This window comes from Cytobacillus sp. C11.1, from assembly GCF_058145115.1.
On record NZ_CM176935.1, the window covers coordinates 4,085,587 to 4,143,257 of the forward strand.

Consider the following 57,671-nt stretch of genomic DNA (forward strand, 5'->3'; position numbering starts at 1 on the left):
AATGCTTTTTCAAAAATTAAGATTCCCTTTATAACAGTTTTCACATTTTTTCACCCTTTCAATATTTTCTATAAAAGGGTGATGATGACACAAGGGTTTTGTGACATCATCACGAATATTATTTAGCCGGGTTTTGTTTGTTAGCCTCTTCAACAAACTTCATAAATTGCTTACCAATTTCCCCTGTTTTTTCTAAATATTCATTATAACGACTTGATGCTGCTTCTACCCACTGCTCATACTCTTCAGGTGTTGGTTTATACTGCTCTACACCGGATTCAGTTAATTTGTCTTTGTACTCTTTATCCCCTTTTTTTGCAGCCTGTCTTGATTGTTCTTGAGCAATTTTTGAAGCTTCTTGCACAGCAGTCTGCACATCCTCAGGCAACGAATTCCACCAAGTCATATTAGCAGCTGATTGGAAGGAAATATACATCATTGTCATATCTGTGCCATATTTTGTAACTTCAAAAAGACTGCGGTCAATTACCGATGAAGGACCTGTAGTATAGCCATCAATTGCACCGTGCTCCATTGCTTGATAAATTTCTTGTGAACTCATACTTAAAGGGGACGCCCCAAGTTCTTCTAACATTAATGAAGCTCCCTGGCCAAAACCTCTCATTTTTTTGCCATTTACATCTTTAGGAATTTTTATTGGTTCATTGCCATATAATTCGATTGTCCCGTACATAGGCCAACCAAGTAACTTCATTCCCATTTTCTCCAATTGTTGTCCAAAAAGTTTACCATATTCCCCGTCTTCAGCAGCCCATTCCGCTTCCCAGGTGTTAAAAAGGAATGGTAAATCGACAATCCGAAGTGCTTCAGCTGCACCACCTGCCAAAAATCCTGAATTTAACTGGCCGATTTCTACGCCACCTGTTGTTAGCGCATCTGGTAATTGAGAATCATTATAAAGCTGACCATTTGGAAAGGTTTGCGGTTTTAAGTGTATGGAGGTATCCTTGGTGAGTTTATCTATTTCATCTGCTAAAGTTTCAAAGTAAATTCCTGTTGCATGCTCAGCAGGCAAATTGTATGCAATTCTAATTTCTTTTTCCTCTTGCGGGTTTGAACTTGAACTTTCATTTGAGGTAGTTGGTGTGTTGCTCTTAGAACAACCGACTATTAGCATTAAACTAAATATAATGACAAGCGAGGAGAATAAACTTTTTTTCAATTTCATTTTACGTCCCCCTATTTTTAGAAATTGTCTTACATCCTTTCAGAATATCTGATATTAAACAGGTCATTTATGTCATATATCCAGTCTTTAATTTGAATGTAATCTTCCATACTTACTGCTTGTTGGAATAAGTTTATTATTTTTTCTTTTGCTAAAATGTCTGGATTGTTTAAGAAGCTAAAAGAGTATTGTAAACAATCCAACCACTTAGATTGATACTCTTCTAGACTTAATGGTTGGCTTTTTGACCCTGGAGCATGAAAAATTAATTTTTCAAATTTTTCGCCATTCCTCATATTAATTATTATTTGAACTGGTTTTTCGTCCATCACCTGGCCCTCTGTTGCATCACCTTCATTTTCTTTAGGTTTTACTGTTGATAATAATCTTTGAATTTTTTTCCGTTGAACATTTGAATCTGAAAATGTTTGTAAATTAATTTTTCCGTCTTCTAAAGCAGCTAGACATGTATACTCAGCGCTAAATTTCCCCTGTAACCCTGTGGTAGGTCTTTTATGAATGAGCGGCATTAATCCTCCAGGAGGAACTAAAACATGAATGTCTTGAATTTCATCCAATGTTAATTGAAATTCTTCTCTCATACCTAAGACACCTTGAATAAAGCGATGGGTTGCATAACAACATGGGAATTTTTTAACTGATAAACCACTGACCTGATAATCGTAGGGGTTTCCAAATCTGATTTCCTCTGATTTCTTTTGAAATACTTCCCAATCCTTATTTCCGGCAAAAACATTGAAAAACCCTCTTGTACCAAAAACTTCTTTATTACCAGCAAATCCGTTCTTTGCAATCCAAGTTGCCTGAATAGCGTGTTGGGCTGCCAATCCAACATGTAAGGGTTTTACCATAGTACCAAAATTTTTCTGTAGACCTCCTGCCATTGAACAGGCAATTGCAATCGCATTAGACAGCTTTTCTTCTGTAAGCTGCAAAAGATATCCGCATGCGCTTGCAGCTCCAACTGTACCCAATGTACTGGTGGCATGCCAACCAAGGTCATAATGTCTTACTCCCATAACTTGACCAACTCTGATCATTACTTCAACACCGATTGAATATGCGGTAATTAATTCTTTTCCAGACTTTCCTAAGTACTCTGTTAAGGGAATAATAGCTGCTACTATAGGAGCACTTGGATGTGCTAAAGCAGTAGGGGTTACGTCATCAAAATCTAGGGCATGGGTGGCTGTTCCATTAATAAGAGCGGCATATTCTAATGGAACTCTTTGAGGTCCTCCCCATAACGATGCATTCTCATCTTCTGTTGTCCTGGTTGTATAAATATCCCTTAATGTCTGAACGCAAGGTTCATTCCATCCGGCTAAAGCAACGCCAACAGTATCGATAATGGCTAATTTCGAAATTTTCTTCATATCTTCAGGAAGATTTTCATAGTTGGCCGAACCTACAAAACTAGTAATTTTATTTAGTAAACTAGTCGTCATCTTAAACCCCCTATCGGTTTTTCCATTGTGGTTTTCTTTTTTCATTAAATGCTTTTATACCCTCTAAACGATCCTCTGTTGGAACTAAAACATTATAAGCTGCAATATCTAATACATAACCTGTGTGGAAATCAACTTCTGTTCCCCTGCTCATGGAGGTTTTTGACATTTTAATAGCAATTGGTGCACTATTTACAATTTGCTTTGCAACGGTAATCGTTTCTTCAAGTGCCTTTCCTTTTGCAGTGATAGTGTTAATAAGTCCCCATTCATATGCCAATTTTGAGTCGATTGATCGACCGGTAAAAATGAGTTCCTTTGCTCTGCGAACACCAATCGCTCTTGGCAAATTTTGCAGACCGCCTCCACCAGGCATAATTCCCCTTGTTACCTCAGTTAGAGCAAATTTTGCAGTTTCCGATGCTATAATAAAATCTGCAACTAATGCCAATTCACAACCTCCAGCAAATGCGTATCCTTCCACTGCAGCAATGACTGGCACAGGGAAATCTTTTACTGCTAGAAATAAATCCTCTGCTAAATGATGTTGATGACGCCATTGTTCATTGGTCATACCATTTCTTTCTTTTAAGTCTCCACCTGCGGAAAAGGCTTTGTCACCAGCCCCAGTAATAACTACACAACGCAAGTTATCATTATAGGCATTTTCTCTAAATGTATTTAGTAATTCTGTTATTAATTGTGTATTCATAGCATTCATTACTTCTGGGCGATTAAGTGTGATAATTAAAATTTCATCATTCTCACCAGAAAAATTCAAATTAAGAGTTTGAACCAAAAGTACCACCTCATTTTTAATAGGATCTGGTAATCCAAGCACATGTTCCGCCACATAACTCATAACTAGATTATTAGAAATTGGAGCTGTTCTGAATAGCCTGGTTTCTTTCCATTTCCTTTCAATGTGATATTCCTTTGCTACACCATAGCCTCCAAAAGTAGTCATAGCTACATCTGCCGCTTCCCAAGCGGCCTCAGAAGCCAAATATTTAGCGATATTTGCTTCAGGCCCACAAGGTAAGCCCTGATCAAACTTAGTAGCAGCTCTTAAAACCATCGTATCAGCAGCCTGTACAGACATATGTGCTTTAGCAATTGGGAACTGCACACCTTGATTTTTACCAATTGGCCGATTAAAAACTACTCGTTCATTTGCATATTTTACTGACTGGTCTACGAACCACTTTCCATCCCCGATACATTCACTCGCGACTAGTATTCTTTCTGCATTTAGCCCGCTTAATAAATAATAAAATCCTTTGCCTTCTTCTCCTATTAAAGCATCATTAGAAACTTCCAAATCGTTTATAAATAAAACGTTTGTTTCGTGATTTATCATTGTATCAATTATCTTTGCTTCAATGGCGTTCCCTACTTCTCTTGTATCGATTAAGAATAAACTCATTCCATCTGTTTTTTTGCTAACTTGTTCGATCGGTGTAGTTCGAGTTATTAAGAGGATCATATCGGAGTGTTGATACCTTGATGTCCAAATTTTCTGACCATTTATGACATAACCATTTTGGGTCTTTTTAGCAAATGTTTTGATTTTAGTGGTATCTGACCCCGCATCAGGTTCTGTTACCCCGAACGCCTGTAATCTTAAAGTTCCCTCAGCTATTTTAGGGAGATATTTTCTTTTCTGCTCCTCACTTCCATGACGAAGAACGGAACCCATTGTATACATTTGGGCATGGCAAGCGGCACCTGCCCCACCAGATCGATTTATTTCTTGTAATATTAATGCTCCTTCTGTAATTCCTAAACCAGATCCTCCGTATTCTTCTGGAATTAAAGCACCCAACCAACCAGCCTCACTCATAGCTAACACAAATTCTTCAGGATATTTTACTTCTTCGTCGCATTTACTCCAGTAATCAAGTCCAAATCTTGAGCAAAGTTCACGGACTGCTAAAATGATGTCTTCTTGTAATCTATTTAACTCAAAATCCAATTCAAAATCCTCCTTAATTAGTATTCATTTCAGTAAATTAATTGATTAACTTTGCGCCTTTCTTATTTAAAATCCCTCCACTAATGAGATGAGACGGAAGTTTGTGACCTACAATTTGTTCGGCAAGATCAGTACAATATAACAGTGTCTCCAGATCTAAACCAGTATCGATGCCCATTTCTTCGCACATAAAAGCCATATCTTCTGTAGAAATATTCCCTGCAGCTCCTTTGACTGCTGCAAATGGGCATCCTCCTAATCCGCCTACAGCAGTTTCAAAATTTCTCACTCCCTCTTGAAGAGCAGCATATGCATTCGCTAATCCTAATCCTCGTGTATCATGTAAATGTAATAAAATCTCAGTCTCTGGCCACTTATTCTTAATTGCAAAAATGGTTTGTTTTATTTGCTCCGGGTTAGCCCAGCCCATTGTGTCTGCCAACTTAATTTTTGTGATTTCTTGCCCGTTTTCTTCTGAAATAATCTTTGCCTTTCTTAGGATATTCATAACTTGACTTAGTTGAATATTGCCTTCATAATTACACCCAAAGGTTGCCATTAAGGCTAATTGGTTGACGGGTATGCCAGCATCTTGATACACCTTTATCCAACTTGGAATATTTTTTAGGGTTTCTTCGATGTCTTTGTTGGTATTTTTTTTAGAAAATGTGTTACTGGCCGTTAATAAAAGAACTCCATCAATTGTTACATTATTTTGTAAAGCTCTTTGAAGACCTTTGATATTCAAATACACTGATCGATAAGATACATGTTCTCTTCTTTGGATTTTAGCAAGTAAAACTTCGGCATCAGCCATTTTAGGTACCCATTTTGGGCTTACAAAAGAAGTAACCTCAATACTGCAAATACCAGTATGATTTAATTCATTAACAAAGCGGACCTTTTGTTCCGTGGAGATTGGTCCATCTTCAATTTGAAAGCCTTCTCGTGGCCCAACCTCATGAAGAATAACGCTTTTTGGTAATCCCATAATCCTTCCTCCTTTACTCAAATTACTCAATTATTTTATTGCTTCTTAATTCGTGAATATCTTCCTCAGAAAAACTAAGCGTTTTCATAATTTGGTCTGTATGTTCACCTAGTATTGGAGGATTTAGCCTAAATTCGCCTCTTTTTTCATCAATTTTAAATGGAAGATCAATAATTTGATAATCTCTTACTCTAAAGTTATCAATTTCTTTTATAAGTCCTAATGCTCTTATTTGATCGTCTGAATATACTTTATCTAATGTATTTAAAGAACTGCATGGTACTTTGTATTCGCGGAGCAAATGAAGAAGTTCATCATTATCAAAATTCTTCGTATGTTTCTCAATTTTCTCATGCAATTCGTTTCGATTTTTTATTCTGTTTGAATTTGATATAAATCTTGAATCCTTCAAAATATCTTCGGAAATATTTAATGCTTCACATAAATTCTTAAACAAACGATTATTACCAGCTGCAATAATCACCCAACTGTCTCTCGTTCTAAATGCTTCATATGGAGCTATCATCGGAGCTGCAGTTCCAATCTTTTGAGGTATTTTCCCAGTAGCCATATAATTAGTAAGCTGTAAACTAACCCACGCTACTCCGGTTTCTAATAAGCTATTGGTTACTTTACTGCCTTTACCTGTTTTATTCCTTTTAATAATGGCTGATTGAATTCCAATAAGCGCCCACATTCCTGATGCCATGTCTATAATTGATACACCAACTCTTACAGGATCATCACCTGGATTTCCTGTGACGCTCATTAGACCAGAATACGCTTGAATTAAAGGATCATAGCCCGGTTCATTTTTAAGAGGACCTTCGTCGCCAAAAGCGCTAATTGCAGCATATATAAGACGGTAATTTTCCTTTGAGAGATCTTCATAACTTAATCCTCGGGACTCTAGACTGCCAGGTTTCATACTATGAATAAAAACATCGGCATCCTTAGCCAGTTTTCTGACAATTTCCTGACCCTTTACACTATTTAAGTCAATACATAGACTTTTTTTATTTCGATTAAGCCCAAGAAATGTTGCAGGTTCATTATCCCAAGAAGGTGGATCCCAAAGCCTAGTATCATCGCCAGTTCCAGGTCTTTCTATTTTAATTACTTCTGCACCTAAATCACCTAAAATCTGTGTACAATAAGGCCCAGCCACATTTTGTGTTAAATCAATAACCTTTATTCCACTAAGTATATTTGTCAAATAGGACATCCCCCTTAGGAAAAATATTTTTAAAAATTTATTTTTTTAGTAATAGAAGGTTAATAGCTACTTATGATCCGTAATAGGACAAAACTAATAGTTATGAGCTATATAAACATTCCACATTTCTTTATTAGCGAAAGCGCTTTCTAAACTAATAATAAAAGAGCTAACAAGTGGAATCAACAATATTCTGAATATTCATATATATCGGTTTTTTATTAGTAATATAGGCATTGCCTATATTACTAATGAGAATGTTCCTTGTATAACAATGATAATGGTTATATAAGGAACAAAACTAAATTTTTTGTATAAGCACAGCAACTCATAGCATGCAAAAACGCATGCGGGACCTGGAGAAGGGGAACGCCATTTAAAAAAGGCTATGCACTTCTTCGCGAAAGACCATCGGTAATCTACTCCTTAATCTTTAAGAATCGCTTCAATTACCGTGTGGAGAAGATGTGCAAAGTTTTGAAAGTGTCAAGAAGTGGCTATCACAAGATGGCCGTCCGTTTTTCGATATTTTCTGCTAAAGGTAAAAAAAAATTTAAGAGTGCGAATAATACCCTTTGGCTGAATAGATCCTTTTGTATTGAAAAATATACCTCTCTCCTTATTCACAAATGTATTAGCAGCCGAGAAAAGACAATTTGTTCTTGTTCTCCTCTCTCCATTTATTCCATTTTAGATTTGAGACGGCTATATCTTATTTTCTTTCTAACAAAAAAGCGCGCAGCTTTTATGCTGTACGCGCTTTTAAATCGCAAATGCGTGATTACCGATTTTTTTCACAACTTCACGGGAAAAGATCCACTGACTTGTAGCCGTTTCAGGGTTATAAAAGTAAAGAAGCTCTTCGTTTTTCTCCTTTTCAACAAGAGCTGTCTCAACGGCCTGAACTGCTTCATTACTTGCAGGTTCATTTATGGAGCCATTTTGAACAGGTTCAAAGGCATTTCTTTGGTAAATAACATCCTTAACTGTATCTGGAAATTGTTCATGCTCGACACGATTCAATACAACATCAGCTACGGCAACCTTCCCTTCGAACGGTTCACCTTCTGCTTCAGCCTGTACAAGGCGAGCAAGCAGCTTTTTCTCTTCAGGTTTAATAAAACGATGATCCGTTGATGTAGCCTCTTTCGTGTTGACCTCAACTTTTTTATATGTCAAAGTTTCTGCAGCCTTTTGATCGACTGACTCAGCATCAAAATGATCAGCAGGAAATAGATTATATGAACCCATTATGAGTGAAATTGCAACAACAAATGTAAATACATTTTTCATTTGTAAACCTCCTGTTTGTCTTTTTTAGGATAAAAACAGGCCATTTATAAGGCTAACAGGTTTACAAGGGGATCTCATTAGTGAATAGGTGGGAGAATTACCAATCATGAAAAGGGTATTCCAAATGCTGTATAATAACCTAAGTTATACTATTTTTTTCAAGCACCTTTCCTCAACTTCGATTTCCTGTTATTAGACTATTTTAAATATCTTGCAGATACTTCTTTAGTTCTTCCTTTGTCTTCTCATCTGCAAAAGCTGCTTCCACACTATTCATGTAAATTTGTTTATAATCCTCAACACTCATAGCAAATACATTACTGACTAGATCACATTCCTTCGCCATGGATGTATCTGATACCGTTCTGTTGTCCGTATTAACGGTTACTTTTATTCCATCCCTATGGAAATCGTAGATTGGATGCTCACTAAATTGGTTTACTGCTTTGGTTTGGACATTACTTGTTGGGCACATCTCAAGAACTATTTGTTTACCCTTTACAATGTTATATGCTTCAACACAGTCTTTAATAAATACACCGTGTCCAATTCTTTCAGCCCCTAAACACTCCACAGCTTCAAGCACATTTTTTCCGATTCCCGTCTCACCGGCGTGGATCGTGACTTTGTAGCCAAATTCTCTAGCCAATGCGATCGGTTCAATGAATTCTCCGCAAAATCCTTCCTCTTCGGAAGCACACAAATCGATTGCGACAACCCCTTTTCCAAGGAATATCTTACCCTTTTCGACGACCTCAAAAGCACTTTCAACCGACATCGTCCTCATACAGGACAAAATGATATTTCCTTTAATTTCAAATTGTTCTTCGGCCACTTTCATTCCCTCGATCACACTTTGAATGACTTCTTCTACAGATAACCCCATTTGCGTATGAAGTAATGGAGCAAAACGAACCTCCACATATTTCACATTTTCCTTTGCTGCATCTTCAAAAAGCTCAAAGGTAATTCTTTTTAAATTTTCCTTTGACTGCATCACTAAATTAGGGATGGAGAACCTTTTTAAATATTCATCTAGCGATTCGCAATCCAATGGGGCAATTAGTTCTTCTTTCATCTCATCTTTATCAAAGGAAGGCAGACTGATGCCTTCTCTCTTCGCGATATTAATGATCGTCTCAGGTCTAACACTCCCATCCAAATGGCAGTGAAGTTCAATCTTTGGCAAGCTGAAAAAATTCATGTTGGACCTCCTCAATTTTTCAAAAAAAAATTCCCGATTACGAAGAAAATACATAGATTGTATCTTCTTCGTAATCAGGAATTTTTGGCTCCTGGTAGAAACCTCCAAACCATATTATTGGAGTTATACGAATTTGAGTCGTTCATTTGGTTTTTTAAAAGGATAAATAAATTATTCATTATTGTCAAGGAGTTGAATGGATCTTTCACAGGTAACTTTGTTTTTCTCACTATACCAATCCCGCTTTTCAAGCGAAATTACCTTCTATTAATAAAAATAAAATGAAAAAGGTGCCTGCCCCTCATTTACTAACGTATTAACGCAGCGGAGCACCCTTCTTGGGGACAGGCACCCCTCTTTCTTCCTCATTCTTTGTTCTTTTTAATATTTATTTTTGGGGTATAAAATGTCAATATATGAATGAGCTGATCTCCCATGTAGGTAGGGGAGTGTGCAAAATCATTTTCAATCCATTCAAGAATCAATCCGATAATACCATGTATACGATAGGTGCTAAAAAGTTCGATATCAATATCAGGGTCTATTTCAGTGGTCAAAAATTCGAATTCTTCTCTGAATAACTTGTCCAATCTTCTTGTCATTTTCTCATGAAAACTATAGTTTGTTGTTGGACGGAACATTAGCTGATAGAACTTTTTGTTCTCTAAAAAATGTTCGAATAAGATAATCGAATTTGACGGTATCTCATTGAAATCTATGACTGATAAATGAAGATATGGTTTCCGAAAAGCTTCAGTCATTTTATCAAACATATCTTCAATGATCTCATCCAGTAAATCTTCCTTTTTTTCATAATGTGCATAAAAGGTACCGCGATTGAAATCCGCACCCTTTACAATCTCTGTTATCGTAATATCACGTAAGCTTTTCTCCTCCATTAATGATAGTAAAATTTCTCTAAACTTCTCTTTTGTTCTTTTTACACGTCTGTCGGGGTGCTGAATGGACATTTTAAAGCTCCTTCTTACACTTTTAACGTACAAAATGGATACATATGTTGATTATCATACATTTTTATTATTATTGCATATTGAAGTCCTTTCACACATGTTTTATGCTTAAAGTGTTCTATAAATCTCGAAATCGAGATATATTCAAATTTATTTTCCACAAAAGGAGGAAGACAAACATGGCAAGATTTGAAGATAAAGTAGTCATAGTTACTGGTGCAGCAGGCGGTATCGGGAAAGAAGTAGTACGAAAATTGGCCGGAGAACAGGCGAAAGTTGTCCTTGTTGATTTAAATGAAGACGCTATCAAAACTGTTCAAGCCGAGCTTGGTTTGACAGAAAAAAATAGCCTAGCGGTAAAGGCGGATGTTTCTAAAGAAGAAAATGTTAAAAATTATGTGGATAAAGCAATGTCTAAATTTGGACGCATAGATGGCTTTGTAAACAACGCAGGCGTTGAAGGTCCAGCTAAGCCACTTGAAGAAGTGACAGAAAAAGATTTTGACTTCGTATATGGTATTAACGTAAAAGGCGTACTTTTCGGTCTAAAATATGTATTACCGATCATGAAAGCACAAAAATCAGGTGCAATCGTTAATACTTCGTCAGTAGCTGGTTTAATCGGCTCACCAAGCATGGTTTTATATAACTCCTCTAAACACGCTGTAATGGGTATTAATAAAGTTGCAGCATTAGAAGCAGCTGCATTTAACGTTCGAGTGAACACAGTCAACCCAGGTGTGATTAATACAAAAATGATGCGTAACATTGAAGAAAACGTTGCACCAGGTGCAGCAGAAGCAGCAAAAGCAGCTTATAATGATGCAGTACCAATGAAACGCTACGGTGAACCTCAAGAGGTAGCTAACGTAATTGCATTTTTACTGTCTGACGAAGCTTCCTATGTGAGCTCATCTTCATACACAATCGATGGTGCTCTATACAACGTATAAAATTACAAAAAAGGTGCCTGGCCCCTCAGTCATTAACTTTTTAACATAGCCGGGGACAGGCACCAATATTAGTTCTTCACTTTTACCTTGAAATGGACACTTCTACTATTTCCCTATTCCATCAAGATTCTTTGCAGAAAATTTATCAAGCAATTCACGCACTCCATCTGTTGACTTTGTGTTCATCAATTGATTTCTTAATTCACTCGCCCCTCGAAATCCTTTGGCATAGATCTTGAAGAAGCGATGAAGAGCCGTGAACGGCCGCAGCTCTAAATGCGAATATTTATCATGGAGATCCATATGCAATCTTAAGAGGTCAAGCAATTCCTCACTGCTATGATCTTTCTTCTCCTTTTCAAAGGCAAATGGATTATGGAATATGCCGCGCCCAATCATTACCCCATCAACGCCATATTGATCGACTAGCTTCAAACCAGTCTGACGGTCAGGAATATCTCCATTGATCGTCAAAAGGGTATCAGGTGCCACCTGGTCGCGAAGTTTCTTAATCTCCGGGATCAGTTCCCAATGCGCAGGCACTTTGCTCATTTCGTCCCTTGTACGCAGATGAATGGAAAGATTAGCAATGTCTTGTTCCAAAATGTGTTTCAGCCAACCCTTCCATTCGTCTACTTCCGTGAAGCCAAGCCTTGTCTTTACACTTACCGGCAAACCTCCTGCTTTGGCTGCCTGAATCAATTCAGCTGCAACTTCCGGGCGACGGATCAGGCCGCTTCCCTTCCCGTGCTGTGCCACATTGGGTACAGGACAGCCCATATTGATATCCAATCCCTTAAAGCCCAATTCCGCCATGCCAATACTCATTTGCCGGAAGTATTCAGGTTTATCCCCCCATAAATGGGCTACAATTGGCTGTTCATCCTCTGTAAATGTCAAACGCCCACGCACACTATTAATCCCCTCAGGGTGACAATAACTATCCGAGTTTGTAAACTCAGTAAAAAATACATCAGGTCTGGCTGCTTCACTCACCACATGGCGAAAAACAACATCCGTCACCTCTTCCATTGGTGCTAATATAAAAAAAGGTCGTGGTAATTCACGCCAAAAATTGTCTTTCATAATTTAATCCAAATCCTCTCATTATGGGATACCAGGTAACATTTTATCCCAAAAATAAAAAGCAGCATATTTCTGCTACTTATACACTTATACCATGGTTAAGTACTTTTTATCAAACTGATTGGATTTTAACTTCACAATATCTGTACAACCAAAATATCTCCTTCTAAAATCCACTCCATACACCATTCCGTTGTCGAGTAAAATAAAGATTTGCTAAAAAAGACTGAAAAGAATTTAGAGGAACATTTGATTTAAAAAATTTAACAAAAAAGACTCCAAAATCGCAAAAGTCTTCTTTTTAAGAAATCAGGGTCGGACTAGCAAAAGTTTATTTTAGGGGTTGCCCTCAGTCATTAACGTATTAACTCAGCCGAGGTCAGCACCAATGTTCTAAATATTCCCTTTACTACAACATATAATCCCTTCCCGTTCTAAACGATTGCAGCATAAAAAATAACTTTGACCTTATTGGACAAAGTTATTAGGAGCTTAATCTATTTTTTGATTGATCTATTGCTTAATTCCGGCACATTCCCGAATCGCTTTTCCTTCAAGCGTAAAAATGCCGCTTCCTTTTGTTTTAACGGAATAGATCATAGCTTGGGCCAATATTTCTGTCGGCAGAGGTTCCTGAGAGCGAAGCAGTCCAAATTTATTAAAAAACTGTATGGCTTTCATTCCAGCAACTTCCATGGTTCTATCACTATTTTTTCGAATCAATACAGGCGGGTTAAAGATGGACAGCTTTGGAAATCCTAAAGCTTTTACCGCTTCTTCTAACTGTCCCTTCATCCTTGTATAAAAAAAGAGAGAATTAGGCGATGAGCCCCCCGAAGATACTAATACATAAGTGTTCACATTGTTATTTCTGGCCATTTTCGCAAAATGATATTGATAGTCGTAATCGATTTTCCATTGAGCTTCTTTACTTCCCGCAGCTTTCAAGGTAGTTCCCAGACAAGAAAACAAAACATCGCCCTTCACCAAGTGCTTCCATTGTTCTGATTGATCAAAGTCAATCACATGCACCTTTAATTTTTCATGCTGGATAGGAAGATCCCGTCTGACAAAAATATCAACCTGATGAAAAGAATCATCTTCCAGCAATAAATCCAGCAAGTCCTTGCCTGTTGCTCCCGTAGCTCCTATTATTAATGCGTGCATTTTCTTCTCCTCATATTTTAAATAGTTTCTTTGAAATAATATAACACGTCGCTCTAATATAGTGAATAAGTCTTATCTGGGCTTCTTTCTGCTTCTAATTTTTGCTCCTCTCAAACTGGCGAAATAAAAACCTGGCTATTTTTTAAGATTTAAATTAGGAAAATACTATTTCTCTGCACGTTTCGGTTGTTCAGTTTCTTTTTTTTTGAGTGAAGCCATACCTGAATAAATGCTGATATAAAGGGTAATATACCTCTATAAAACTTTTATGAGGTGATGGAAATGTCTAACAGGATGAACCAAGAAGAAATAGAAACGTTTAGAGAGTTAATCAAAGACATAGACACGGCCATGCTGACCACGGTAACTGAAGAAGGACTTGTTTCCCGTCCCATGAAAACACAGGAAGTAGAGTTTGATGGGGACTTATGGTTTTTCACGAAAAAAGAGACGAATAAATATGATGAAATTTTACATGACCAGGATGTTAATGTGGCTTATGCAGGTAAATCCTATGTTTCCGTCCGCGGAAAAGCGGAAATCATTGAGGACTTAGACAAGAAAAAGGAATTGTGGAGCAAAGCATATGATAAAATTATGCAAACTTCCTATGATGATCCTAATGTTGTCTTAATAAAAATAAAAGCAGAAGCAGCCGAATATTGGGAAACTGGTAATTTTACGAAGAGGATTGCCTTTCTCTATAAACGGATGACAGGGCAAAGCTCTGAATCGTCAGATGTTAATGAAACGGTTGAATTGAATAAATAACAGCAAAAATGGGTTGTCTAATTATATGACAATCCATTTTTTTATATTGAGTCATGTTGATATATTTGCAGCTGTATTAATCTACGGGTTCATACTTGTAGGTGAAGTTCGATTATTTAGCTCTACTTTATTACCTTCATTTAGGTATTGCAATAATTGTAAGCTCCCATTTCCCCTTTTATGCTTGTTTTCAATGAAAAGGAGCCTGCCTCCCCCCAATCATTAACGTATTAACGAAGCCGGGGTCAGGCACCAATATCATCAGGCAAAATATCAGCACTCCACATTCACCTCGCCAGCGCTAATCCCGGCCGGTAAATATCAAATCACAAATCACCAGCCAAATTAATTAACAAATCTCTTTTCAAAAAAGCGAAAATAAATAGATTAATTTATAAAGCTGATGTATTTTGTTATTCTAGTAAATATGCATATTGGGCAGCTTAGGAGTGGATATTAACCGTGAACAAAAAAGACATCGCACAGATTCGGAAACAATTTAAGCTAAATAATGACTTACTAAAGATCTCAGATATTTTCAATGTCTATATTATGAAGGAATCAAGCGAGATTTATCATTATGAGAGCCAGCCTTTTGAAATGCTGGACCAGGATCAGCAGGAGCTATTTATGGATAACTTCAAAAAGCTGCTTGGCGGCCAATTGGATGAAAAGCTCTTTGAATTAAAGTTTCAGAGGGATGCCGAAAACAGCAGTCAGCTCATCCTGCATCAAGGATTGCTAAGCAGTGATGCGGAAAGCTGGACGGATCAAATGCTTCAGATAGTCGGCAAAATGCTGGGAGTCCGGCAATATGAAAAGGATATTGTCGTTACGTTCATTCGCGGGGAGTATCTTAAACCAATGAAACGCCGCAATGCAGAAGCCGAGGAAAGTGAACGGGATGCCGTTTATTCTCATCCCTTTATACTTTGCAGTATAAATAACACTCAAGAACCGAAGAAAGAACTGCTTTTTGACTATGTAGAAAAGGAATTTAAATATCATTTTACTGTTGATCCGATTATCAACCTCAAAGCACCCATTTCAGGGTTCCTATTTCCTTGCTTCACCGATCATGCAGCTGATGTCAATCACGTCTTGTATTCAGCAGGCAAGGTCCATGAGCCCGACCACCAGTTCATAGAGGACGTTTTAAACGGGGAAGAAACGATGACGGCGCAGGATGATAAAATCGTTTTCGAGGAAATTATTAAAGACGTAACAGGAGATCAGCTAAGCACATCAACACTTTCCAACGTATATGAAGAGATTAACCGGATGATCGTGGAAAACGAAGAGGATGAACCGCCGAAGCTGGATTATCAAGACGTTGAACGTGTTTTAAAGGTGAGCGGTCTCGAAGATATTAATTCAGAAAAGGTCCAATCCGCTTATCAAAAAATCATCGACGATGACAAATATGAAATAAAGGCAAACAGCGTCCTTCCCAAGTTTAATTCAAAATCAATAAAAATCAGCACAAAAGCAGCCAACATTTCCATCAGCCCTCAGGATCTTAGATATGTAAAACAAGTCCATTTTGACGGCAAGCGTTACCTGATGATCGAGGTGGAAGAAGATACCGTGATTGAAGGCTTCACGATGATTCCCGAAACTTTTGGCGGGGGCCCGGATAAAGAATAAAGAAGCAGGTAAACGGTTGTGGTAAACTTGCTTCATTCCGAAAGAAATGCAGGTCTGCGCTTCCTATATAACACAAACAAAAAATGAATTCCTATTTGGGAATTCCTTTTTTATAGGAAGGCTGTTTTCGAAACCTTTGTTGCTTACAAACTAGTTTTAATTTACTGAGTTGATTGGAGTGGAAGGCACTTGATCCTCGAAAATGCATTCGCATTTTCTTCGTGCGGTGCTTATTCGAGGAAGCTTATTCAATGTCCTGCGGGACGAGAGGGAGCGGGAGACCCCGCAGGCGTGAAACGCCGAGAAGGCTCCCGTTCCTCCCCGCGGAAAGCAAGTGACTGGAGCGGGAATCAACGGGCAAGCTTTAGAGTCCAAAAACAACAATCTATATGAAAAGAGCCTATAGGAAAGATAGACAAACCTATCATTTTAATATCCTCAGAAGCAGTTTCAAAAATGGTGCCTGACCCCTAAGTCATTAACGTATTAACGTAGCCGGGGTCAGGCACCATTATTATGAAAAGTATAAATAAAATTTTAGGATTCTAAATATAAATATAAAATAATATCTTTTGATGGGAGAAAAAATAAAATGTATGTGTTTGATCAGGGAAGAATTTTAGAAGAATCCCAAGTTTCTGTTAGCATAAGAAATAAAGGATTAAATTATGGGTTGGGATGCATTGAGGGGATAAGGGCTTTTTGGAATGAAAGACAAAACCAGCTATATATTTTCCGCATCTATGATCATTTTAAGCGTCTCCACGAATCTGGAAATATACTTCATATTCAAGTCCCTTTTTCAATAAACAACTTAATTGATTGGACGATTCAACTATTAAGAAAGAATAATTTCCGGGAAGATGTCTATATTCGTCCCATTTGCTATAAAGGAGCAGATTTAATTGGTCCTGGTTTGGCAGATCCTTTTAATCGTGTAAGTATGTATTGCACTAAATTAGAATATAAGCCAAAGCCGGCTTTAAGGGTTTCTATATCTTCATGGAACCGTCTGGGCAATAATGTTATTCCCCCTCAGGCAAAGTCAACAGGAGGATACTTAAACTCCGGTTTAGCTACTACGGAAGCAATTTTGAATGGTTTTGATGAAGCTATTTTATTAACAGATAAGGGGCATGTATCTGAGGGACCAGGTGAAAATATTTTTATTATAAAAAACAATAAATTGATTACCCCGCCCATTTCCGATAACATACTGGCAGGAATTACACGGGATACTGTTATAAAAATAGCAACAAACATATTAAAGATCCCTGTTTATGAACAAAGTTTATCAAGATCTGAACTTTACTCTGCGGATGAAGTTTTTTTTACAGGCACAGCAATAGGCATAAAGCCGATAATAAACATTGATAATAGAGTAATAGGGAAAGGCGCCGAAGGCAATACGACGAAATATCTCCGGCTATATTATGAGGATATCGTCAGAGGAAATAATCCTAGTTTCCTAGGTTATTGTACACAGGTATACTAGCGGTTATGATTTATAGGGCTGATAAGAGGGTGCCTGTCCCCTTGGTCATTAACCAGCTGGGGTCAGGCACCTTTTTTCCCGTTCTAGAAGAGTTTTATTATTTCTGGGGCAGTTGAATTTTCAAAAAAATGAAAATTAAGGTTTGGCTTTTTTATCTAGATACATTTATAATTTTTTCAGCTTTCTCTAACTTTGCTTTTTCTTCGATAACATGAAGCATCTGGCACAATTGCTCATTAATTGGAGTTGGTATATTATATTTCCTTCCCAATTCACAAACAACCTTCCCGAAATATTCCACTTCCGTTTTTCTGCCTGCTTCCACGTCTTGGAGCATTGAAGTTTTTCCTTCTGGTGAAAGTTTTTTTATCGTTTCTCCAACCCTTTTTATATCTTCTTCGTTTAGGTGAACTCCTACCTTTTCAGAAATAGCTGCGACCTCATACATGGCTGATTCCACTAATCCAAGAGCTTCAGGTACTTTTTGGAAAACCCCATACGGTGCTCGTAATATAGCCGATACTTGATTAACTCCTACATTAAGCATAAACTTCCACCACAATGTCCGCCACATATCATCTGGAATTTCAAAATCAATGTCAGCTCGTTCAAACAATTCTTTTACTGCAAGAACATCTTCCGATACAGACTTGTCTTTTTCTCCGTAATAAATTTTCCCTAGACTAGAAAATGAAATCTGATTAGATTCTCTTACTGCATCAATACCTACACTCATACTGTATAGAATATGCTCATTTTTATATGCTTGGTTTATTTCCTCTTCACTGGATATGCCATTTAACAACGAGAGAATGATTGTATCAGGGCCTACATGATTCCTAATATCCTTTATCGCTTGAGGAAGCTCAGCATTTTTAACAGCTATCATGATAAAATTTACGGGTTCAGTTTTTGTTTCGGGAGTTACGTAATTGAACCGATACTCCTTTCTATTGATTTGGAAAGGATTATTTTGATATCTCTTAATTCGCTCAGAGTTTGCAATAACTCGGAACGAGCCTTGTAAACTATCATGTAACTTGGTGCCATAAGCAGCACCTATTGCACCTAGTCCAATCAAAGATACTGAATTAATTTTTTTCATTTGCATATGTCTCCTTCCCTGTAACTATCTTAATCCTTAAATTCATTCATTTTATTAACCTGTCATGCTATTATATTACTTCAAAAGCTGTGGCAACCAAAGGCTTAATTCAGGAATAAAACTAATGATCATTAAATCAACTAATAAAATTATTATGAATGGCAAAATAGCTTTTGTTATATCAACCAATTTGATCTTTGCAATCTCACAGGATATAAATAGATTTACACCGACAGGAGGTGTACACATACCCATAGCTAAGTTGACAATCATAATGATCCCAAAGTGGACCGGATCTATACCAAATTCCATAGCAACTGGAGCCAGAATTGGTGCAAGGATGATAATTGCGGCTGATGCATCAAAAATCATTCCTACTAATAAAAGCAATACGTTTATACACAGTAAGAAAACAATCGCATTCCCCGAAGCATTGGTAAAGAATTCTGCTACCATCTTTGGTACACCTTCGCGGCTTAAAATCCATCCAAACAACCCTGCATTCGCAATAATAAACATGATTACAGTTGTTGTAATAGTAGAGTTACTAAGGATAGGTAAGATATCCTTTAATTTAATTTCCTTATAGACAAATACACCGACAAGAAAGGCATAAGCGACAGCCACTACTGCTGCCTCCGTAGGGGTAAATATTCCTCCATAAATTCCACCCAGTATAATAACAGGCATTAATAATGCTAAAATAGCTTCTTTAAATGCCTTAAATCTTTCAGGCCAACTTGCACGACTTTCACTAGGATATCCCCTTCTTTTCGCAATGACATATACAGCAATTGCTAAAGATAAAGAAATCAAAATCCCAGGGATAACTCCTGCGATAAACATATCACTAATCGACGTTTCGGTAGATATTCCATATAAGATCATTGGAATACTTGGCGGAATGATGACCCCTAATTCCCCAGATACTGCTTGGACGGCACCCGCATAATTACGATGATAGCCGCGATTGATCATTCCGGGAATAAGAATGCTCCCTAGAGCTGCAACGGTTGCTGCACCTGATCCGGATATCGCTGCAAAAAGCATAGATGACAAAACTACAACTAGTCCGATTCCACCCGTAATATGACCAGTCATAGCGTTTGCAAAGTTAATTAAACGTTTGGAAATTCCTCCGTGTTCCATTAAGACTCCTGCTAGAATAAAGAACGGAATTGCCATTAAAGGAAAGGAATCAATTGAAGAAAATTCGCGTTGAACTAAGGTAATGAGGGGAATTCCTCCATCCCACCAGATTGCAATTGCAGAAGCAAATCCCAAAGAAAGGGCTACCGGCACTCCAAGAATGAGGAAGATAATTAAGCAGATGAATAGAACCGATATCATTTACTTTTCACCTTCCTTTTTTTTAAAAGTCTCAATCAAAACGGCAATTGCATTCATAATTAATAACAAAGCACCGATTGGGATACAGGCATAAAACACAGACATAGGTATCCGTAATGCTGCTGATTCCTGCATATGTACTTTATCCACCATTTGAATACCCTGCACAAAAAGAATAATAAAAAAAATAATACTTATGATCTGAATAACAAGTGTCAACAAACTCTTACTGTGCCCCTTAAGCCTATCGGGTAATATTTCTACTGCAATAAGTTTTTGATTACGAAGGGCTACTGCTGCAGCAATAAAAATAATATAAGCCATTAGCAATCGCGCCAGTTCTTCAGACCATGTAATAGAAGACCCCAATATAAATCTTGAAAAAATTTGAGCCATTATTGTAATACTCATAACAGCAAGTAATATTCCAAGGAAAGTCTTAATCCACTGGTTTACTAAATCTATAACTCTTAGGATAGCAATCAAGAGATGTCACTCCTTTCTATCATTCTTTGAGTGTTTTATTGATAGTGAATTTAACGAAAGGTTGTTTTTGCTGTCTAGTTTGCCTTACCATTACTTCTATTTTGTAGAAAAAGAAGCTGTCAAGGAAGCTTGTCTTGACGGCTTCTTTCCTAAGATATTTACAAGGGATTTTACCTGTTCTAGTATCTTTTAAATACCCTCTTCTATTTTGTATCTTTAATTTTCTGGATAATCTCGCCAAATTCACTTTCGTATTTTTTATAAATTTCTTCAGAGGCCTTCTCAAATCCCTCACGATCAAAATCTTCACTTTTTACAATATCCATTCCTTTTTCTTCAATTTCCTTCAAGAACTCTTCATCCATGTCGGCAATGTACTGTCTTTGATGATCTCTGGCTAAATATGCCGCATCCTGGACAACCTTTTGCAGTTCAGGAGAAAGACTGTCAAATAGCTCTTTGTTCAATGTAAAAGGTGCTGCACCATACAAATGATTGGAAATGGTAAGGTGCTTTTGAACTTCATATAATTTTGATGAAACAACAATACTTAGAGGATTTTCCTGGCCATCCACTACACCCTGCTGCAGTGCAGAAAATACCTCTGTAAAGGACATAGGCGTTGGACTGGCACCATATTGGGTGAATGAATCAACAATAACCTTATTTTCTTGAGTTCTAATCTTTAGATTCTTTAAATCTTCTAAGTTTTTTATAGGATGTTTACTATTTGTGATATTCCTGAAACCGTTTTCAGGCCACGCGATAAGTTTCAGCCCTGCTCCTTCAATTGCTGTAGCAATTTCTTCCCCTATTTCTCCATCCAAAACCTTATAAGCGTGTTCTTGATCCCTGAACATAAAGGGGAAATCTAAAACGTTTACGAGTGGAGTAAAATTACCCAACACAGCCGAACTGGATATAACACCATCTAAGCTCCCAAGTTGAACGGCTTCAATCATTTCACGGTCTCCACCTAATTCACCATTTGGGTGAAGTGAAACCTCAATTTGCCCATTTGAATTTTTCTCGACTTCTTCTTTAAATTTCGTCAAAAACACATGGAAAGGCGATGTTTCTGATGTAACACTTCCCAGAGCAATTTGAATAGTTTCCGTTTCATCATCCTCTTTGGAAGCATCGCCGTTATTGGCGCTTGTCTCATTATTTTTGCTGCAACCTACTATAACAGCAAGTAATAAAAAAGCAGTTAATAGAAAAGCTAATCTTTTTTTCATCAATCTTCCTCCTGATTACAAATAATATAAGATTTAATAGAATTACTTTTCTTTCTCTAGAAATTGAGCTGAAAGGAGAGATACTTGTACTCTAAATAATCATCAATGCCATACTTTCCGCCTTCACGTCCAACACCAGATTCTTTAATTCCTCCAAACGGTGCTTGTGCGACTGTTGGCAAAGGATCATTAATTCCTACAATTCCATAGTCTAATTTTTCTGGAACCCTAAACATACGGAGATCCGTCGTTTGTAAAGATATAGGAGGCAAGACCATACATGGTATCATTTGCATATCTAATCGCCTCTTCCTCAGTTTCAAAGGTAAAAATAGGAGCAACTGGTCCAAATGTTTCTTCATAAGCAATTTTCATATCATGCTTTGCATTTAGAAGAACCGTAGGTGCGAAAAAGTTTCCCTTTTCATACTCTCCTTCTATTAGTCTTCTTCCTCCGCAAAGAATCGTAGCTCCTTTTTCTATGGCATCATCAATATGCTCTTGGGCTTTTGCAGTTGCTTCAGTATTAATTAGCGGACCAATGGTTACTCCCTCTGTAAGACCGTTTCCAATTTTTAATCTTTTCATCTTTTCTGCTAAGATGGCGGAGAATTGCTCAGCAACTGATTCTTGAACATATATTCTATTTACACATACACAGGTTTGACCTGCGTTCCGAAATTTACTTGCCATAACACCCTCGGCAGCAAGCTCAAGATCGGCATCTTCAAACACAAGAAATGGTGCATGTCCACCCAGTTCCATGGATACTTTTTTCATTGTCTTTGCAGATTCACGTACTAGTTCTTTCCCTACTTCTGTAGAGCCAGTGAAGGTTATTTTGCGAACAGCAGGACTGTCCATCATTGCTCCAACTACCTCAGATGCAGAACCATTAACAAGGTTAGCTACTCCAGCAGGAACCCCAGCAGTATGTAATGCCTTGAAAACTTCAATCGCTGCCAAAGGGGTTGCGGATGCTGCTTTTACAATAATGGTGCAGCCAGCAGCTAGGGCTGGTGCCAACTTTCTTGTAATCATAGCAAACGGGAAGTTCCATGGCGTAATGGCACCTACCACCCCTATTGGTTGGCGAAGCACAATTAATCGCTTGTTTGATGCTGATGCAGGAATCGTATCTCCATAAATACGCTTTCCTTCTTCCGCATACCAATCAAGATAGTCAATTCCCAAATTGATTTCCCCAATCGCCTCGGCCTTTGGCTTGCCCATTTCACGAGTAATAATCTCTGCAATTGCTTCAGTACTCTCCCGAAGAATATCTGCTGTTTTCTTTAGGTAAATATAACGCTCCTTTGCTGTTAGAATTGACCATGATTTAAATGCTTCTTCTGCGACCTTGATAGCTTCTTCAGTATCAGCTGTGCTGCCCTTTGCTACCTCTTGCACTAATTCTCCAGTAGCCGGATCAATAACATCAAAAGTTTTTTTAGAAATTGCCTCTCTAAATTCACCATTAATATATAGCATTGTTTTCCTCCTCTATTTAATTCTTTATTCCTAGTAAAATTAATCTCCTATCAAAAATTTAGGAAGTTTTACGTAAACATTAAAAGATTAAATGTGTAATTATTAATATAAACAGTAAAGGTGAAACCTGAATAATATGGGTGGTTAATATAATATCATCCAATGTTTTTGCAACTACCTCAGCCTCAACTAAAAATTGTTTTACCAACACCATTAATAAATCAACTTGAACACATCCAGTTCCGATATTAACAGGAAATGGAGCAAACTCTATTTTTTCCTTCTAAATAACTTAATGATCTTAGATTCAGTACTACAACGAATAAAAATTAATGATTGGATAGGGATATGCCCTTAATCTCTCCTCCTACCGGAAGATATAAAGTTAATTCCAAAATAATAAAGGATATTGGATCCATTAATAGCTAATATTAATCTCCGATAACGATCGAAGCCCTCGTTATTTCGCGTTTTATTGATTTATCAAGTGCAATAGCAATTTCATCTAAAGCAAAGTCAGCATCCAGCAGCTCGTTAAAAGGATACTTATTAATATTTTTGGAAAGAAATTGAAGAGCTTTGTTTAGATACCAAGGGTCATATTGTATGACAGGTATGATTTGTATTGACTTTCTAGTGAGTTCTCCAGGAGAAATGGAGGTCTGCTCAGTAGGTGAAACGTTGCCAATACTCAGGTATCTTCCACCTCTCCGAATCAAAGCGATTCCTTCAGAAAACGCTGCAGCTACACCAGTCATTTCAATTCCTATATCTGCACCTCGGTCATTAGTTAAGTCAAGAACGGCTTGAATTCTTTTATGCACTGTATCAAACTCGTTCATGTCAATAATATAATCTGCCCCGAATTTTTTTGCCTTCTCTAATCGACTTTTTACCCCATCGATGATTATTACAGTTGCACCTAGCTCTTTAGCCATAACAGTAGCATTTAACCCAAGTCCTCCTGCTCCCTGTATAACCACCGTTTCTCCGTATCGAAGGTTTGCTTTTTCGATTCCGAAATATACTTGAGATAATGCACAGTTTGCACTTGCAGCAACAGTATCAGGCACATTATCAGGTACCTTATAAAAATATTGATTTGGATTGATATAGTAGTGAGAAGCAAAAGTTCCGTGGAAATGCGGTGCTTCTTCCGGCATTTTTGACCAAGGCTCATAAGCTCGTTCACAAAGATGGAATTGCCCAGCTTGACAAGTTCCACATTTTTGACAGGTTAAAAAATAAGCAGCGGCTACTCGGTCCCCTACTTTAATTGGCTGGCCTGCATAATCGGTCACAACCCTTTCACCAATCTTTTGGATAACACCTACCATTTCATGACCTAATACACCAGTCTTTTTGAAAGGGTGATGCCCCTGCCAGATATGGAGTTCGTATCCACACACATTAGTTCGTGTCACTTTGACTAATACAGCTTCAGGTTCAACGTTGGGTAAGTCATATTCTTGAAGAACTAAATTACCAGGCCTAGTCATCATTGCTATTTTCCCCTTCATTTTTTACCTCCATTTTTTCTATTTTTTGAACAGTGTTTTTGCAAGCCTAAAGTACAAGCAAAAGTCTGAAGCCATAAACCACTTTATAAAATAAAAATATTTTACCTTTACCGCATTGTTGTAATAGATTTTTTTTGATTTTATAAGGACGCTCTTTGCAAGCCCGCAGGGTTTATGATAAATATTTATAGTAGTATATCAACATCGTGTACAACTTTTTTGACTTGTCCATTTAATCCTATTCATTAACGTTTTCCTATATGTACTTTCATACGGATTATTTTTATTTTTTTCATATATAAAAGTGTAGGTTTTGAATATTTAACAAGGAGGTTCTAAAACTTTTGCACCTTGCTCTTTAAGTTTTCCTTTTGCTGAAATTTCGGAACCTTTCCTATAACTTGAATTCTTGTTCTACTTTTTTCATATTTGATCTGTTATAAAGTCTACCCACCTCCCTCACGATTGGGTTAGAACTAGCAACCTCTATCCTTTCAATCTATCGGAAGGATAATTTGCATCTAGATTAGTATTTCTCTTCTCTCTTTAACTGTAGGAACATAAAAAAAAGGTGCCTGGCCCCTCAGTTATTAACGTAACCGGGGTCAGGCACCAATATTTACAATATCCCTATTTTAGTACTTGAACTTTAAATGAACTTTTTAATTGCTAAACTAGCATAAAAGGATTTTCACCTGAAAAGGCAGCTTTATATATTTTTTCAACGTCTTTTTCAGTAACCTTACGTGCGTTGATAAGAACGTTTCCACTTTTAAATGTGTCCCTAATCATTTTTGGAATTAGGTCTTCATTTACTTTTAATTCTTTAAAAGACAGAGGGATACCCAAATGGTGATTAATATTAATAACCTCTTTTACTCCAGCCTCTGCCAATTCAATTACGTTTTCTTTATTAGGCACTCCAAGTTTCCTTGCAAATTTCGCATGTAATTCAGGGTTCCCTACGAGGTTAAAACTTAGAATGTAAGGAAGTAATATAGCATTAGCTAATCCATGAGGGACTCCAGCTAATCCACTTACAGGATGAGACATCGCATGTACCAAGCCTAAACGTGAAAGACTAAATGACATTCCTGCTAAAGCACTTGCATACAACATTTCACTAAGCGACTCTGCGTTTCCACCTGCAGCAGCTTTGCGGATATTTTTTCCTATCATACCAATTGCTTTTAATGCACAGGCATCAGCAAACCAATTTTCATTTTTGTTTGTTAATGCTTCCACAGCATGGGTTAGTGCATCCATACCGGTTGATGCTACAAGATGTGGAGGTAAACTAAAAAGTAATTCCGGATCGAGAATTGCCACTTTGGGTATTAAATAATTTGAGACAAATGGAACTTTCATATGTTCTTCATCTGTTATTACAGTAACATTTGTAACTTCTGATCCTGTACCACATGTTGTCGGAATAGCCACTAATGGTGGTATAGGGAATTTAATCTTATTTAATCCTGCTAAATCTTTTAAGGATTCATTTTTATTAGAAATAAGAATTCCTGCCCCCTTGGCTGTATCAATTGAACTTCCTCCACCAATTGCTAAAATTCCATCACATTGCTCCTCAACATAAAAATTCTTTGCTGAATGCACACATTCTATATCTGGGTCTGGAATTACTTTATCAAACAGGGAATAAGAAAGACCCTGACTTTCTAGAATCTGAATTACATCATCTAAAATCCCCGATTTAACAATCCCATTATCACAAACAATCATAACCTTTTCACACTTTAGTGAACTAAATTCACCAACTACCGATTTTCGTGAACCTTTTCCATATTTTATATTTATCGGAAAATCTATACTAAACATATTTTCCACTTCCTTTCTCAATTTGGAAATCCAATTTGAGAAGAAAGTACTTTTCATCTTATTTTAAACGAAGTACTACTTCTCAAACGGTTTTTTACGATCGATATTAAGTTTCTTGTTTACTTTTATTATTTATTTCAAAATACCAATATTTTAATAGGATATTTAAATATTTTGTTATTTAAAAAAAGAGCCTGACCCCTCAGTCATTAACGTATTAACGAAGCCGGGTCAGGCACCAATATTTTTACACATTTACGTTTACTTTTTCTTTCGTTTTCCTGGTTCGAATATCCATCGTTGATTGGTTGATGACAAGCTCTGGTTCATAGACGATTGACTGTGGCCTCACCTGCACTTTACCAGGTGGCAACATGTATCTGTTACTAATCAAATCAACGATCATTTTAGCAGCGTCTTCCCCCATTTTAAACTTCGGATGTTTTACAGTCGTTAATTTCACTTCCGAAGCCTGTGCAAGGAATGAATCATCATAACCGACAAGGGAGATATCTTTGGGAACATGTATATTTCTTTCTCGAAAAATATCAAGTAATCGAATTGCTAATTCGTCATTATAGCAAACAACTGCAGTTGGAATATTTTGCGATGAAAGAATTCCTTTTAATTTTTCAAGCGGCCTTGTCATTTTATCCTCTGAAGAATACGCAATGAGATTGGTAGGGTCTATCGGAATTTGATTATCCCGGTGGGCCTTTATATAACCTTTCATGCGCTTGACCCCCTGGACATCATCGGTTTTAAAGAAGCCTAATATATTCCGATGGCCCAGTTTAATCAAATAGTCGGTTTGTAAGTACCCGCCCTTTTCATCATTCATAACTAAGCTTGGAGGTTCAAGCTCATTGTAAAAAGCATTAATCATAATATAAGGAATATTTAAACGTTCTAGATTAAAATAGTAGTTTAAATTAGGATTTGGAAGAGCGCTTTTCGTCGGTTCAATAATTATCCCATCAATTTGCTTAGTTAATATGTTCTCTAGTATCCGGCGCTCACTGTCAACACTGTTGTTCGTACAATAGAGACTTACTTGAAAATCCTGTTTACTTAAATAAGATTCTGCTCCTTGAATAATGGAGGGAAATATATAATCAGAAAGATAAGTGGTTATAATGGCTACACTTTTACCATTACGATTCGATGCATTTGAATTGATTGTGCGTTCCGCACAAAAAGTTCCTGCCCCCTGCTTACGGTACAGCCACCCCTCTTCAACTAATTTACCTACCGCAAGACGGATGGTGTGGCGACTTACACCAAAAGATTTCATCAATTCATTTTCGGAACTTATTTTTTGATGAGGAAAATAAGTGCCATCTAATATTTTGGACTTTATTTGTTGTTTAACTCTGTTATATTTTGTTTGCACTTAATCATCCCGCTTCCTAGTAAAGTTAACTATTAAACAGATTTAATAGGTTATGCCAAGCGATAGGACACGAGGAATATACCAGTTCAAACCCCTATTTATTTAAACCTGTGAAAAAGCTCATTCCACTTTAATTCATTCTGAAAAGGGATTATTTTCGTTGAATTGTTAATCATGACACATTCCACATCCGCCATGATTGACCAGTCAAATAGCTGTTCAGGAGTCACATTAAAGGAGAACACTGTATGATGCGCTCCACCAGCATGAATCCATGCTTCAGCCGATTCAGCTAAACTCGGTTTTGGCTTCCAGAGGACTTTAGCTACGGGCAGGTTCGGCATTTCTTTCATTGGCTTTACTGCATCTACTTCATTGATGACGAGTCGGAACCGATTGCCCAAATCCACTAAAGAGGCATTGATAGCTGGTCCTTCATTTCCATCAAACACCATGCGTGCTGGATCTTCTTTCCCGCCGATTGATAGTGGATGAACTTGAATCTTGGGACGTTCTGAAGTAAGAGTTGGGCAAATTTCAAGCATATGCGATCCCAACACCAACTCATTATTCGGCTCTAGATGGTAAGTATAATCTTCCATGAAGGATGTCCCTTTATTTTTTCCAATCGTTTTCATCATTCTAAGTAACGCTGCAGTTTTCCAGTCTCCTTCTCCTCCAAACCCATATCCTTGCTCCATTAATCTTTGAACCGCCAATCCCGGGAGCTGCTTCATCCCATGCAGATCTTCAAAAGTCGTTGTGAATGCTGAAAAGTTCCCTTCCTCCAAGAAGGCCTTAATGCCTAGTTCTAAACGGGCCTGATAAAGGATAGAACTACGGATTTCATGGTTGCGATTTGCCTCCGGGTCAATATCATATAGTTCATTGTACTCGTCATAAAGCCTGTTTATTTCACTGTCAGAAATATCATTGATGCGCTGTACAAGATCCCCAACTCCATAACCATGCACTGACCAACCGAACTTTATTTGCGCTTCTACTTTATCGCCTTCCGTAACTGCGACTTCACGCATATTGTCTCCAAAACGCGCAATTTTCAAATTTTTTCCATCCGTGAACGCTACGGATGTATCCATCCAATCGGAAATTCTTTTTTTAACGGATTGATCCTGCCAGTGCCCGACGATAACTTTACGAGAAATTTTCATACGGGTACCGATAAACCCGTATTCCCGATCTCCATGGGCAGACTGATTTAAATTCATAAAATCCATATCGATGCTTTCCCAGGGGATATCACGATTAAATTGGGTATGGAGGTGTAGCAATGGTTTTTTCAATTCCGAAAGCCCTGCTATCCACATTTTCGCTGGTGAAAATGTGTGCATCCAGGTAATAACTCCAGCACAGTTTTCATCAGAGTTAGCTTCGGTGCATAACCTTCTGATAGCCTCAGGTGTCGTAAGGACAGGTTTACGAACAACTTTGAAAGGCAGCGTACCTTCAAGTTCCCATGCTGTCATAATTTTGCTCGAGTGATCATCCACCTGTTTTATCGTGCTATCACCATAAAGATGTTGGCTTCCAGTAACAAACCAGAATTCATAGTCCTTCGTTTTTAACATGTTAAGTTCCCCCTTCAAGTTCAGGAATCCATTCCTTTATAGCGTAGTTGTAAATATCCCATGCTTTTCCTCTTTGATTTGTTTTAACCGTTTCATTACATCGTTTTCGCCACGTCCAAAATAATCATGTAACTTCGTATATTCTTTATATAGCTTTTCATATATTATGACATTTTCTGGAATAGGTTTAAAGGTTTCATCCTTTATATGTCCCATTTTCTTAGCTGCCTCTGTGATAGAGTCATAGCCTCCTTTTTTACTTCCTGCTGCTACCGCTCCAAACATAGCTGCCCCTAAAGCAGCCGTTTGTTTAGATGCTGCTATTTTAATATCAAGATTTGTCACATCTGCATAGATTTGCATGAGAAGTTTGTTTTTATGGGGCAACCCTCCACAAGCATAAAGTTCAGTAATAGGCACACCGTTTTTCTGGAACGCATCAATTATTTTTCTCGTTCCAAATGCTGTTGCCTCAAGCAAAGAACGATAAACCTCCTCAGGCTTTGTCAACAAAGTGTATCCAACTATCAAGCCATTGAGGTCAGTGTCGACCAGAACAGACCGATTCCCGTTCCACCAATCAAGAGCCAGCAATCCCGTCTCTCCAGGTTTAAGCTCTGCAGCCTTTTTCTCCAGCCATTCATGGCTTGTCAATCCCGCCTTATCGGCATCTTTTTGCACATAGGATGGAACTGACCTTTTAACAAACCAGGCAAATATATCCCCTACAGCAGATTGTCCTGCTTCATAGCCAAAATATCCCGGTATAATGCCGTCCTCTACTACACCGCACATTCCTTCTACTATTTTTTCTTCTGTCCCTAAAAGCATGTGGCAAATCGACGTGCCCATTGCCATGACTAGTTTACCTGGAGTCACAACCCCCACTCCTGCAACCGCTGCATGAGCATCAACATTTCCAACAGCAACCGCAATTCCAGGGTTCAGTCCCAAAAGAGCTGACATTTCCTCAGTTAGCTCACCAGCCTTAGTTCCAAGCGGAACAATATCACCCCGAAGCTTCGTATCTATTAAATTTTCAAGCCTGGGATCAAGCGATTTGAAAAATTCTTTAGATGGATAGCCTTTGTTTTTATGCCATAACGCTTTATATCCTGCAGTACAACTATTCTTCACTACATTCCCTGTCATTTGCAAAATAACCCAATCTGTTGCTTCAAGAAAACGATCCGCAATCTGATAAATTTCCGGATCCTCATTTAATACTTGCCAAATTTTCGCAATCATCCATTCTGAAGAAATCTTCCCTCCATATCTCGACAGGAAACCTTCTTCTCTTTGTTCCGCTATTTTATTTAATAGACTCGCTTCATCTTGGGCAGCATGATGCTTCCACAATTTCAGCCAGCTATGGGGCCTTTCTTTGAATTCCGGTCTAAGGGACAAAGGATTGCCTGCTTCATCTACCGGAAGCATCGTACATGCAGTAAAGTCAATTCCAATACCAACCACATCATCTTTATTAATACCGGAATTAACGATCACTTCCGGTACTGAAGTCATTAGTACTTCTATATAGTCGAGGGGGTGCTGTAAAGCCCACTCCGGCTCCAGTTTAACGTTAGAATCTGGAAGTACCTCATCAATTACACCATGACGATATTCGGTTACATGATCTGCTATCTCTGTGCCATCTGAAAGATCAACAAGTACCGCTCGGCCGGATTCCGTCCCATAATCGATGCCAATCGCATATTTTTTTGCCATTTTTTTCTTCTCCTTCCAGTTCTCTATTTTTGACCGTAATACGCGTTTATACCATGTTTACGTAAAAAGTGCCGATCTAAAAGTACTTGGTCCATTCGGGATGCATAAGGGTTCAATTTCAACGTTTGCGAAGCCATCTTAGCAACTTCTTCTAAAACTACCGCGTTATGCACAGCATTATCAGGATTCTTTCCCCAAGCAAATGGAGCATGAGAATTGACTAGAACCGCTGGAATATGTAAAGGATCGAGCGATCGAAAATGTTCAACGATCACATTCCCTGTTTCTAATTCGTATTCCCCATTAATTTCTTCCTCGGTCATTCTTCTAGTACACGGTATTTCACCATAAAAGTAATCAGCATGCGTTGTACCAAAAGCAGGAAGGGATTTTCCAGCCTGAGCCCAGCTGGTTGCCCACGGCGAGTGAGTATGGACAATTCCGCCAATGCCTAAAAATGCTTTATATAGGGCCAGGTGGGTTGGTGTATCAGAGGAAGGCTTCAAATCACCCTCCACAATATGTCCGTTCAAGTCGACCACCACCATATCCTCCTTTTTCATATTTTCATATTCGACTCCGCTGGGCTTGATCACGACTAATCCTTTTTCACGGTCGATTCCGCTGACATTCCCCCATGTAAACGTTACTAATCCATGCTGAGGTAGTGACAGATTTGCCTTTAAAACAGATTCTTTTAAGCTTTCAAGCATGTGACTATCTCCCATCGATCAAATTTTTACTACATTATACACAGCACGTACAAATTTTTATTATATTCAGTTAATTAATCGTATGTAAATTTAGATATTTCAGAAAAAGGATTTTTTATAGACGAAGCCGATTGCTTTGCCAATGGAGATATACTTATTTCTTCTATTGGTTACCATCTGCTATAAATCGATAGGTGGTTTTGGTTTTAAATTCTTTTCCTTTTTCAATAACAATTGAAGGAAACTCCTCGTGATTAACCGCATCTGGCGGGCTTTGCGTCTCCAAACACACACCAATATACTTTTCCGAACGAACCGGACCTATGTTAAAATTATTGCTTAATTGGTTTCCAGTATATAGAACAACACACGGGGCATCCGTCTCAATAATCATTCTTCTACCACTTCCAATATCTCTTAACACTATTTCTTCATTATGGTTATCATTTAGCATAAAAGGATGGTCATAACCATTACCTGCAATCAGATTTTGTTCAACGGAAGAATTGGCACCTTGTAGCAATTTCTTTTCTTCTCTAAAGTCAAACGGCGTTTGGTCTACCTCTACCATTCTTCCTGTAGGCAATAAATCACTGCCGAGCTCTAAGAATCGATCACTTTTAAGTTTTAATCCATGGTATAGCACATTATTTTTTAGGTTTCCGCTTAGATTGAAATATGTATGATTTGTAAGATTAACAATTGTATCCCTATCCGAAATCCCGGTGTAGAAAATCGTTAATTCATTGTTGTCTGAAAGAACGTAAGTAACTTTTGTTCTCAGTGTGCCAGGAAATCCTCCCTGTCCATCAGGGCTTTCATAGTAAAAATCTACTCCCACTCCTTCGCTCGTCTGGAACATTTCCGCGGTCCAAAACACATTATGAAAACCATTAGGTCCCCCATGAAGATGGTTCCCCGCATCATTTTTCTCAAGGTGGTAATCGATTCCATTCAGATGGAAAACTCCATTTCTAACTCTTCCTGCCACCCTTCCTATGATCGCCCCAAAATAGTTGGAATTTCTTTGGTAATCAAGTATATTCTCATACCCGAGAACAATGTTTTCCACTTTTCCCCTGGCATCCGGTGTAAGTATTTTAGTAATAATACACCCAAAATCTATACAACTAACTTCAATCCCTCGATTGTTTTTTAAAGTAAAGCTATTAACAGTTGTACCGTTAATTACACCAAAATCACTTTTTGTAATTTTCATGTCAACAGCCCCTTTTTATGATTAGAAATGGTTAGATAGTACGGCTTATAGACAATTAAGAAAGCATGATTTCTTTTGTTGGCAGCGTTTTCATTTAATTTCTAATCTGAAATTCTATGGTTTTTTTACCAGCTAAACTCATGTATTTTTATTTTGAATGCTGGAGAACCTTCCCTAAGCTTCATTGCTTCCTTCATGACTATACTTATTAATTAACAGCAAGCTCATCCTTCTCTAACTTTTGGAACACCATTTTGCTAATATACATACATATGGTACCGAGGGAGCTTCCTAATAAGAAAGGAAATAACATAGGGAAAGTAACATATATCGAAATCAATAAACACGAACCCAACAGCATAAGAATTGTTAAGTGAGGATATGATAGACTTATAATAAATGCATATTTTATATATTCGATGTTTTTTAATTCAAAATGAACAAACACAGGGAATATATATAACAGGATCGAAAAATAAACAAAGGATATCGGAATTAATATAAATGCTACTAGGGTAAAAATACTCCCTTCCAAACTGAATAAAAAGTAAAAATCAATACAAATAAAGAACCCGATTATAATTAAAAGCCAGCCCACCCTATTTGCGTCAGTAAAATCCTTACGATAGGTTTCTTTAAATGTCTGAAATATAGGGACCTGCTCCTGCTCCTTCGTTCCCCATTTGCGAATAACCGTAAACATAGCTGCAGTGGCCGGAAAAAAACCTAATACAAACAACCCTTTTAAACTAAACAATATCCAAAGCAGATTTACATAAGCTAACCGAACAGCCCAATCTCCGATAAAATTTATCTTTGAAAGCATATTATCAATCATGTGAATTCCACCTTCAATTTCTTCGATTCTACTTTTACATACCATAGAAACGCTTATCCTATAAAACCCGCAACTCCTAAAGCGGAGAGTTTGATTTATTACTATAGGCAAAAACCTTCATCTTTCATGAGGGCCCCAAATGAAAATATTGAAATTTGGGGCCCTCAGTTAAGAGAGTTTCTCTGAATCTCTAAATGGATTATTGAACTTCAATAACAAGTACAGATTTAGAAGGGATTGTAAGAGAAACTTTATTTTCTTGCAGTTCAATTGCATTAAATTCAGCTGGTCCAATTCTATTTGGATTCTCAAACGTATTATGTTCATTCATAGATTCAGCTGTTAATATACGGCCAGAAGCAGCTGAAAAACTGCCGATGCCATTAAGGTTACAGGTGATTGTTTCAGAATGATTAGGGTCTAGATTACAGATGGAGATATGGACCTTGCCTGATTCATCTTGAGAAGCCGAGACGTTTAGCATCGGAAGGCTATCCTCTCCATATGTATAGGCCCCCGTACTCACACTGACTGGAAGTAAAGTTGCATCCTGATGAACCTTATACATTTCAAAAACATGATAGGAAGGGGTCAAAATCATTTTCTCCCCTTCGGTTAAAATCATCGCCTGCAATACATTTACCATTTGAGCAACGTTTGCCATGTGTACACGATCACAGTGGTTATTGAAAATATTAAGGTTAATGCCTGCCACGAGTGCATCACGCAATGTATTTTGCTGATAAAGGAATCCAGGATGGGTATTAGGTTCAACTTTAAACCAAGTTCCCCATTCATCAACAATCAAATCAACTTTTTTCTCAGGGTCATATTTATCCATGATGGCTGTATGTTTTTGAATCAACTCCTCCATCACAACAGTTCTCTTCATATAATCAAACCATTTTTCTTCTTTAAATTCTGTTGCAAAATCATAGTTTGCCCGGTTGCGCGTATAAAAATGAAGAGCAAGCCCATGCATCTCTGGACGGTGATGTTCCCAAATATTCGTTACGACATTATCTGGGAATGGCTCAGTTCTTCCTGTTCCTTCACGCATCATTACTTCCGTCCAGTGATAATCTGCCTCACTCGGACCACAAGCGATTTTGTAAATTGGCGTGTCTGAATAGTTCCTTACGAAATTTTGATAGCGGCGGTAGAGATCAGCATAATATTCGACTCTCATCTTACCTCCACATCCCCAGTTTTCATTTCCGATCCCAAAATATTTAAGTTTCCATGGTTTATCCCTGCCGTTCTTTCTTCGTAAATCAGCCATAGGTGATTTTCCATCAAAAGTGATATATTCGATCCATTCTTGCATTTCCTGGACTGTTCCGCTGCCGACATTTCCACATATGTAAGGTTCAGTATCTAACTGTTCACATAGATCCAAAAATTCATGCGTGCCAAAATGGTTGCTTTCAACTACTTTTCCCCAATTATTGTTAACAATACTTGGACGTGATTCATAAGGGCCAATTCCGTCCTTCCAATGATATTCATCGGCAAAGCAGCCGCCAGGCCATCTCAAATTTGGAATGTTCAGTTTTTTCAGTGCTTCAACAACATCGATGCGAATCCCCCGTTTATTCGGAATTGGAGAATCCTCTCCTACCCAGATCCCCTCATAAATACACCTTCCTAAATGCTCTGCAAAGTGTCCATAAATATGTCTGCTAATAACTTCCTTTTTTTCGCTTTTATTAACGTTAATTAAAGATGTCATTTTTAATCCCACTCCATTATAGTAGTTTTTGAAATTATCCTTTTACTGCCCCTGCAGCTAGACTAGATATAAAGTATTTTTGTGCGAATATAAATACTATAATGATAGGCAGAACTGTTAATACAGAACCTGCAATTAGAACATCATAGTTATTTCCATACGGTGAGAGTAATCCGGCTAAACCAATCGGCAGTGTTAACATTTCTTTCGTACGCAGTACAACTAATGGCCAAAGGAAGTTGTTCCAGCTAAACAAGGCTAGCAAAATGCCCATTGCTCCATATGCAGGTTTCATTAACGGAACCATAATTCGAAAGAAAATTCCATATTCTGTACAACCATCAATTCTTGCGGCATCCATCAAATCATTCGGCAGCCCTATAGCAAATTGTCTAAAGAAAAAGATCGCCAATGGATGAATTATCATGGGGAGAATAACACCGGTATAGGTGTTTACTGCTCCTAGCCCAATCATCATTCTAAATAAAGGAAGCATCAATATTTCAAAAGGAATCAGCATAATTAATAAAACTAAGAACAAAACAAAACTTTGACCTTTGAATCGATACATCGCTAAACTATACCCAACCATAGAAGAAAATACTAATGCTAGAATTGTAGAGAAAAATGTGATGATCACACTGTTTTTAAACCAATGGAAATAGATACTGCCATCTGTAACCAAATACAAATAATTATTGAGACTCCAAAGTTCAAATTGAGGATAAACATTTAACCCATTTCTCATTAGCTCTGTCGAAGGCTTAAAAGAAGCTAATGTTAATGCTACCAATGGAAAAATGGCAATTATTGCAGGGATAATCATAAACAAAAGCAATAATCCTGATACCCACTTTGCACGACGCTGTTTCGTCATTTAATTACCTCCCTTACCACTGAATCCTGTCAGTTTTAGCTGAATGAATCCTAAAATGGCGACAATGACTAATAATGTTACACCAATAGCAGAACCGAAGCCTAATTGATTATATTGAAAACCTTCTTTGTATAAATAACCTACCAGTGTCAAAGCAATATTCCCAGGAGAATTCACTTCCCAAAACACATAGGCTTCTTCAAACATTTTATAACCCGCAAATAAAGTAATGGTTAATACATAAACCGTAACTGGCTTTAAAAATGGGAGGGTAATATGTCTAAATTTATTAAAAGCATTTGCCCCATCAATTTCAGCCGCTTCATACATTTCCTTAGGAATATTTTGTAAGCCAGTTAAAAAATATATCATGTTGACACCTGCCCATCTCCAAGTTGCTAGTACAACCATAAGAAACATTAGTGTCTTCCCATCTTGCCGCCAAGCAATGGGATCAAGTCCAAAAAACATTAGCAATGAATTACCGAAGGCTGTTTCGGATTCAGCAAACAGCAACCGGAAAATGACACCCGCGACAATAGTAGATGTCAGTGCCGGAATAAAGATACATGCTCTAAAAAAGGTTTTTCCTTTCATTATTTTTGAATTTAAAATGATCGCCAGAATTAGTGGCAAAGGTATTAAAATGACGATTGTCCAAAAAGTGTATAACGTCGTATTGTACAGTGCTTTATAAAAAGTCGGATTAAATAGCTTTATGTAGTTATTTAAACCAATAAATCTTGACTGGCCGGGCAGTATTTCTTGAAAGCTCATCACTACGGTAGAAATAACCGGGTATAGATAAAACCCACAAAATAATAGCAAGAATGGAAATATAAACACATAAGGAGCAATTTTTTGTGAATAAAAGATACTTTTAAATGTGCTTCCTTTCCTTTTGATTCTCACATTATAACTTACATTTGAAGTTAAGTTTCGAGGGGAATCTGGCTTCATGTTAAACCTCCCTTTAGTCTGTGTGCAGGGGTAAACTTGAAGGCGGCTACCCTTCTTAAATATTAGAAAACAACGACCTCCAAGTGTATCCCTGTTTAAGTTATTTCATGTTCTTTTATCGGCTTCGCAGTTCATCTCCTGCTTGCTTTAATGCATCCTCCGGTGTTTGGGTTTTTTCTCTGAGCACGTTGTGCAATACATTTGTTTCAATCAAATCCCTAGCTAAAGGTGTATTCTCAGTAATATTAAGCGGATTGATTTCATCCTTAATTTCCAACAGCATATCAAACAGTCCGTTACCGAAATATTCTGTGAATTTATTAGACTCTCTTAATTCAGGAGCATCCCACACATCATGTCGCGGAGGATCAAAGCCTAGAATCTCCCAAATTTTGATATTAGCTTCTTTTGAGAGCTTAGCAAATGCTAGGAAGTCCTTCGCCAATTTAACATCTTTGGCTTGCTTTGTTACTGCAGTACCTGTTCCTCCCATTCCAGCAGAACGAGAACCGCCTTCTTCCCAGCTTGGCATTGGTTTCATTACCATATTCCCTGACTGGTCAGGCATATGTTCAACAAATCGGCTTGCATACCAAGATGGCATAATTAACGCTGCTGCACCACCTTTATTCATAAAAGCAAAGAATTCTTCACTATCATGTCTCGAACCAGGTGCAAGAACAGCAATTTCATGTTTATAAAGCATATCATGGAGAAACTGTAAGACTTCGACATTATCTTTATTATCGATTGTTACTTCGCCCTTATTGTTAAAAATATCGGATCCTTTTTGGCTGATCATCGGGTAAAAACTCCAAAACCCTGTTGTAAAGACAGGCATCATCGGTTTATCTGTTTCAGCTTTAATGACTTTTCCAATTTCCACAAAATCATCCCATGTTTTAATATCATCAGGACTTACACCAGCAGCATCAAAGATTTCTTTATTATAAAAAGCTACTGAAGCTCCAACGTGTGTAGGTGCACCATAATACTTTCCATCCGCAGAATATACATCGAATCTTGATTTTACAAAACTATCTAATTCAGGTTCGACAATATCATTTAATGGTTCCAATTGAATATTCCCTTTGAGAAAATTTGGAAAACGATTAATCTCAATATCTACGATATCTGGTGCCCCAACACCAGATTGTAATGCAAGAAGAAGGTTGTTATGCATATCAGCATAAGGAAAGGACTCCGCTTTAAGGTTAATTGGTCTGTCTGGATAGGTTTCATTCCATCTTTTAGCAGCGTCTTCAAAGAACTCCACATGCAAACCTTGGAAAGTCCAGAACGTTAAATCTTGCGGTTTCCCGCTGCCTGAATCAGATGAGTTATTTGAAGCAGTCTCTTGACCTCCACTGCCGCTACAACCTGTTAAAACAATGCTAAAAACCATCAACATGATAAACCCTAGTTTGAACAACTTAATCAAATGTTTCATCCCCCTTTTTAGTATTAGTAATAGAATTTAATTATTAGCACCTGCTAGTAACATGTTCTAAAATATTTTAACCACCTCCTAGTGCAAGCTGATGAATTGGCAAATTAACCATTATTATTAGCTTCTTTCTTCAACTACGCTTTAAATATTTACATTCAAAGCTTCATTTTTGTTTCTTATAACCGATTCAGCTTAAATGTCAACTCCATTTCCTCATCGGTTAAAGGTATTCATCAGAAAGCCTTGGTGTAATGGTTCGGACAACCTATCAGTGTATGCTGGTAACATAAGAACTTCCATCAATTATTTACTTTGGAACGAATAAGCGACCCATCTTGTCCTTTGTTAGAAAGATTAAGACTTTTTAAGACGGATTACATTCCATGAGGTCTTGGGCAATCTAGCTGTTAATATACCGTTGTCTAGAGTAGACTCGCCATTTCCATGAGGAGACACCGCCTGCTCTGCCGCTGTATTAACTGCTTTTAAATCATCATTTTCTAAAACAATATGTTCTACAAGACTGTAACCCTCAAAACTTCTAATATCACTGTTAACAATGATTGGCTCTTTTAAATTTTTGTTTACCATAAATAATGTCACTTCTTCTTTTTCTTCATTGTAAACAGCTGCACTATCAATATATGGAACATCAGTAAAGTCCTTGCTGTCATACTTTGGTGATGAAAGAATTGGTTTTAACGAGATTCCTCTTCCATAAACCGACGTATGCATATAAGGATAAAAAATCGTTTGCTTCCACGAATCACCATTTTTTTTAGTCATAATCGGGGCAATCACATTTACTAATTGAGCCATACAAGCCATTTTTACTCGATCTGCATGTTGTAAAAGTGTAATTAACATGCTTCCTACTAAAAGGGCATCTTCAAAGTTATAATGATCTTCAAGCTGAGGCGGTGCAATTGTCCATGGTTCAATATTTTTGTCTGATTCTCTTGAATGGTACCAAACATTCCACTCATCAAAGCTTAGATTGATCGTCTTTTTACTGCGATGTTTTGCTTTAATATAATCACAGGTAGAAACAACCGTCTTAATAAAATGATCCATATCCATATTTTTAGCCAAATAGTTTGCAGTATCATTGTTGTAATTTCCATAGTACTGGTGAAGGGATATATAATCGACCTGATCGTAAGCAATATCAAGTGTGGTTGCTTCATACTCTGGAAATGAAGGCATACTGGTATTAGAACTTCCACATGCCACCAATTCAATATCTGGATCAACTAACCTCATTGCTTTAGCTGTTTCTTGAGCAATTCTTCCATATTCATAAGCAGTTTTATGTCCAACCTGCCATGGGCCGTCCATTTCATTCCCAAGGCACCAGGTTTTAATATTATGGGGTTGTGCATAACCATGTGATTTTCTTAAATCGCTCCAGTAAGTTCCACCTGGATGATTGGTATATTCGACCAAATTTCTAGCAGCATCGATTCCTCTGGTACCCAAATTTACTGCCATCATTACATCGGCGTTTACTTTTTTCGCCCAGTCAGCAAACTCGTTCGTTCCAATTTCATTCGTCTCAATTGTTCTCCATGCAAGTTCCAACCTGTGCGGCCGCTTTTCCTTCGGTCCAACCCCGTCTTCCCAATTATAAGCAGATACCATGTTTCCGCCAGGATACCTAATAATCGGCACTTGTAGCTCTTTTACTAGATTGATAACATCCTTACGAAAGCCTTGTTCGTCTGCTTCAGGATGCCCTGGTTCATATATCCCTCCATAAACTGCTCGTCCAAGATGCTCTATGAAAGAGCCATAGATCCGGTCATCCACTTTTGCAATCTGAAAATTCTTATCCAGTATCATTTTTGCTTTTAACTCTTTTGACAAAAAACCACTCCTTCATAAAAAAATAGTAAATAACTTTCCTGTATTCTTTCTTCAAACTATCCAATTCTGAGGAGAAAAGCATCAGCTACAAGTATGTACACGCTTTCAAAAATGGGTAACTAATTAAAAAAATAGAATTGATGTATTAAATATACGAACATATCAGTTTATCAAAACTCTGAAAGTGGTACGTATAAGTTTTGTTGGTTAGATTATATATCACATTTTTCAAAATTTCAATTATTTTTTGAATATTATATAAATTCACTTTCTTTCCCTAACATCGAGAAATTCTCTCACATAGATGAGCCACTAGGTATAAATTTTTCACATTTTAATATAAACTACAAATAACCCGATTACTCTACAGTAATCGGGTTATTGAACCAAAAAAGCACAGGTGATTCTTTTGTTGATTTTCCGGAATCAAGAAGTCTTATCCCTAAACACATTTCTGTTTCCTCTTTCTGTAAATGAAAACAACTTTGCCATTTCTTTATATGGCATTCCTTCATTATAAGATTTAATTATAATTTCATCTCTTTTTTCTAACATTTCCCTTGTCGGCTTCTTTTTTTGTTCTTTAAGCAATCTGATTTCTTCTAGTATTGAATTGTCCATTTTGACTTCCTATTTCTGAATCACATTTTACTAATTCTCTATACCATAAAAAACCTTTTTCATATAAAGTTAAATAGAAATAAAATGTGGGTTATTCATTAAAATTCATTGAGGAGTATGTAAGTGAGTAAATCACCTTTCATCAATTACGGCTAACAACTCTTTAATTTCCTGCGTGGTTTGGAGCTTTAACCGTTTTTAGTTTATTGTGTATTGGTTCAAGTATTAAGCCTTCATAACAATAAGAGGTGCTAATCCATCGCTACGTTTATAACGGATAAACTGTCATGTGTATTCCTTTTATGGTTATCCTACCAACTGCACCCGTTACTGCTGCCGCTTTTCATTTGCTTTCATCTCAGCCTCATTGCGTTTTAATTTGCGTTTCCTGAAATAATAAAAAACCTCCTATAACGTAATTAATATTTTGCACATTACGTTATAGCAGGCTATAAATGGGTTCATGAATTGAGGGGCCTGTCTCCTCAGTCATTAACGTATTACCGTAGCCAGGGTCAGGCACCAATAGTTGTTTCATTATAGAGAATATATGTTAAAACAGCCACCACTCATTTTTGCTGTATAGTATTACGAATTTATTTCCTCGCTATATATTCCTAAATAAATTATTAAGTGTTCTTTATGTTTTAAAGCCTTGTTATTTTCCATTAGTCCTTCTAAAATATCATATTTCTTTGCATAATAAAGAAATTTCTTACCATGACCGCTTAAAATATTGTACAACAATAAAATTTCTTCATATTTTGAAAGTTGAGCCCTAATTAAATCGGAGTAGTTATTTTTTTCTTCGTCAGAAATATCGTTGTTACCATCAAGAAACTTGTATATCCTATAAAGAGTTCTAAAATAATGGCCAAGTTTGTCCTCATATATTTCATAAACTTTCTCATATGCTTCTTCTACATGTTTTAAATTATTTAGGTCTATTTTTGTTTGATCGTTATCTAGAATTTTTTTGAGTTCTTCATAAAATGCATAAAAGCATTCTTTGCCTTTCCTTGGTCGTTCTTGTTGATTATCTGTCCTGATAGTTATCGTTGATATCGAGTTCGTAATTTCATGAAACATATGCAATAAATTAAAGAATGTATCATCAAATTTTTGATTAGAAATTATTCTGTTTTGTTTTTTAAATTCTCTCCTCGCTTCTCTCAATTCAGCCATTTGTGCTGCAAATGTAGCAACCAAGATTAGTAAACTCGCAAAAGTGAAAAAGGGAGTTGATGAACCTCCAATCCAATCTCCTACTGGTCCTAGATCCTTATAATGTGTGTATGGCCCCTCTCCCAAAAAACTGTTCTTAATTATAAAGGGAGAAAATAAACCACCTAAAATTATTGATAAAATAATAATACCTATAGAAGCATAAAAAATTTTACTTTTATATTTTTTTAAACTATTCAAACTATCACCCTTTATTTTTTAATTTTAATCTTGAAAAACATAATATCAATTTTCACAGGCAATATTTACTAATAAACTATAATACTTTTTTAACGTATGTGTCATATTTTCGACAAAAGAAGACAAAAAATTCTACTTTAATTTAATATCTATTTTCTAATTAAGTGAAGTGCAAAACTATTTAGTAAGTCCTACAAACTTTAGAAAGTTATCTGTTAATTCTTTCTTTTTAAAAAGGTATCTCCTAATATAGTAAAAAGTAAAGCAATAAACTACAAACACAAAAGCCGCACAGCATTCCAACTGTGCGGCAATAATATATACTTGGCGGGACTGAGTGGGAATCGAACCCACCTGACCTGGCACGCAGGTCACAAGCGGATTTGAAGTTAGAGGGAAGGTATCTTTTTTGATTACAATTAATTTTATGTAATGCCGTAAAGTCTTGATTTAATGCACTCTTTATTGAGTAATATATCATTTAATTTTATCTAATTAAACATAAGAACATCTAATCTGTGACCATATTGTGACCAATATTAATGACCCTCAATAGGGGTAAGGTTTTTGAAGTAAGGGCAGGCTAGCGGAATAAACTGCTATCTATCATAGCAGCTTATTATGATATTCATATGAGAATGGGCAGGATGAAACCCAAGAAAAATAAAAGTAGCCCATAGGACTACTTTTATTATTTGCTAATAATAAACTTCTGGCGTTGATTGAATAACACCACTGTTTCTTTTGAAATGCTTTGAAAGAAATTTCGTCAATAAAAGGAAGTCAATTTTATTGTGGACTTTCAATAGGCTGCTGCACATTGGTTTGCTGTGCAGCGTACTGCTGTTCAGCTTCTTGCTGCTATTCTTTCACAATATAGCATTTACGAATCTTATTGTTGCCCTTAGTGTCCACATAAACTTTATATGGTCCCACCTGATAAACGTCTGCCGCGTTGTTTTTGATTAGTATCTCTTCAGTGAAGGCCTCCGTCGAATCATCGGAGTATACTTCCGTTATGGTAACTGTCAGTCTGTTTTGATTACTATTAAGTTTCTCTACCGTAGCCGACGGCGTCGCACTGACGCCATTGACTACCGGGAGAATGACCGCACCAAGTATCCCGGAACCATCATACACTACGACTGCATAATTCGCGCCGGAGTCAACATCGCTGCCTTTAACGCTGATCATCGCTTTGCCGTTTGCGAATGTCGCGGTAGCCACTGAAACGCCGTCCTTTTTCAACACCGCTTTGGAACCGTCAGGGACATCCGCAGTGACGGGGATATTGGCGTCACGCTCACTCACGATACGCTCCACATGGGAGAGGCTAATTTCAGCGCCAAGACTCGTTAAGTCTTCGTATGAATAGTCCGACACGTACTCATACAGCTTAACACGAAGGGCTGCATCGTCCTCCAGTGAATCGACTCTTTGGGTGACGAAACCGTATTCGTTTCCGTACAGCGCATAAGTGTGACTGCTGGAACCAGTATGTGAAAATATCGTCGTTTCGCCTGTATCGGGATCTATACCCGTGTTAAACCATACAGCTCGATCTAATGCACTATCTGCAATAGTTGAGTCTGTGCGTAAAGCAGCCGTATTGTCGCTACTTGAATCCCGATACATAATAGAGGGGGCGACAAGGCCGCCGTGAACCAGACTTAACATTGTGTACCCAGTGTATCCGTTGGCGCTTGTGTATGGTCCCGGATCGGGGCTGGTTTGCTCATTAAAGATTAATCTCGTATTGTCCTGGATCACCTCAGGCGCTATAATAATGTCGTCATCTATGGTGATAGGTGTACCCGCAAGCCCTCGTGTGTTGGTCGGCTCGATGGATGCCACGTTCCTATTGGTCAAAGCCAGACCTGAGTTGGCCGAAACAACGATATAAGTCTTACCGGATTCGATAGTTTTGGCCAATCTCCAGAAATTTTCTGGGGCAGTGAAGTCTGTAACACGCGCCGGATTAATCGGAGCCCAGTTCTGATCCCACAGAGATTTCTTTAACGTCAATGTTTTCAGTTGATCATCGTCTATACTTCTATCTGTATTAATAGTTAGCGTGCCACCTGTATGTTTTGGTAAGGGCTGGAATTCCTTACTGTTGAGCATTGCCAGTTTTCCGTCGTCTAGATTATAGAACTCCTGAAACAGTTTGGGTTCGGTTTCACCGTCGCTGAAGCGGATATTGACGGATGAGCGGTAGCCCGTATCCTTATAGTTTTGGTCTTTATCCCATTCGGCGGTCATATGCCCGAAGTTTACCTTATACGTCGACGATGTATTCGGGGATTCCTTCCAAGCGATTTTTACCGTCGCCACGGCTGGCTCCCCTGGGCTCACCGCGCCGCTTGCCGGGTTGAGTGTAACGCTGACGTCAACATCATCGTCGGGGTATTCGTGTGCGACGTTTGCGGCAGAGAAGTCAATGTTTGACATGTCCTTTGGCACGTTTACATCAAATTCGGTCTTGCCCGCGACATTGAAAACATCACCGCCGAAGTCAAACGATGTGAGCTTTGGCGACAAATCATCGAGCCCGAGATAGGCCTCCGGATTTAGTATGGCCCAATATGCTTCTTTTGGTGCACGACTGGAGTCGAATGGCAGCGGGTGACCCATCCTGCGCCAACTGTTATTATCAGCCACGCCCCAGAATGTAACACGTTCTATATTATCTGAGTACTTCTTATATAGCATGAACAGCTTGGCGTACAATTCCGCCTGCTCCTTCAATTGCGCCTCGGTAGGGGGAACGTCGGCTGCAGTGCCGTTGAATTGTACGTCGAGTTCAGTTATGCTGATCTCACACCCGGTTTCACTATATATCTTTAAAACTTCCTCTAAATTATCTACATTGAGTCGGAGGTTGTAATGCCCCTGTATTCCAATGCCCTCGATCAGTTTCCTGCCGTTTGCCTCAGGGTGTTCATTCGCGTATCTTTCGTTGAGCTCGTTGACCATTGAGGCAATCGCGATTGCTTTGTTGGCGAGTTCCTCGTCGTTAAAATCATTGTAATACAGAATTGCGTCCGGTGCAGCCTCACGCGCAAACAAGAAGGCATCATAAATATAATCCCACCCGTTTCCGCCGTTAGCGTAAGCTTCAAACCATCTGGACGGCCGTTCCATTGGATTAATGCCGGAGCGAAGTGCGTTCCGCCAGTCGGTTGGATTTTCCGGATTATCCCTCATTGCTTCATTAACAACGTCCCAGGCGTCGAGCTTATAAGGACCCTGGCTATAGTGCCCGGCGATTGTAGAAATATACCTTTTCAAGCTTTCCCTTGCCTCGGTATAATCCTGACCACTCGGCGGCCAGCCAACTGACTGATTATGCCACGCCAGCGTGTGTCCAATCGTATAGAAACCGTCGGCTTTGACTTGAGTTAACATGTTGTCGGCTGGTGTGAATGACGGATCGTTTGTTGGTTTGGACCATATGGAGTCCGGCTTCGTAGCGTTTTCGGGCGTCAGCGCGTTATAGTGAAACTTCATAAATTCATACTTCGCTACATCGGTTAAGTCGCGCGGGCTAACAGTATTGCCGATAAGAAAGTGGTCCTTATAGACTTCTTTCAGCGACACAACCTCTGCCGCTGAAGCATTGATAACCGGCAACGCGGTAGCGGGAAAAGAACTCAAGGTAAAAACCAGAGCTAAAAAATATGTCAGTAGATTTCTAGCTTTTTTCTTCAAAAAAAATCATTCCTTTCATAACTTTGATCTCTTCTTTTTTTGTTAAATTGGTGTTTTGATGGTACATCACTAATTGATACAATAGCTCATTCCATCCCATCATATTTTGGATTTATACGAATACTCTGGTTGATTATACATACCAAATACACCATGCCACCACTTACATTCTTGTACTCATGCACACACTCTCTAAAAATGTATTCCTGTTATCATATCCGTACATACACTCCCCCCTTCTGGTTTACGTAGTGTCAAAATACTAAATGAATTTTGACCTAAAACCTTTATTTTTCTGGCTTTCACCAGTTGTTCCTAACCTCCACCCGCAACGGCTGCAAATCTTTCAAGCTGCCTACTATAGGTGTTTCATCATATGATAGGTTGTTTTATTCCTTTGTAGTCTCCAGCTCTGAGTGGTGTTGTTTTGAGCTTTGGGAGTGCTATTTCCCCTGTCTTGTCCAATACAAGCAACATGTCCTTTGTCTTTCCGTCTGTTCATTCAGCCACCACGTTACCATTCGAGAGTTCAGGTTTTACAAATACAGTTTTAATAGAGGTGAAAATTCAATAGCGGCCTCCTCTTAAGTTTTGTAACCGTTATCATTTGGCCGAAACTAATTGTTTTATATTATAAAACTCCGTTCTCTTAATTGACGGGCGATTTTTCAGAATTCTTCTTTAAAGAGATTGGTTGTTTTATAATATAGAACTTTGTTTTATATTAAAAAATTATCTGCTTTCAATAATAGCCCGGTATCCAATTTGTGTCAATATTATTTTCTAAATTTTTCAATTATTCTTTCAATTGATATTCTGATTTTGGGCTTATTTTAAAGGAAAAAAACTCTTTCTTAGTGGTAGTTTTTTGTCAAAATTTTGAGCTAAGGGTCTAAAGGCTTGATATGAGCTTCCTAATATACCTCATAAAATGGTACCTCAAGTTTCCTTGCCGGACCCTTCACATCTTCATATTCATTACCCTCCAATACATCATTGGATAGCCTCTTCCTAAATTGAGCAAATAAAAAAACCCCTTTCATATCGAAATACGTAAAGAGGTTGAACGGTTTCTATAACAGTCTATCACGGTTTTTTAAGACAGCCTTACACAGTCTTTCCTTAGGCTGTGCGGAAACTGTATCGGAATATTAGCTGACAATCATCTACGACAACAATCGCCGTAAACCCTTGCAACTGTAAGCCTTTTTGGCGGGACCGCCTGGGAATCGAACCCAGCTGACCTGGCACGCAGGTCACAAGCGGTTTTGAAGTTAGAGGGAAGGTATCTTTATTGATTTCATCTAATTTTATCTAAGGATGAAAATTCTTGATTTTATTCACTTTTTAACTAGTCATTTATCATACTGGTTTTTCGAAAAAATTATAATCCCCTAGTAACAACTTTTGAATATCATGAGGGATTTTTTTTTCTGGTTAGTGATACTGCTCTCAACCATCGACTATCCTCTCTTTCATCTAAAAGCAATTTTAGTATAAAATCTTTTTCTTTTGTGGTTAAAATAGACCAACTATCAATGTAATTAGCCATTGAGATAGTAAGAAAATGGGTATCTTCATGATTTAAAAGTTGCCAAGTAAATAGTTCTCTTTGAGAACCATTATTTTGTGTAGCCTTAATAAGTGAACTTGAAACAGATAAAGCATATTCGGACAATAGTCTTGTGGAAAGATTATTATTAATCCAATCTATCCATGATTCTAGGATCTTTAAAATTAGTGTGTTTGATAGCTTTTTTAACAATTCGTTTATCGTAAAATGGAGATCAGACTCTTTAAATCTTATTGTAGGTAAGTTAGACAAAAATACTGGGAATATTTCCCCACCTCGATGTAATTTGAAGTACTGATATATTAAGGTTTTTTACTTTCTGATGTATCATAGTGATTTCTAAAATTGATGAGCGGCTTCTTTTTGCATATTAGGTAAGACATGAGTGTAGGTGTCCATTGTGATTCCTATTGTTGAGTGGCCTAGGCGCTCGGAGACAACCTTTGGATGCACCCTTTTCACAATTGTGCTGTAGAATCTATTCTTTTGGAGTATTTACTGCATTTGTCAACTGAATTACCAAATGCGGCTTCACTATGCCTTGTATATGGCCGCCGAACAAAGGGGTATTCGGGATGCCTATAAAAGAAAACTTTAAAATCCATGAAGTGGATTCGAAAAAAGGTGCATGCCCTCTTCCTCATTAACATTAACGTCGGTAAATCGGCCCGGGGGCAGGCACTTTTATTTTCGCTTTCCTGTTCAGCAGTCAAACGAGCATCTTCGTCTGTATCTAGCTTTTATAAAAAGTCTAGTAAATATTTCTTCAATTTTTCTTTTGTCATTTCATCTGCAAAAGAGGCTTCCACACTATTCAGGTAAATTAAGGTTATACTCTTCATTACTCATGGCAAACTAAATCACATTCCTTCGCCATCGTTGTATCTGAGACCGTCCTGTTGTCCGTATTTACAGTTACTTTAATTCCATCCTTATGAAAGTCGTAGATCGGATGCTCACTATTATACCTATTAAATGGACATTATTGACCAAAATTTGGGATAAAAAGATCTCTTGTAAAAGAGGTCTTTCCCACTCTCCTTGCAACTTTAAAATATGCTCTAATAAAATGTATTAAACATAATAAAAACTCCTATTGTAGAAGTTGCTGACCTTGTTTTGTTTCCTTCAACAAACAAGTCTTCTACAAAAGAGTTTTTGTAAATAAGTAAGCACTTTTCATAGTAAATATTAATTTCATGAACTGTTCACTTTTTCAATGGCTCAGACAGCTTGTTTCCCAAAAAAGTGAACTCCTTCATTACTACTTATTTGTTTAGTATTCATTTTATATTTAAACTTAAATTTAGGCTTTATGTATTATCACTCGAATACTTCCCTTCCTTATCCTCTATACTTGATCGTTAGTCCTTTTAAGAAGTTTCTGGCAAAATTGTCTAAGCATATTTTATAATTTTTATGTCCTTCTTTTCTTAAAAAAGCTCCGATTTCTCCTTTTGAAACGTTTAATCCAGCTTTTTTGAATATATCTATCATGTCCTCTGTTGTTAATGACATGGCGATTTTGATTTTCTTTAAAAGGATATTGTTTACGTTTGTATTATTTTCTATGGACGGTTCCGGCGTATTAGTTTGACCTGGTTTTGGCTCTTGTTTACCTCTTTTATAGATAATGAAGCCATTCAAAAAAGAATTTAACATACTATTCGTCAATTTTATTTGGCTGTCATTCTCTTCTTCATCATCTGACTTTTTAAGGATCTTTACCACCTCCGGAACGGAGACCTCTATTCCTCCAAGTTTAAAGATCTCTGCCATTTCACTATTTTTGATTTCTAACGCATATCTCAATCGGATTAATATGTCATTATTATCTATCATCTTATTTCCTCCTATTTTAAAATGGGCACTTCTCTTTATTGCAAAAGGACCCTTTTACTATCTTAAGTCTATCATCGCCGCAGCCTCACAATGAGTAGAGTACGGAAACAATCAATTTAATATGCTATAGCCCCTAAAGAAAGTATATGGATGGCACAAAAAAGCCGCACAGCATCCCACTATGCGGCAATCATATGTACATTTGGCGGGACCGCCTGGGAATCGAACCCAGCTGACCTGGCACGCAGGTCACAAGCGGTTTTGAAGACCGTGGAGGGCACCAGCACCCCAATCAGCCCCGTAAAGACTCTTCTTATTATAAGGGAAAAATGGGGCTGCTTTCAAGACTAATGCTTCCTTTCTTGTCGAAAAGGTGGACAAGGATTATAATAGGGACAGGAAATTAAGTGTGTAGGTGAATGCAATGCAACTTGAAGGCTGGTTTTTGTGGTTTATTTTATTCTGGGTTGTGGTTCTGATTTCGTTCTTTGCGATCGGCGGCTTTTTTATGTTCCGGAAGTTTTTAAAGCGGATGCCGAAAGAGGATGGGAAATCGGATTTGGATTGGGAAGAACATCATGTAAATGAAACACGTCATCTTTGGCAGCAGGAGGAAAAGGATTTGCTGGAGGATCTGGTAAGCCCGGTGCCTGAGCTGTTCAGGGATGTTGCGAGAATGAAGATTGCCGGGAAGATTGGCGAGCTTGCCTTAAAGGAAAAGGCAACAAAAATTGACAGGGATCTTGTGATTCGAGGATATATTTTAGCGACACCAAAACGGGATCATAAATTCCTGCGCAAAAAATTAACGGAAAAACAAATCAGTATGACGCCATATGAGCATTTGTTTTAGGCCATTTCGGGATACCGAAATGGTTTTTTATTTTTTATGTGGGTGTTTTGGTTTTGGCACCCTGTTGATTGGATCGGAAGGCGCAAGATGATTGAAAATGCATTTGCATTTTTTTCGTGCGGTGTCAATTCGATGATGCTTATTCAATGTCCTGCTGGAGAAGCTTTCCCAAGAGAGACCCCCGCAGGCGTGGAACCTAAGGAGGCTCCCGGTCCGCCCCCGGAAAGGGAGTGCCTGCAGCGGAATTAAGGGTCCAATGTAACAGAACCATTTTTAATAAATAGGAAAGGTTTTGAGGCAGTTGAATAGAAATTAGTAGTAACCCATTTTCCTAAAGGAGAAAAAATATGACCTCTAAAGCAATTTTCTTAAAACAAATGTCTGCCTGCCTCGATCAGCCCAATTGGTTTGTGCCATTTACTGCATCCGTAAATGGCCTTTCAGCAAAGGAAGCTTCCTTAAAATCCGGATCAGCCAATTCTATTTGGCAAATCGTAAACCATCTTACTTTTTGGAATGAACGGTACTTAATGAGGTTCAAAGAATTAACGCTGCCAGAAGCAAGCATCTCCAATGATGACACTTTTAGCAGTGATGCCTCTGTTTCAGAAGAGGAATGGCAGTCCGCTGTATCAGCTCTCAAAAAAGTAATGACTGAGTGGATAATTGCTTTAGAAGAATGCACTGATGAAAAGCTGCTTTCTTCTGCTTACAAGGAACCCGTTGAACCCTGGTCTTCAGTTATTGCCAATCTAACCATTCATAACGCTTATCATATCGGCCAAATAGTAGAAATTCGTAAAATTTATAGACTCTGGGATGCCAAAAATGGAGTTCACTAAGATTCCTAAAAAAAAGCCGCCGAGCCCATGCCCGGTGGCTTTCAATCTTATAATGTCGTCTTCGGATTCCCCGCCCCATAAAGCTCCTGATGCAGCTTGCGGTAATTCAAATACATCGCAATCCTCCACGGCACAATCATGGCAAAAGCAAGAATCCAAAACATGCCGCTCAGCTCACCATAGTCAATCGTTGAACTAAGCACCATTTTTCCAATAATCCGTACTACAAGCAATCCTATTAATATAAAAGCAAATGCTTTTGAACGCTTCAGGTAGATTTCGTTATCCCTGATTTCAAAGGAAGATGTTTTGATCAGCAGGATGGAGAACAGCATGCCGACTGCAGCTGCTTCCAGGATCTCCATTGGAGTCACGCGAAAATACGGGACCACAAACATGAGCGCACCAGTGCTCATGAAAATCGGCGGCAAGATGATTTTCTTGGCGGAAGCCGGTTTTTTGGCTGCTTTCATACGTACAAACATAACAGCAATGGCCATAAAAACGGCACCGATTGATGAAATTAATACAAAATCCATGCGATTTCATCCTCTGTTTCATTAGATTACTTTCCTATTATATCTTAATGGGCTTGATTTAGGTACATTAAAGACAAATGAATTAAAAAAGCCAACTCCATTTGATACCCGGACACATCCTTATGTCCAGGGTACCTGAGTCAGCTTCTTAGCTTAATACCCGATTGACTGCTTCCAGTACACGCCCTTCTTCAAAAGGCTTTACAATAAAATCCTTTGCGCCTGCTTCAATGGATTCAACCACTACCTTCTGCTGGCCCATTGCCGAGCACATAATCACTTTGGCGTTTGGAAAATCTTTTTTAATTTCCTTCATAGCATCCAGTCCGCTCATTTCCGGCATGGTAATATCCATCATAACGAGATCCGGCTCCAGGTTTCCATACAGCTCAACGGCTTCCCTGCCGTTCTCTCCTTCTCCCACAATCGCATGGTCGGCTTTTTTTAAAATGCTGCCCAGAGTGACTCTCATAAACTTTGCATCATCTACTATTAAAATTCTTGCCACGCTGTTTCCCCCTTGTACTGCATTGGAAGCTATATCTCTATTATACTTTTATCATAGTAAAGAATACCCAAAACACCAAATAATAAACCTGTTCATCCAGTAAAAAAGTGTGATTCCCAAATGAATACAACTATCCGCACTGAAAGAACACATCTTACAATATAGCGAAGTATCAGACAAATTTCAATTTAAAGAATACGACAAATTTCGACCGGACTATAGCCCTTTTTACTTATATCAAAAAAAGCAGCACATTCACAATTTGAATGTGCTGCTTAATTCTTAGAAACCAGTAAATCCTCCGAATAACGGTGATAAAATCGCAATAATTTTGGTCATCCAGTCAAAGAACAGGACAACACCCATTATCATCATTAACACACCGCCGATTTTCATAATCTTGACGCTGTTTCGTTTAATCCATTGCATCTTTCCAACAAAGAAGGAAAGGACAAAGAATGGAATTCCGAAGCCAAGAATATATGCAATCATATAGACCATAGCTGATCCTGGGTTAGCTGCAGCAAGAGAGATGACAGCTCCAAGAATCGGTCCTGTACACGGTGTCCAGCCGGCCGCAAATGCCATCCCGATTAAAATCGATCCAAGAAATCCAGCAGGACGGTTTTTAAACTCAAAACGCCTTTCCTTCATTAAGAATTCCGGCTTGATCACTCCCACTACAACCAGACCGAAGAAGAAAATAAAAATGGCCCCAAGCTGGCGGATCAAATCCTGATATTCATTAAAGAAGCGTCCGATAAACGTGGTTCCAAACCCAATTGCAATAAAGATTGCAGAAAAACCAAGCAGGAAGAAAAGTGTATGCAGCATGCTCCGCCTTTGCAGCATCGCATTCTCTTCCTTAATCTCCCCTACTGACATACCTGTAATATACGATAAAAACGCCGGATATAATGGCAGGCAGCAAGGAGAAATAAAACTCAAAAACCCTGCCCCCAACGCAATAAATACATTCAAATCTGTCATAATCACAACTCCTGATACACATTCATTCCTGTTTATTCTAACAAATACCATGCTAAAAAGATAATGGATAGACTGTGAACGTTTTGTGTCTTATTACCCTGGGAAGTAAAAAGTTAAATTTATAAAAATGCTGTGATAAAGCTCAAAAATGATCCTAGCACCCTGTTGATTGTAGCGGAAGGTGCGAGACTCCTGCGGGAGAAGCGAGTCAAAGGGAGACCCCACAGGCGCGAATGCGCCGAGGAGGCTCCCTGACCGCCCGCGGAAAGCGAGCACCTGTAGCGGAAATCAACAGGCCAAGCCAACAGAGACATTTTTTATGTAAAGGCAATTTAATATACAAGTATTAACTGGAAAATCCCTTACAGCTCTGGAAATATCCCTAAACAAGCTCTATAATAAACCATATTAATTTTCAACCTAAAACATGTTTTTTAATGTAAATGTTATTAAACTTTAAACGAACTTTCTTTTGAATTTATTACCATAATTCGATATACTAGTTAATATCTTAACAATTTCTGTTATTATCTTTCAGCATTTGACATGGAACATAATTGGCAGCTGAATTTTACATAATGTCACGAGAAACCACCAGAGAGGAATTATTGGCCATGTGTAAACAAGAACTGCTTACATTGATTGAACAGAAGAGGACTGAATTAATTCAAGTGGCCATGACAAGCGGCTTAAACTCTTCGGCGGCAATCCGGTACAGCCAGGAACTTGATGCCCTATTAAATGAATACAATCGAATCTTTATTAAAAAAGTGCAGACCCATTAAAAAACAGCCTAGCGTTTAATGCAGGCTGTTTTGCATTTTATTTTCCCAACTAAATCCTCTACTATATTGATTAACCATCGTTCACTTTAATGGTATAACCCTCCTTGGACATTATCCAGAGATGAATTAAAAAGCTTTATAAATGAAAAAGGGATATCCTCAAATGTTTTAGTGCCTGAGGATGGAGAATCCTATTCATTTTAAATTAAAAAGGCGTGTGGCCTTTCACAGGTCTTTTCCCATTTATCAGCCAACTGCATCCTCCACTTTTTCAGCAGATCCATTCTGCAGCAGGTACATTTTATGATACAAGCCCCGTTTGGCAAGCAGTTCCTGATGTGTGCCTCTTTCGACAATCTCCCCTTGATGAAGAACAAGAATCAATTCTGCATCCTGAATGGTAGAAAGGCGGTGAGCAATCGCAATGGTCGTCCGGCCCTTCCGCATTTTCTCCAAAGCGATTTGAATTGCTTCTTCCGTTTCCGTATCAATATTTGCTGTTGCTTCATCCAGCACCAATACCTTAGGATTGGCCGCAATCGTCCTCGCAAAGGCGATCAGCTGCCTTTGTCCACTGGAAAAAGTAGAGCCCCGCTCCACCACCTGATGTTCATACCCATCTTCCAATTTATTAATGAACGTATGCGCCTGAACAAACTGGGCAGCTGCTTCAATCTCTTCATCGTTCATATTCTCATTATGAAGCCTGATGTTATCCTTGATCGTTCCGTAAAAAAGGAATGGATCCTGAAGAACGAGCCCCATCTTCGTCCGGAGTTCATCCTTTGGATAGGATTTAATGCTTTTTCCATCAATGAAGATATCACCGCGTTCAAATTCATAGAAGCGCATCATCAAATTGATGATGGAGCTTTTCCCGCTGCCTGTATGGCCAACGAGGGCAACGGTTTCGCCCGGCTTGGCTGTAAAAGAGATATTTTTCAAAACATCCCGTTTGCCGTCATAGGAGAAGCTCAGGTTTCTAAACTCAATTTCCCCATCCTTAATTTCGGCAGCGTTTTTATCCTCTTGAGCTGGTGCAAGCTCCTTTTCATCCAATAGTGCAAAAGCTCTGGAAGCCGCGATGATGGCCTGCTGATACATGGAGAGTCTCATCATAATCTGATTCACCGGCTCAAAGAATCTGTCCAGATAGCTGACAAACGCATAAAGCACCCCGATTTCAATGGGACTATTAAAAGAAGAAATCCCAAAGAAGCTCAGTACTATGATGAGTGCCAGCACATACACAAGATCGATGGCAGGCCTTAGCAGCAAACCATCCATTTTGATATTCCTCATCCCGGCATTATAATGCTGCTCATTAATATCGCCGAATTCCTTCCTCAGCCTTTTTTCCTGCCTGAACACCTGAATGATGGACATCCCCTGCAGACTTTCGCTTAGCTTTGCGTTCAGCTGGCTCAGTTTTTCCCTTAAATCCTTATAAAAAACTGAACTATATTTCCGGTAGGTTCTCATGATCATAAAGAGGATTGGCAGGATCACCAGACAAAACAACGCAAGCTTAACATTCAAAATAAACATCGCCACAAATATGCCTGTCAGGAGGAAAGCTCCCTGAATAAACGTGACCAATACACTTACGAACATATCTTTGATTGCCTCTGTATCGTTGGTCACTCTTGAAACAAGGCTTCCTGCAGGCGTTTTATCAAAATATTTTAAGCCCAGCGACTGCACTTTCGAAAAGACGTCAACCCGCAGCTGCTGGATGATTTTCAAAGCGATTTCCTGAAACTTTAGCAGCTGAAAATATGATACAAGCACATTCATGATTTGAATGCCCAGGTATCCAGCTCCCAAAGCAAATAACGGCTCAAACACAATGTTTCTTGGTGTCAAATAATCATCGATAAAGATTTTTACCAGAATCGGCCCCAGTATGTCTCCTATCGTCGTTAACAGGAGCAGACTGAAGGCGAGCAGAATCGTTTTCTTATGCGGCTTTGTATAAGAGAGCAACCTGAACAGAACCTTGCGCTGCTCTTTTCCTTTCATAACTGGTGTTTTTTCCATTCTCTTATCCCCCATGCTCCACAAGCTCTTCCAGCTGCTGGCGCAGATACATATTCTTATACCAGCCCTCTTCAGCCATCAAATCTTCATGCGTGCCCCGCTGCAAGATTTTCCCTTCATCCAGCACAATAATGAGGCTGGCATGCTGGATTGCACTCAGGCGGTGAGCAGTAATGATCGTTGTTTTGCCTGCCCGCTCTTTTCTTAATGAAGTAAGAATCGCTTCCTCTGTTTTGGCATCGACAGCAGAAAGGGAGTCATCCAAAATCAATACCTCTGGATTCATTAGCAATGCTCTCGCAATGGAGATCCGCTGCTTTTGCCCGCCGGAAAGGGATACCCCTCTCTCGCCGACGACCGTTTGATATCCATCCGTAAATTCGAGAATATCCTCATGAATATTGGCGAGCTTAGCTGCAGCATAGACCTCTTCAAGCGCTGCATCCGGCTTTGTAAAAGCAATATTTTCTGCAACAGATGCCGAAAATAAAAAGTGCTCCTGCGGTACATAGCCAACTGCTTCCCTCAGCTTCTCCATTTTATAACGGTCAATTGGATGACCAGCAAACAGGATTTCTCCTTTATAGCCTTCAAACTCGCGGATTAAAAGCTTCAGCAGAGTTGTTTTACCCGCGCCTGTTTTCCCGACAATGCCGAGAGTCTCGCCTCTTTGCAGCCTAAAATGAACGTCCTTAAGCAATGCTTCATTTTCTCCCGGATAAGCGAATTGCTCAATTTTGTACTCAAGATCTCCGCTTGGAACTTCATTGATACCAGACTGATCATCTTTAATATCGATTTCTTCTGCAAGCAAGGAGTAAACACGATCATACGAGGCTCGGCCTCTCTCCACGATATTGAACAGCCAGCCAAATGCCAGCATCGGCCAAATTAGGAGTCCAAGATAAGTCGTAAAGGAAACAAGCTGCCCGATCGTCAATTCTCCTGCCAATACATATTTGGCTCCAAACGCGATCGATAAAAAGAATGAGATCCCGACAATGATCGAGATGGTTGGGTCAAATAAAGAATCAACTCTGGCTACCGAAATATTTTTTTGAACCACATCTTCAGACTGCTTGCGGAAATCTTCAATATCCTCTTTTTCCTGTCCAAAAGTTTTA

At 38.2% G+C, this 57,671-nt stretch carries 47 protein-coding genes, 1 tRNA gene, 2 pseudogenes and 1 riboswitch (2 of these 51 only partly in view); of the genes and pseudogenes, 8 read left to right on the forward strand and 42 right to left on the reverse strand.

The features are described from left to right. From AC3ZVC_RS20245 to AC3ZVC_RS20285, 9 genes are all read right to left on the reverse strand, one after another. Window positions 1-44: the 5' end (the start) of a TRAP transporter small permease subunit gene (locus AC3ZVC_RS20245; RefSeq protein ID WP_490064974.1), read on the reverse strand. 469 nt of this gene lie to the left of the window's left edge; the window shows 44 of its 513 coding nt (coding positions 1-44); the start codon lies at window positions 42-44; the stop codon falls past the left edge of the window. 74 nt (window positions 45-118) lie between these two features. Then, window positions 119-1,189, reverse strand: coding sequence for a TRAP transporter substrate-binding protein (locus tag AC3ZVC_RS20250; protein WP_490064975.1), 1,071 nt, complete (start codon window positions 1,187-1,189; stop codon window positions 119-121). 29 nt (window positions 1,190-1,218) lie between these two features. Beyond that, entirely contained in the window at window positions 1,219-2,658 is a 1,440-nt protein-coding gene (locus AC3ZVC_RS20255; protein ID WP_490064976.1) for an MmgE/PrpD family protein, read from the reverse strand. A 10-nt stretch (window positions 2,659-2,668) separates the two neighbouring features. Then, on the reverse strand, window positions 2,669-4,633 hold the full coding sequence (locus tag AC3ZVC_RS20260) for an enoyl-CoA hydratase-related protein (protein WP_490064977.1): 1,965 nt from the start codon (window positions 4,631-4,633) through the stop codon (window positions 2,669-2,671). A 37-nt stretch (window positions 4,634-4,670) separates the two neighbouring features. Further along, window positions 4,671-5,624 carry a hydroxymethylglutaryl-CoA lyase gene (locus AC3ZVC_RS20265; RefSeq protein WP_490064978.1) on the reverse strand — a complete coding sequence of 318 codons (954 nt, stop codon included), beginning with the start codon at window positions 5,622-5,624 and terminating at the stop codon, window positions 4,671-4,673. Window positions 5,625-5,646: 22 nt separating this feature from the next. Then, window positions 5,647-6,840: a CaiB/BaiF CoA transferase family protein gene (locus tag AC3ZVC_RS20270; protein WP_490064979.1), complete on the reverse strand. Its 1,194-nt coding sequence runs from the start codon at window positions 6,838-6,840 to the stop codon at window positions 5,647-5,649. A 762-nt stretch (window positions 6,841-7,602) separates the two neighbouring features. Continuing rightward, entirely contained in the window at window positions 7,603-8,133 is a 531-nt protein-coding gene (locus tag AC3ZVC_RS20275) for a cell wall hydrolase (protein WP_490064980.1), read from the reverse strand. Between the two features lie 202 nt (window positions 8,134-8,335). Next, a complete protein-coding gene (add, locus tag AC3ZVC_RS20280; protein WP_490064981.1) occupies window positions 8,336-9,337 on the reverse strand; it encodes an adenosine deaminase in 1,002 nt (333 codons plus the stop codon). A gap of 51 nt (window positions 9,338-9,388) precedes the next feature. Then, window positions 9,389-9,488, reverse strand: a riboswitch (purine riboswitch). Between the two features lie 214 nt (window positions 9,489-9,702). Further along, a complete protein-coding gene (locus tag AC3ZVC_RS20285; protein ID WP_490064982.1) occupies window positions 9,703-10,308 on the reverse strand; it encodes a TetR/AcrR family transcriptional regulator in 606 nt (201 codons plus the stop codon). Window positions 10,309-10,487: 179 nt separating this feature from the next. Here AC3ZVC_RS20285 and AC3ZVC_RS20290 point away from each other — a divergent pair, with 179 nt between their 5' ends. Further along, complete coding sequence (locus tag AC3ZVC_RS20290; RefSeq protein WP_214726615.1) at window positions 10,488-11,261, forward strand: SDR family NAD(P)-dependent oxidoreductase; 774 nt, start codon at window positions 10,488-10,490, stop codon at window positions 11,259-11,261. Between the two features lie 105 nt (window positions 11,262-11,366). On the opposite strand, the gene AC3ZVC_RS20295 is transcribed toward AC3ZVC_RS20290, so the two are convergent. Together AC3ZVC_RS20295 and AC3ZVC_RS20300 are read right to left on the reverse strand one after the other, a co-directional pair. Further along, a complete protein-coding gene (locus AC3ZVC_RS20295; protein ID WP_490064983.1) occupies window positions 11,367-12,347 on the reverse strand; it encodes a tRNA dihydrouridine synthase in 981 nt (326 codons plus the stop codon). 513 nt (window positions 12,348-12,860) lie between these two features. Next, window positions 12,861-13,514 (reverse strand): NAD(P)H-binding protein, encoded by a 654-nt coding sequence (locus tag AC3ZVC_RS20300; protein ID WP_490064984.1) that lies wholly within the window; start codon window positions 13,512-13,514, stop codon window positions 12,861-12,863. 282 nt (window positions 13,515-13,796) lie between these two features. Between AC3ZVC_RS20300 and AC3ZVC_RS20305 the strand changes: the two genes are divergently transcribed. The 3 genes from AC3ZVC_RS20305 (at window position 13,797) to AC3ZVC_RS20315 (ending at window position 17,427) form a co-directional block, all read left to right on the forward strand. Beyond that, entirely contained in the window at window positions 13,797-14,285 is a 489-nt protein-coding gene (locus tag AC3ZVC_RS20305; protein ID WP_490064985.1) for a pyridoxamine 5'-phosphate oxidase family protein, read from the forward strand. 462 nt (window positions 14,286-14,747) lie between these two features. After that, the gene (locus AC3ZVC_RS20310) at window positions 14,748-15,932 is read left to right on the forward strand and encodes a DUF4317 domain-containing protein (RefSeq protein WP_490064986.1); all 1,185 of its coding nucleotides are present in this window, start codon (window positions 14,748-14,750) and stop codon (window positions 15,930-15,932) included. A 592-nt stretch (window positions 15,933-16,524) separates the two neighbouring features. After that, window positions 16,525-17,427: a branched-chain amino acid transaminase gene (locus tag AC3ZVC_RS20315; RefSeq protein WP_490064987.1), complete on the forward strand. Its 903-nt coding sequence runs from the start codon at window positions 16,525-16,527 to the stop codon at window positions 17,425-17,427. A 151-nt stretch (window positions 17,428-17,578) separates the two neighbouring features. Here the strand turns inward: AC3ZVC_RS20315 and AC3ZVC_RS20320 are convergent, their stop codons facing one another. The 26 genes and pseudogenes from AC3ZVC_RS20320 to AC3ZVC_RS20445 form a co-directional block, all read right to left on the reverse strand. Beyond that, window positions 17,579-18,532, reverse strand: coding sequence for a ketopantoate reductase family protein (locus tag AC3ZVC_RS20320; protein ID WP_490064988.1), 954 nt, complete (start codon window positions 18,530-18,532; stop codon window positions 17,579-17,581). A 75-nt stretch (window positions 18,533-18,607) separates the two neighbouring features. Continuing rightward, window positions 18,608-19,882 (reverse strand): TRAP transporter large permease, encoded by a 1,275-nt coding sequence (locus tag AC3ZVC_RS20325; protein WP_490064989.1) that lies wholly within the window; start codon window positions 19,880-19,882, stop codon window positions 18,608-18,610. Beyond that, on the reverse strand, window positions 19,883-20,368 hold the full coding sequence (locus AC3ZVC_RS20330; RefSeq protein WP_490064990.1) for a TRAP transporter small permease: 486 nt from the start codon (window positions 20,366-20,368) through the stop codon (window positions 19,883-19,885). It lies immediately after the preceding gene. Window positions 20,369-20,571: 203 nt separating this feature from the next. Beyond that, window positions 20,572-21,606, reverse strand: a complete 1,035-nt coding sequence (locus AC3ZVC_RS20335) for a TRAP transporter substrate-binding protein (RefSeq protein ID WP_490064991.1) — start codon at window positions 21,604-21,606, stop codon at window positions 20,572-20,574. A 56-nt stretch (window positions 21,607-21,662) separates the two neighbouring features. Beyond that, window positions 21,663-21,842: an aldehyde dehydrogenase family protein gene (locus AC3ZVC_RS20340; RefSeq protein ID WP_490064992.1), complete on the reverse strand. Its 180-nt coding sequence runs from the start codon at window positions 21,840-21,842 to the stop codon at window positions 21,663-21,665. Then, window positions 21,835-23,097 (reverse strand): NAD-dependent succinate-semialdehyde dehydrogenase, encoded by a 1,263-nt coding sequence (locus AC3ZVC_RS20345; RefSeq protein ID WP_490064993.1) that lies wholly within the window; start codon window positions 23,095-23,097, stop codon window positions 21,835-21,837. Before AC3ZVC_RS20345 ends, AC3ZVC_RS20340 begins: the two co-directional genes overlap by 8 nt. 431 nt (window positions 23,098-23,528) lie before the next feature. Continuing rightward, complete coding sequence (locus tag AC3ZVC_RS20350; protein ID WP_490064994.1) at window positions 23,529-24,617, reverse strand: zinc-binding dehydrogenase; 1,089 nt, start codon at window positions 24,615-24,617, stop codon at window positions 23,529-23,531. 669 nt (window positions 24,618-25,286) lie between these two features. Then, a complete protein-coding gene (locus AC3ZVC_RS20355) occupies window positions 25,287-26,453 on the reverse strand; it encodes an iron-containing alcohol dehydrogenase family protein (protein ID WP_490064995.1) in 1,167 nt (388 codons plus the stop codon). 247 nt (window positions 26,454-26,700) lie between these two features. Next, on the reverse strand, window positions 26,701-27,846 hold the full coding sequence (locus AC3ZVC_RS20360) for a GntR family transcriptional regulator (RefSeq protein ID WP_490064996.1): 1,146 nt from the start codon (window positions 27,844-27,846) through the stop codon (window positions 26,701-26,703). Window positions 27,847-27,944: 98 nt separating this feature from the next. Then, a complete protein-coding gene (gene araA / locus AC3ZVC_RS20365; RefSeq protein WP_490064997.1) occupies window positions 27,945-29,435 on the reverse strand; it encodes an L-arabinose isomerase in 1,491 nt (496 codons plus the stop codon). A 36-nt stretch (window positions 29,436-29,471) separates the two neighbouring features. Beyond that, window positions 29,472-31,163 (reverse strand): ribulokinase, encoded by a 1,692-nt coding sequence (locus AC3ZVC_RS20370; RefSeq protein WP_490064998.1) that lies wholly within the window; start codon window positions 31,161-31,163, stop codon window positions 29,472-29,474. Between the two features lie 23 nt (window positions 31,164-31,186). Next, entirely contained in the window at window positions 31,187-31,876 is a 690-nt protein-coding gene (gene araD / locus AC3ZVC_RS20375) for an L-ribulose-5-phosphate 4-epimerase (RefSeq protein ID WP_490064999.1), read from the reverse strand. A 163-nt stretch (window positions 31,877-32,039) separates the two neighbouring features. Next, the gene (locus tag AC3ZVC_RS20380; protein ID WP_490065000.1) at window positions 32,040-33,095 is read right to left on the reverse strand and encodes an aldose epimerase family protein; all 1,056 of its coding nucleotides are present in this window, start codon (window positions 33,093-33,095) and stop codon (window positions 32,040-32,042) included. A gap of 208 nt (window positions 33,096-33,303) precedes the next feature. Beyond that, entirely contained in the window at window positions 33,304-34,044 is a 741-nt protein-coding gene (locus AC3ZVC_RS20385; protein WP_490065001.1) for a YesL family protein, read from the reverse strand. A gap of 88 nt (window positions 34,045-34,132) precedes the next feature. After that, entirely contained in the window at window positions 34,133-35,665 is a 1,533-nt protein-coding gene (locus AC3ZVC_RS20390) for an alpha-N-arabinofuranosidase (RefSeq protein ID WP_490065002.1), read from the reverse strand. 34 nt (window positions 35,666-35,699) lie between these two features. After that, the gene (locus AC3ZVC_RS20395) at window positions 35,700-36,542 is read right to left on the reverse strand and encodes a carbohydrate ABC transporter permease (RefSeq protein WP_490065003.1); all 843 of its coding nucleotides are present in this window, start codon (window positions 36,540-36,542) and stop codon (window positions 35,700-35,702) included. Further along, window positions 36,543-37,502 (reverse strand): carbohydrate ABC transporter permease, encoded by a 960-nt coding sequence (locus AC3ZVC_RS20400; RefSeq protein ID WP_490065004.1) that lies wholly within the window; start codon window positions 37,500-37,502, stop codon window positions 36,543-36,545. A gap of 115 nt (window positions 37,503-37,617) precedes the next feature. Continuing rightward, window positions 37,618-38,943, reverse strand: a complete 1,326-nt coding sequence (locus AC3ZVC_RS20405) for an ABC transporter substrate-binding protein (protein WP_490065005.1) — start codon at window positions 38,941-38,943, stop codon at window positions 37,618-37,620. 363 nt (window positions 38,944-39,306) lie between these two features. Then, window positions 39,307-40,794, reverse strand: coding sequence for an arabinosylfuranosidase ArfA (arfA, locus tag AC3ZVC_RS20410; RefSeq protein ID WP_490068972.1), 1,488 nt, complete (start codon window positions 40,792-40,794; stop codon window positions 39,307-39,309). Window positions 40,795-41,244: 450 nt separating this feature from the next. Further along, window positions 41,245-41,439, reverse strand: a complete 195-nt coding sequence (locus AC3ZVC_RS20415; RefSeq protein WP_490065006.1) for a hypothetical protein — start codon at window positions 41,437-41,439, stop codon at window positions 41,245-41,247. A gap of 588 nt (window positions 41,440-42,027) precedes the next feature. Then, window positions 42,028-42,864 (reverse strand): putative phage abortive infection protein, encoded by an 837-nt coding sequence (locus tag AC3ZVC_RS20420; protein ID WP_490065007.1) that lies wholly within the window; start codon window positions 42,862-42,864, stop codon window positions 42,028-42,030. Window positions 42,865-43,725: 861 nt separating this feature from the next. Further along, on the reverse strand, window positions 43,726-46,575 hold the full coding sequence (locus tag AC3ZVC_RS20425; RefSeq protein WP_490065008.1) for an endo-1,4-beta-xylanase: 2,850 nt from the start codon (window positions 46,573-46,575) through the stop codon (window positions 43,726-43,728). A gap of 1,912 nt (window positions 46,576-48,487) precedes the next feature. Beyond that, a pseudogene (locus tag AC3ZVC_RS20430) lies at window positions 48,488-48,601 on the reverse strand (site-specific integrase); the annotation flags it as partial. Between the two features lie 388 nt (window positions 48,602-48,989). Further along, on the reverse strand, window positions 48,990-49,097 hold the full coding sequence (locus tag AC3ZVC_RS20435; protein WP_490068973.1) for a hypothetical protein: 108 nt from the start codon (window positions 49,095-49,097) through the stop codon (window positions 48,990-48,992). A 395-nt stretch (window positions 49,098-49,492) separates the two neighbouring features. After that, window positions 49,493-49,987 carry a YehS family protein gene (locus AC3ZVC_RS20440; RefSeq protein ID WP_490068974.1) on the reverse strand — a complete coding sequence of 165 codons (495 nt, stop codon included), beginning with the start codon at window positions 49,985-49,987 and terminating at the stop codon, window positions 49,493-49,495. A gap of 206 nt (window positions 49,988-50,193) precedes the next feature. Next, window positions 50,194-50,290, reverse strand: a tRNA-Sec gene (locus tag AC3ZVC_RS20445). Between the two features lie 124 nt (window positions 50,291-50,414). Here AC3ZVC_RS20445 and AC3ZVC_RS20450 point away from each other — a divergent pair. Then, window positions 50,415-50,843 carry a DUF2621 domain-containing protein gene (locus tag AC3ZVC_RS20450; protein WP_490068975.1) on the forward strand — a complete coding sequence of 143 codons (429 nt, stop codon included), beginning with the start codon at window positions 50,415-50,417 and terminating at the stop codon, window positions 50,841-50,843. Between the two features lie 347 nt (window positions 50,844-51,190). Next, the gene (locus tag AC3ZVC_RS20455; protein ID WP_490065009.1) at window positions 51,191-51,685 is read left to right on the forward strand and encodes a DinB family protein; all 495 of its coding nucleotides are present in this window, start codon (window positions 51,191-51,193) and stop codon (window positions 51,683-51,685) included. 47 nt (window positions 51,686-51,732) lie between these two features. Here AC3ZVC_RS20455 and AC3ZVC_RS20460 read toward each other — a convergent pair whose 3' ends face one another. The 3 genes from AC3ZVC_RS20460 to AC3ZVC_RS20470 all read right to left on the reverse strand — a co-directional run bounded on the left by AC3ZVC_RS20460 (window position 51,733) and on the right by AC3ZVC_RS20470 (window position 53,722). Further along, on the reverse strand, window positions 51,733-52,224 hold the full coding sequence (locus AC3ZVC_RS20460) for a CcdC family protein (protein ID WP_490065010.1): 492 nt from the start codon (window positions 52,222-52,224) through the stop codon (window positions 51,733-51,735). Between the two features lie 148 nt (window positions 52,225-52,372). Beyond that, window positions 52,373-52,732 carry a response regulator gene (locus AC3ZVC_RS20465; RefSeq protein WP_490065011.1) on the reverse strand — a complete coding sequence of 120 codons (360 nt, stop codon included), beginning with the start codon at window positions 52,730-52,732 and terminating at the stop codon, window positions 52,373-52,375. A 282-nt stretch (window positions 52,733-53,014) separates the two neighbouring features. Further along, a complete protein-coding gene (locus AC3ZVC_RS20470) occupies window positions 53,015-53,722 on the reverse strand; it encodes a cytochrome c biogenesis CcdA family protein (protein WP_214729035.1) in 708 nt (235 codons plus the stop codon). A 614-nt stretch (window positions 53,723-54,336) separates the two neighbouring features. On the opposite strand from AC3ZVC_RS20470, the gene AC3ZVC_RS20475 reads away from it, so the two are divergent. Beyond that, complete coding sequence (locus AC3ZVC_RS20475; RefSeq protein WP_214729037.1) at window positions 54,337-54,507, forward strand: aspartyl-phosphate phosphatase Spo0E family protein; 171 nt, start codon at window positions 54,337-54,339, stop codon at window positions 54,505-54,507. Between the two features lie 105 nt (window positions 54,508-54,612). Then, window positions 54,613-54,711: pseudogene (locus AC3ZVC_RS20480) on the forward strand (MBL fold metallo-hydrolase); the annotation flags it as partial. Window positions 54,712-54,753: 42 nt separating this feature from the next. Here AC3ZVC_RS20480 and AC3ZVC_RS20485 read toward each other — a convergent pair. Together AC3ZVC_RS20485 and AC3ZVC_RS20490 are read right to left on the reverse strand one after the other, a co-directional pair. Further along, window positions 54,754-56,547, reverse strand: coding sequence for an ABC transporter ATP-binding protein (locus AC3ZVC_RS20485; RefSeq protein WP_490065012.1), 1,794 nt, complete (start codon window positions 56,545-56,547; stop codon window positions 54,754-54,756). Between the two features lie 4 nt (window positions 56,548-56,551). Continuing rightward, a protein-coding gene (locus AC3ZVC_RS20490) for an ABC transporter transmembrane domain-containing protein (RefSeq protein WP_490065013.1) crosses the window boundary here: on the reverse strand, window positions 56,552-57,671 show its 3' portion. 629 nt of this gene lie beyond the right edge of the window; the window shows 1,120 of its 1,749 coding nt (coding positions 630-1,749); the start codon falls outside the window, past its right edge; the stop codon is at window positions 56,552-56,554.

Bases quoted from the DNA above. Each gene is read 5' to 3' on its own strand.
- AC3ZVC_RS20250 (WP_490064975.1), bottom strand. From the start codon at position 1,189: ATGAAATTGAAAAAAAGTTTATTCTCCTCGCTTGTCATTATATTTAGT.
- AC3ZVC_RS20255 (WP_490064976.1), bottom strand. From the start codon at position 2,658: ATGACGACTAGTTTACTAAATAAAATTACTAGTTTTGTAGGTTCGGCC.
- AC3ZVC_RS20265 (WP_490064978.1), bottom strand. From the start codon at position 5,624: ATGGGATTACCAAAAAGCGTTATTCTTCATGAGGTTGGGCCACGAGAA.
- AC3ZVC_RS20275 (WP_490064980.1), bottom strand. From the start codon at position 8,133: ATGAAAAATGTATTTACATTTGTTGTTGCAATTTCACTCATAATGGGT.
- add (WP_490064981.1), bottom strand. From the start codon at position 9,337: ATGAATTTTTTCAGCTTGCCAAAGATTGAACTTCACTGCCATTTGGAT.
- AC3ZVC_RS20285 (WP_490064982.1), bottom strand. From the start codon at position 10,308: ATGTCCATTCAGCACCCCGACAGACGTGTAAAAAGAACAAAAGAGAAG.
- AC3ZVC_RS20290 (WP_214726615.1), top strand. From the start codon at position 10,488: ATGGCAAGATTTGAAGATAAAGTAGTCATAGTTACTGGTGCAGCAGGC.
- AC3ZVC_RS20295 (WP_490064983.1), bottom strand. From the start codon at position 12,347: ATGAAAGACAATTTTTGGCGTGAATTACCACGACCTTTTTTTATATTA.
- AC3ZVC_RS20300 (WP_490064984.1), bottom strand. From the start codon at position 13,514: ATGCACGCATTAATAATAGGAGCTACGGGAGCAACAGGCAAGGACTTG.
- AC3ZVC_RS20305 (WP_490064985.1), top strand. From the start codon at position 13,797: ATGTCTAACAGGATGAACCAAGAAGAAATAGAAACGTTTAGAGAGTTA.
- AC3ZVC_RS20315 (WP_490064987.1), top strand. From the start codon at position 16,525: ATGTATGTGTTTGATCAGGGAAGAATTTTAGAAGAATCCCAAGTTTCT.
- AC3ZVC_RS20320 (WP_490064988.1), bottom strand. From the start codon at position 18,532: ATGAAAAAAATTAATTCAGTATCTTTGATTGGACTAGGTGCAATAGGT.
- AC3ZVC_RS20325 (WP_490064989.1), bottom strand. From the start codon at position 19,882: ATGATATCGGTTCTATTCATCTGCTTAATTATCTTCCTCATTCTTGGA.
- AC3ZVC_RS20335 (WP_490064991.1), bottom strand. From the start codon at position 21,606: ATGAAAAAAAGATTAGCTTTTCTATTAACTGCTTTTTTATTACTTGCT.
- AC3ZVC_RS20340 (WP_490064992.1), bottom strand. From the start codon at position 21,842: ATGTTTAGGGTTCCAGAAAAATTAGACTATGGAATTGTAGGAATTAAT.
- AC3ZVC_RS20345 (WP_490064993.1), bottom strand. From the start codon at position 23,097: ATGCTATATATTAATGGTGAATTTAGAGAGGCAATTTCTAAAAAAACT.
- AC3ZVC_RS20350 (WP_490064994.1), bottom strand. From the start codon at position 24,617: ATGAAGGGGAAAATAGCAATGATGACTAGGCCTGGTAATTTAGTTCTT.
- AC3ZVC_RS20355 (WP_490064995.1), bottom strand. From the start codon at position 26,453: ATGTTTAGTATAGATTTTCCGATAAATATAAAATATGGAAAAGGTTCA.
- araA (WP_490064997.1), bottom strand. From the start codon at position 29,435: ATGTTAAAAACGAAGGACTATGAATTCTGGTTTGTTACTGGAAGCCAA.
- AC3ZVC_RS20370 (WP_490064998.1), bottom strand. From the start codon at position 31,163: ATGGCAAAAAAATATGCGATTGGCATCGATTATGGGACGGAATCCGGC.
- araD (WP_490064999.1), bottom strand. From the start codon at position 31,876: ATGCTTGAAAGCTTAAAAGAATCTGTTTTAAAGGCAAATCTGTCACTA.
- AC3ZVC_RS20380 (WP_490065000.1), bottom strand. From the start codon at position 33,095: ATGAAAATTACAAAAAGTGATTTTGGTGTAATTAACGGTACAACTGTT.
- AC3ZVC_RS20390 (WP_490065002.1), bottom strand. From the start codon at position 35,665: ATGACATCTTTAATTAACGTTAATAAAAGCGAAAAAAAGGAAGTTATT.
- AC3ZVC_RS20395 (WP_490065003.1), bottom strand. From the start codon at position 36,542: ATGACGAAACAGCGTCGTGCAAAGTGGGTATCAGGATTATTGCTTTTG.
- AC3ZVC_RS20400 (WP_490065004.1), bottom strand. From the start codon at position 37,502: ATGAAGCCAGATTCCCCTCGAAACTTAACTTCAAATGTAAGTTATAAT.
- arfA (WP_490068972.1), bottom strand. From the start codon at position 40,794: ATGATACTGGATAAGAATTTTCAGATTGCAAAAGTGGATGACCGGATC.
- AC3ZVC_RS20415 (WP_490065006.1), bottom strand. From the start codon at position 41,439: ATGGACAATTCAATACTAGAAGAAATCAGATTGCTTAAAGAACAAAAA.
- AC3ZVC_RS20450 (WP_490068975.1), top strand. From the start codon at position 50,415: ATGCAACTTGAAGGCTGGTTTTTGTGGTTTATTTTATTCTGGGTTGTG.
- AC3ZVC_RS20455 (WP_490065009.1), top strand. From the start codon at position 51,191: ATGACCTCTAAAGCAATTTTCTTAAAACAAATGTCTGCCTGCCTCGAT.
- AC3ZVC_RS20460 (WP_490065010.1), bottom strand. From the start codon at position 52,224: ATGGATTTTGTATTAATTTCATCAATCGGTGCCGTTTTTATGGCCATT.
- AC3ZVC_RS20470 (WP_214729035.1), bottom strand. From the start codon at position 53,722: ATGACAGATTTGAATGTATTTATTGCGTTGGGGGCAGGGTTTTTGAGT.
- AC3ZVC_RS20475 (WP_214729037.1), top strand. From the start codon at position 54,337: ATGTGTAAACAAGAACTGCTTACATTGATTGAACAGAAGAGGACTGAA.
- AC3ZVC_RS20485 (WP_490065012.1), bottom strand. From the start codon at position 56,547: ATGGAAAAAACACCAGTTATGAAAGGAAAAGAGCAGCGCAAGGTTCTG.